At 45.7% G+C, this 54,470-nt stretch carries 73 protein-coding genes and 3 pseudogenes; 18 read left to right on the top strand and 58 right to left on the bottom strand.

Features of this window, described 5'->3' with window-relative positions; all coding sequences use genetic code 11:
- Window positions 1-107 precede the first annotated feature (107 nt).
- A complete protein-coding gene (locus tag CN378_RS17585; RefSeq protein WP_098353791.1) occupies window positions 108-569 on the bottom strand; it encodes a hypothetical protein in 462 nt (153 codons plus the stop codon).
- A gap of 138 nt (window positions 570-707) precedes the next feature.
- Between CN378_RS17585 and ahpC the strand changes: the two genes are divergently transcribed.
- On the top strand, window positions 708-1,271 hold the full coding sequence (ahpC, locus tag CN378_RS17580; protein WP_034761584.1) for an alkyl hydroperoxide reductase subunit C: 564 nt from the start codon (window positions 708-710) through the stop codon (window positions 1,269-1,271).
- Window positions 1,272-1,283: 12 nt separating this feature from the next.
- Entirely contained in the window at window positions 1,284-2,810 is a 1,527-nt protein-coding gene (ahpF, locus tag CN378_RS17575; RefSeq protein ID WP_098353790.1) for an alkyl hydroperoxide reductase subunit F, read from the top strand.
- Window positions 2,811-3,031: 221 nt separating this feature from the next.
- Here the strand turns inward: ahpF and CN378_RS17570 are convergent, their stop codons facing one another.
- From CN378_RS17570 to CN378_RS17560, 3 genes are all read right to left on the bottom strand, one after another.
- Window positions 3,032-3,901: a protein phosphatase 2C domain-containing protein gene (locus CN378_RS17570; protein ID WP_098353789.1), complete on the bottom strand. Its 870-nt coding sequence runs from the start codon at window positions 3,899-3,901 to the stop codon at window positions 3,032-3,034.
- Between the two features lie 104 nt (window positions 3,902-4,005).
- Entirely contained in the window at window positions 4,006-4,686 is a 681-nt protein-coding gene (locus CN378_RS17565) for an adenine nucleotide alpha hydrolase (protein ID WP_179884962.1), read from the bottom strand.
- Between the two features lie 225 nt (window positions 4,687-4,911).
- Window positions 4,912-5,349, bottom strand: coding sequence for a nuclear transport factor 2 family protein (locus tag CN378_RS17560; RefSeq protein ID WP_098353787.1), 438 nt, complete (start codon window positions 5,347-5,349; stop codon window positions 4,912-4,914).
- 334 nt (window positions 5,350-5,683) lie between these two features.
- Here CN378_RS17560 and CN378_RS17555 point away from each other — a divergent pair, with 334 nt between their 5' ends.
- A complete protein-coding gene (locus CN378_RS17555; protein WP_257141198.1) occupies window positions 5,684-5,953 on the top strand; it encodes a DUF3243 domain-containing protein in 270 nt (89 codons plus the stop codon).
- A gap of 46 nt (window positions 5,954-5,999) precedes the next feature.
- Here the strand turns inward: CN378_RS17555 and CN378_RS17550 are convergent, their stop codons facing one another.
- From CN378_RS17550 to CN378_RS17545, 3 genes are all read right to left on the bottom strand, one after another.
- Window positions 6,000-6,773: a PAS domain S-box protein gene (locus CN378_RS17550; RefSeq protein ID WP_098353786.1), complete on the bottom strand. Its 774-nt coding sequence runs from the start codon at window positions 6,771-6,773 to the stop codon at window positions 6,000-6,002.
- An 80-nt stretch (window positions 6,774-6,853) separates the two neighbouring features.
- Entirely contained in the window at window positions 6,854-6,979 is a 126-nt protein-coding gene (locus CN378_RS23010; RefSeq protein WP_257141197.1) for a hypothetical protein, read from the bottom strand.
- A gap of 22 nt (window positions 6,980-7,001) precedes the next feature.
- A complete protein-coding gene (locus CN378_RS17545; protein WP_098353785.1) occupies window positions 7,002-7,544 on the bottom strand; it encodes a CBO0543 family protein in 543 nt (180 codons plus the stop codon).
- Window positions 7,545-7,794: 250 nt separating this feature from the next.
- Here CN378_RS17545 and coxB point away from each other — a divergent pair, with 250 nt between their 5' ends.
- From coxB to CN378_RS17520, 5 genes are all read left to right on the top strand, one after another.
- The gene (coxB, locus tag CN378_RS17540; RefSeq protein ID WP_098353784.1) at window positions 7,795-8,787 is read left to right on the top strand and encodes a cytochrome c oxidase subunit II; all 993 of its coding nucleotides are present in this window, start codon (window positions 7,795-7,797) and stop codon (window positions 8,785-8,787) included.
- A 107-nt stretch (window positions 8,788-8,894) separates the two neighbouring features.
- Complete coding sequence (locus tag CN378_RS17535) at window positions 8,895-10,769, top strand: cytochrome c oxidase subunit I (protein WP_098354273.1); 1,875 nt, start codon at window positions 8,895-8,897, stop codon at window positions 10,767-10,769.
- Entirely contained in the window at window positions 10,766-11,350 is a 585-nt protein-coding gene (locus tag CN378_RS17530) for a cytochrome c oxidase subunit 3 (protein ID WP_098353783.1), read from the top strand. The genes CN378_RS17535 and CN378_RS17530 overlap by 4 nt, the downstream gene beginning before the upstream one ends.
- Window positions 11,351-11,352: 2 nt before the next feature.
- A complete protein-coding gene (locus CN378_RS17525; protein ID WP_098353782.1) occupies window positions 11,353-11,619 on the top strand; it encodes a hypothetical protein in 267 nt (88 codons plus the stop codon).
- Between the two features lie 178 nt (window positions 11,620-11,797).
- Entirely contained in the window at window positions 11,798-12,034 is a 237-nt protein-coding gene (locus CN378_RS17520; RefSeq protein ID WP_098353781.1) for a hypothetical protein, read from the top strand.
- A gap of 152 nt (window positions 12,035-12,186) precedes the next feature.
- On the opposite strand, the pseudogene CN378_RS17515 reads toward CN378_RS17520, so the two are convergent.
- Together CN378_RS17515 and CN378_RS17510 are read right to left on the bottom strand one after the other, a co-directional pair.
- Window positions 12,187-12,408 (bottom strand): annotated as a pseudogene (locus tag CN378_RS17515) (KGG domain-containing protein); the annotation flags it as partial.
- A gap of 114 nt (window positions 12,409-12,522) precedes the next feature.
- Window positions 12,523-12,747, bottom strand: a pseudogene (locus tag CN378_RS17510) (KGG domain-containing protein); the annotation flags it as partial.
- Window positions 12,748-12,963: 216 nt separating this feature from the next.
- On the opposite strand from CN378_RS17510, the gene CN378_RS17505 reads away from it, so the two are divergent.
- Entirely contained in the window at window positions 12,964-14,157 is a 1,194-nt protein-coding gene (locus CN378_RS17505; RefSeq protein WP_098353778.1) for an MFS transporter, read from the top strand.
- 168 nt (window positions 14,158-14,325) lie between these two features.
- Here the strand turns inward: CN378_RS17505 and CN378_RS22715 are convergent, their stop codons facing one another.
- The 10 genes from CN378_RS22715 to CN378_RS17460 all read right to left on the bottom strand — a co-directional run bounded on the left by CN378_RS22715 (window position 14,326) and on the right by CN378_RS17460 (window position 20,427).
- A complete protein-coding gene (locus CN378_RS22715) occupies window positions 14,326-14,502 on the bottom strand; it encodes a hypothetical protein (protein WP_179884961.1) in 177 nt (58 codons plus the stop codon).
- 92 nt (window positions 14,503-14,594) lie between these two features.
- Window positions 14,595-15,035, bottom strand: coding sequence for a GNAT family N-acetyltransferase (locus tag CN378_RS17500; RefSeq protein ID WP_098353777.1), 441 nt, complete (start codon window positions 15,033-15,035; stop codon window positions 14,595-14,597).
- A 306-nt stretch (window positions 15,036-15,341) separates the two neighbouring features.
- On the bottom strand, window positions 15,342-15,716 hold the full coding sequence (locus CN378_RS17495; RefSeq protein ID WP_098353776.1) for a hypothetical protein: 375 nt from the start codon (window positions 15,714-15,716) through the stop codon (window positions 15,342-15,344).
- The gene (locus tag CN378_RS17490; RefSeq protein WP_098353775.1) at window positions 15,713-16,249 is read right to left on the bottom strand and encodes an acyl-CoA thioesterase; all 537 of its coding nucleotides are present in this window, start codon (window positions 16,247-16,249) and stop codon (window positions 15,713-15,715) included. Before CN378_RS17490 ends, CN378_RS17495 begins: the two co-directional genes overlap by 4 nt.
- Before the next feature lie 190 nt (window positions 16,250-16,439).
- On the bottom strand, window positions 16,440-17,333 hold the full coding sequence (gene cidR / locus CN378_RS17485) for a cidABC operon transcriptional activator CidR (protein WP_098354272.1): 894 nt from the start codon (window positions 17,331-17,333) through the stop codon (window positions 16,440-16,442).
- A gap of 125 nt (window positions 17,334-17,458) precedes the next feature.
- Entirely contained in the window at window positions 17,459-18,622 is a 1,164-nt protein-coding gene (locus tag CN378_RS17480; RefSeq protein ID WP_098353774.1) for a hypothetical protein, read from the bottom strand.
- A 32-nt stretch (window positions 18,623-18,654) separates the two neighbouring features.
- Window positions 18,655-19,497 carry a hypothetical protein gene (locus CN378_RS17475; RefSeq protein WP_098353773.1) on the bottom strand — a complete coding sequence of 281 codons (843 nt, stop codon included), beginning with the start codon at window positions 19,495-19,497 and terminating at the stop codon, window positions 18,655-18,657.
- Window positions 19,498-19,634: 137 nt separating this feature from the next.
- Complete coding sequence (locus CN378_RS17470; RefSeq protein WP_098353772.1) at window positions 19,635-19,934, bottom strand: RNA polymerase alpha subunit C-terminal domain-containing protein; 300 nt, start codon at window positions 19,932-19,934, stop codon at window positions 19,635-19,637.
- Entirely contained in the window at window positions 19,931-20,233 is a 303-nt protein-coding gene (locus tag CN378_RS17465; protein ID WP_098353771.1) for a hypothetical protein, read from the bottom strand. Before CN378_RS17465 ends, CN378_RS17470 begins: the two co-directional genes overlap by 4 nt.
- Window positions 20,230-20,427, bottom strand: coding sequence for a hypothetical protein (locus tag CN378_RS17460; protein ID WP_098353770.1), 198 nt, complete (start codon window positions 20,425-20,427; stop codon window positions 20,230-20,232). Before CN378_RS17460 ends, CN378_RS17465 begins: the two co-directional genes overlap by 4 nt.
- 96 nt (window positions 20,428-20,523) lie before the next feature.
- Between CN378_RS17460 and CN378_RS17455 the strand changes: the two genes are divergently transcribed.
- Both CN378_RS17455 and CN378_RS17450 read left to right on the top strand, forming a co-directional pair.
- Window positions 20,524-21,435, top strand: coding sequence for a WD40/YVTN/BNR-like repeat-containing protein (locus CN378_RS17455; RefSeq protein WP_098353769.1), 912 nt, complete (start codon window positions 20,524-20,526; stop codon window positions 21,433-21,435).
- Window positions 21,422-22,267: a hypothetical protein gene (locus CN378_RS17450; RefSeq protein ID WP_098353768.1), complete on the top strand. Its 846-nt coding sequence runs from the start codon at window positions 21,422-21,424 to the stop codon at window positions 22,265-22,267. The genes CN378_RS17455 and CN378_RS17450 overlap by 14 nt, the downstream gene beginning before the upstream one ends.
- A gap of 162 nt (window positions 22,268-22,429) precedes the next feature.
- Here CN378_RS17450 and CN378_RS17445 read toward each other — a convergent pair whose 3' ends face one another.
- The 13 genes from CN378_RS17445 to CN378_RS17385 form a co-directional block, all read right to left on the bottom strand.
- On the bottom strand, window positions 22,430-22,975 hold the full coding sequence (locus CN378_RS17445; protein WP_098353767.1) for a hypothetical protein: 546 nt from the start codon (window positions 22,973-22,975) through the stop codon (window positions 22,430-22,432).
- A gap of 95 nt (window positions 22,976-23,070) precedes the next feature.
- Window positions 23,071-24,045: a class F sortase gene (locus tag CN378_RS17440; protein WP_098353766.1), complete on the bottom strand. Its 975-nt coding sequence runs from the start codon at window positions 24,043-24,045 to the stop codon at window positions 23,071-23,073.
- A 56-nt stretch (window positions 24,046-24,101) separates the two neighbouring features.
- Window positions 24,102-25,445 (bottom strand): copper amine oxidase, encoded by a 1,344-nt coding sequence (locus CN378_RS17435; protein ID WP_098353765.1) that lies wholly within the window; start codon window positions 25,443-25,445, stop codon window positions 24,102-24,104.
- A 615-nt stretch (window positions 25,446-26,060) separates the two neighbouring features.
- Window positions 26,061-26,216, bottom strand: coding sequence for a hypothetical protein (locus CN378_RS22710; RefSeq protein ID WP_179884960.1), 156 nt, complete (start codon window positions 26,214-26,216; stop codon window positions 26,061-26,063).
- 10 nt (window positions 26,217-26,226) lie between these two features.
- Window positions 26,227-26,808: a non-canonical purine NTP pyrophosphatase gene (locus CN378_RS17425; RefSeq protein ID WP_098354271.1), complete on the bottom strand. Its 582-nt coding sequence runs from the start codon at window positions 26,806-26,808 to the stop codon at window positions 26,227-26,229.
- A 47-nt stretch (window positions 26,809-26,855) separates the two neighbouring features.
- Entirely contained in the window at window positions 26,856-27,233 is a 378-nt protein-coding gene (locus CN378_RS17420) for a hypothetical protein (protein WP_098353763.1), read from the bottom strand.
- Window positions 27,234-27,351: 118 nt separating this feature from the next.
- The gene (locus CN378_RS17415; RefSeq protein WP_098353762.1) at window positions 27,352-27,624 is read right to left on the bottom strand and encodes a hypothetical protein; all 273 of its coding nucleotides are present in this window, start codon (window positions 27,622-27,624) and stop codon (window positions 27,352-27,354) included.
- A gap of 163 nt (window positions 27,625-27,787) precedes the next feature.
- Entirely contained in the window at window positions 27,788-28,357 is a 570-nt protein-coding gene (locus tag CN378_RS17410) for a GNAT family N-acetyltransferase (protein WP_098353761.1), read from the bottom strand.
- A gap of 31 nt (window positions 28,358-28,388) precedes the next feature.
- Window positions 28,389-28,703, bottom strand: coding sequence for a hypothetical protein (locus CN378_RS17405; RefSeq protein WP_257141196.1), 315 nt, complete (start codon window positions 28,701-28,703; stop codon window positions 28,389-28,391).
- 105 nt (window positions 28,704-28,808) lie between these two features.
- Window positions 28,809-29,240 carry an NUDIX hydrolase gene (locus CN378_RS17400; protein WP_098353759.1) on the bottom strand — a complete coding sequence of 144 codons (432 nt, stop codon included), beginning with the start codon at window positions 29,238-29,240 and terminating at the stop codon, window positions 28,809-28,811.
- A 58-nt stretch (window positions 29,241-29,298) separates the two neighbouring features.
- Window positions 29,299-29,535, bottom strand: coding sequence for a hypothetical protein (locus CN378_RS17395; protein ID WP_098353758.1), 237 nt, complete (start codon window positions 29,533-29,535; stop codon window positions 29,299-29,301).
- A 285-nt stretch (window positions 29,536-29,820) separates the two neighbouring features.
- Window positions 29,821-30,471 (bottom strand): uridine kinase family protein, encoded by a 651-nt coding sequence (locus CN378_RS17390; RefSeq protein WP_098353757.1) that lies wholly within the window; start codon window positions 30,469-30,471, stop codon window positions 29,821-29,823.
- Between the two features lie 43 nt (window positions 30,472-30,514).
- Window positions 30,515-32,272, bottom strand: coding sequence for a M3 family oligoendopeptidase (locus CN378_RS17385; RefSeq protein WP_179884959.1), 1,758 nt, complete (start codon window positions 32,270-32,272; stop codon window positions 30,515-30,517).
- A 141-nt stretch (window positions 32,273-32,413) separates the two neighbouring features.
- On the opposite strand from CN378_RS17385, the gene CN378_RS17380 reads away from it, so the two are divergent.
- On the top strand, window positions 32,414-32,890 hold the full coding sequence (locus CN378_RS17380; RefSeq protein ID WP_098353755.1) for a GNAT family N-acetyltransferase: 477 nt from the start codon (window positions 32,414-32,416) through the stop codon (window positions 32,888-32,890).
- Between the two features lie 34 nt (window positions 32,891-32,924).
- Here the strand turns inward: CN378_RS17380 and CN378_RS17375 are convergent, their stop codons facing one another.
- The 3 genes from CN378_RS17375 to CN378_RS17365 are packed head-to-tail and all read right to left on the bottom strand — an operon-like array spanning window position 32,925 to window position 35,146.
- Window positions 32,925-33,299 (bottom strand): VOC family protein, encoded by a 375-nt coding sequence (locus CN378_RS17375; RefSeq protein WP_098353754.1) that lies wholly within the window; start codon window positions 33,297-33,299, stop codon window positions 32,925-32,927.
- Window positions 33,300-33,321: 22 nt separating this feature from the next.
- Entirely contained in the window at window positions 33,322-34,242 is a 921-nt protein-coding gene (locus CN378_RS17370; protein WP_098353753.1) for an ABC transporter permease subunit, read from the bottom strand.
- Window positions 34,223-35,146: an ABC transporter permease subunit gene (locus CN378_RS17365; RefSeq protein ID WP_098353752.1), complete on the bottom strand. Its 924-nt coding sequence runs from the start codon at window positions 35,144-35,146 to the stop codon at window positions 34,223-34,225. The genes CN378_RS17370 and CN378_RS17365 overlap by 20 nt, the downstream gene beginning before the upstream one ends.
- 174 nt (window positions 35,147-35,320) lie before the next feature.
- Between CN378_RS17365 and CN378_RS17360 the strand changes: the two genes are divergently transcribed.
- Complete coding sequence (locus CN378_RS17360) at window positions 35,321-35,746, top strand: YybH family protein (protein ID WP_179884958.1); 426 nt, start codon at window positions 35,321-35,323, stop codon at window positions 35,744-35,746.
- A 22-nt stretch (window positions 35,747-35,768) separates the two neighbouring features.
- Here CN378_RS17360 and CN378_RS17355 read toward each other — a convergent pair whose 3' ends face one another.
- From CN378_RS17355 to CN378_RS17275, 20 genes and pseudogenes are all read right to left on the bottom strand, one after another.
- The gene (locus CN378_RS17355; protein WP_098353750.1) at window positions 35,769-36,749 is read right to left on the bottom strand and encodes a phosphotransferase; all 981 of its coding nucleotides are present in this window, start codon (window positions 36,747-36,749) and stop codon (window positions 35,769-35,771) included.
- 52 nt (window positions 36,750-36,801) lie between these two features.
- On the bottom strand, window positions 36,802-37,338 hold the full coding sequence (locus tag CN378_RS17350; protein WP_098353749.1) for a GNAT family N-acetyltransferase: 537 nt from the start codon (window positions 37,336-37,338) through the stop codon (window positions 36,802-36,804).
- Between the two features lie 27 nt (window positions 37,339-37,365).
- Window positions 37,366-37,971: a hypothetical protein gene (locus CN378_RS17345; RefSeq protein WP_098353748.1), complete on the bottom strand. Its 606-nt coding sequence runs from the start codon at window positions 37,969-37,971 to the stop codon at window positions 37,366-37,368.
- Between the two features lie 18 nt (window positions 37,972-37,989).
- Window positions 37,990-38,277, bottom strand: coding sequence for a TIGR04104 family putative zinc finger protein (locus CN378_RS22365; protein ID WP_179884957.1), 288 nt, complete (start codon window positions 38,275-38,277; stop codon window positions 37,990-37,992).
- Window positions 38,278-38,289: 12 nt separating this feature from the next.
- On the bottom strand, window positions 38,290-38,481 hold the full coding sequence (locus tag CN378_RS17340) for a DUF4083 domain-containing protein (protein WP_098353747.1): 192 nt from the start codon (window positions 38,479-38,481) through the stop codon (window positions 38,290-38,292).
- Between the two features lie 28 nt (window positions 38,482-38,509).
- Window positions 38,510-39,127, bottom strand: coding sequence for an NUDIX hydrolase (locus tag CN378_RS17335; protein ID WP_098353746.1), 618 nt, complete (start codon window positions 39,125-39,127; stop codon window positions 38,510-38,512).
- Complete coding sequence (locus CN378_RS23005) at window positions 39,124-39,663, bottom strand: GNAT family N-acetyltransferase (protein ID WP_257141217.1); 540 nt, start codon at window positions 39,661-39,663, stop codon at window positions 39,124-39,126. Before CN378_RS23005 ends, CN378_RS17335 begins: the two co-directional genes overlap by 4 nt.
- A 78-nt stretch (window positions 39,664-39,741) precedes the next feature.
- Window positions 39,742-40,134 (bottom strand): annotated as a pseudogene (locus CN378_RS23000) (GNAT family N-acetyltransferase); the annotation flags it as partial.
- 60 nt (window positions 40,135-40,194) lie between these two features.
- On the bottom strand, window positions 40,195-40,986 hold the full coding sequence (locus CN378_RS17325) for a class I SAM-dependent methyltransferase (protein WP_098353744.1): 792 nt from the start codon (window positions 40,984-40,986) through the stop codon (window positions 40,195-40,197).
- Between the two features lie 154 nt (window positions 40,987-41,140).
- Complete coding sequence (locus tag CN378_RS17320; protein ID WP_098353743.1) at window positions 41,141-42,913, bottom strand: M3 family oligoendopeptidase; 1,773 nt, start codon at window positions 42,911-42,913, stop codon at window positions 41,141-41,143.
- A gap of 147 nt (window positions 42,914-43,060) precedes the next feature.
- Window positions 43,061-43,504 carry a cell wall hydrolase gene (locus CN378_RS17315; protein ID WP_098353742.1) on the bottom strand — a complete coding sequence of 148 codons (444 nt, stop codon included), beginning with the start codon at window positions 43,502-43,504 and terminating at the stop codon, window positions 43,061-43,063.
- Between the two features lie 88 nt (window positions 43,505-43,592).
- Window positions 43,593-43,982, bottom strand: coding sequence for a hypothetical protein (locus CN378_RS17310; protein WP_098353741.1), 390 nt, complete (start codon window positions 43,980-43,982; stop codon window positions 43,593-43,595).
- Between the two features lie 4 nt (window positions 43,983-43,986).
- Window positions 43,987-44,367: a hypothetical protein gene (locus CN378_RS17305; RefSeq protein ID WP_098353740.1), complete on the bottom strand. Its 381-nt coding sequence runs from the start codon at window positions 44,365-44,367 to the stop codon at window positions 43,987-43,989.
- A 23-nt stretch (window positions 44,368-44,390) separates the two neighbouring features.
- The gene (locus CN378_RS17300) at window positions 44,391-45,476 is read right to left on the bottom strand and encodes an aminoglycoside phosphotransferase family protein (protein ID WP_098353739.1); all 1,086 of its coding nucleotides are present in this window, start codon (window positions 45,474-45,476) and stop codon (window positions 44,391-44,393) included.
- A 151-nt stretch (window positions 45,477-45,627) separates the two neighbouring features.
- Window positions 45,628-46,152 carry a hypothetical protein gene (locus tag CN378_RS17295; protein ID WP_142323625.1) on the bottom strand — a complete coding sequence of 175 codons (525 nt, stop codon included), beginning with the start codon at window positions 46,150-46,152 and terminating at the stop codon, window positions 45,628-45,630.
- Between the two features lie 27 nt (window positions 46,153-46,179).
- Window positions 46,180-46,323: a hypothetical protein gene (locus CN378_RS22705; protein ID WP_179884956.1), complete on the bottom strand. Its 144-nt coding sequence runs from the start codon at window positions 46,321-46,323 to the stop codon at window positions 46,180-46,182.
- An 84-nt stretch (window positions 46,324-46,407) separates the two neighbouring features.
- The gene (locus tag CN378_RS17290) at window positions 46,408-46,884 is read right to left on the bottom strand and encodes an NUDIX hydrolase (RefSeq protein WP_257141195.1); all 477 of its coding nucleotides are present in this window, start codon (window positions 46,882-46,884) and stop codon (window positions 46,408-46,410) included.
- A gap of 94 nt (window positions 46,885-46,978) precedes the next feature.
- Window positions 46,979-47,722 (bottom strand): hypothetical protein, encoded by a 744-nt coding sequence (locus CN378_RS17285; protein WP_098353737.1) that lies wholly within the window; start codon window positions 47,720-47,722, stop codon window positions 46,979-46,981.
- Window positions 47,719-48,468, bottom strand: a complete 750-nt coding sequence (locus CN378_RS17280) for a hypothetical protein (protein ID WP_142323624.1) — start codon at window positions 48,466-48,468, stop codon at window positions 47,719-47,721. The genes CN378_RS17285 and CN378_RS17280 overlap by 4 nt, the downstream gene beginning before the upstream one ends.
- A 98-nt stretch (window positions 48,469-48,566) precedes the next feature.
- Window positions 48,567-49,211 (bottom strand): SDR family oxidoreductase, encoded by a 645-nt coding sequence (locus CN378_RS17275; protein ID WP_098353735.1) that lies wholly within the window; start codon window positions 49,209-49,211, stop codon window positions 48,567-48,569.
- A gap of 199 nt (window positions 49,212-49,410) precedes the next feature.
- Between CN378_RS17275 and CN378_RS17270 the strand changes: the two genes are divergently transcribed.
- A complete protein-coding gene (locus CN378_RS17270; protein ID WP_098353734.1) occupies window positions 49,411-49,716 on the top strand; it encodes a hypothetical protein in 306 nt (101 codons plus the stop codon).
- Window positions 49,717-49,989: 273 nt separating this feature from the next.
- On the opposite strand, the gene CN378_RS17260 is transcribed toward CN378_RS17270, so the two are convergent.
- Window positions 49,990-50,604: an HAD-IA family hydrolase gene (locus CN378_RS17260; RefSeq protein ID WP_098353732.1), complete on the bottom strand. Its 615-nt coding sequence runs from the start codon at window positions 50,602-50,604 to the stop codon at window positions 49,990-49,992.
- A 137-nt stretch (window positions 50,605-50,741) separates the two neighbouring features.
- Here CN378_RS17260 and CN378_RS17255 point away from each other — a divergent pair, with 137 nt between their 5' ends.
- Genes CN378_RS17255 through CN378_RS17245 form a run of 3 tightly spaced genes read left to right on the top strand, consistent with a single transcriptional unit; the run spans window position 50,742 to window position 52,385 of the window.
- On the top strand, window positions 50,742-51,524 hold the full coding sequence (locus CN378_RS17255) for a CPBP family intramembrane glutamic endopeptidase (RefSeq protein WP_257141194.1): 783 nt from the start codon (window positions 50,742-50,744) through the stop codon (window positions 51,522-51,524).
- A gap of 24 nt (window positions 51,525-51,548) precedes the next feature.
- Entirely contained in the window at window positions 51,549-52,166 is a 618-nt protein-coding gene (locus tag CN378_RS17250) for a class I SAM-dependent methyltransferase (RefSeq protein ID WP_098353731.1), read from the top strand.
- Window positions 52,167-52,190: 24 nt separating this feature from the next.
- The gene (locus tag CN378_RS17245; RefSeq protein WP_098353730.1) at window positions 52,191-52,385 is read left to right on the top strand and encodes a hypothetical protein; all 195 of its coding nucleotides are present in this window, start codon (window positions 52,191-52,193) and stop codon (window positions 52,383-52,385) included.
- Between the two features lie 212 nt (window positions 52,386-52,597).
- Here CN378_RS17245 and CN378_RS17240 read toward each other — a convergent pair whose 3' ends face one another.
- Both CN378_RS17240 and CN378_RS17235 read right to left on the bottom strand, forming a co-directional pair.
- A complete protein-coding gene (locus tag CN378_RS17240; RefSeq protein WP_098353729.1) occupies window positions 52,598-53,476 on the bottom strand; it encodes a sulfite exporter TauE/SafE family protein in 879 nt (292 codons plus the stop codon).
- A 133-nt stretch (window positions 53,477-53,609) separates the two neighbouring features.
- Window positions 53,610-53,978, bottom strand: a complete 369-nt coding sequence (locus CN378_RS17235; protein WP_098353728.1) for a YkvA family protein — start codon at window positions 53,976-53,978, stop codon at window positions 53,610-53,612.
- 131 nt (window positions 53,979-54,109) lie between these two features.
- On the opposite strand from CN378_RS17235, the gene CN378_RS17230 reads away from it, so the two are divergent.
- Window positions 54,110-54,436 carry a YnfA family protein gene (locus tag CN378_RS17230; RefSeq protein WP_098353727.1) on the top strand — a complete coding sequence of 109 codons (327 nt, stop codon included), beginning with the start codon at window positions 54,110-54,112 and terminating at the stop codon, window positions 54,434-54,436.
- The last annotated feature ends 34 nt before the right edge of the window (window positions 54,437-54,470 follow it).

Below are 54,470 nucleotides of genomic sequence, written 5' to 3'. Positions count from 1 at the left end.
GCGTTGAGTATGAGTGAGGGTGGAAAAAGATTTCACTCTCTCCCCATGAATGTATGAAGCTGGTTTGGATATTCACTTTTACATACAGCTCATCCCCCTTTCTCCACCTATTCACCCACCAACCTCAAATAATAATACCCCACATCCCTGATCGCATCCTGCATCTCTAAAAACGACGTAACCGAAAAGTACAATGCACCAAAAGCCAGGCAAACAATGATCATGCCGACTGATAAGGGGATATGCTTCCGTTTTATATAAAAAATCAAGGTAGTGATGCAGACAATGAAAAAGTAACCGGTCGAGGCAATGAGCGTGAATCGGTGAGTTGCCGCCTCACTCATTGACGAATAAAATTGATCGAGATCTTCTTTATTTTCTTTATTTTGATAGATCGTTGAGGTCCGTCCCTCATGAGCGATTTTCCAGATCAATGAGTGTTCCCCTCCTATCATGGTGAACCGATACCCACCCACTTCCCTTTCCTGGATCACAGATGATGCTGCTGCAAGGATATGTAGTGGAGTCAATGTGACCAATACCACGAATAAGACTAGTTTTTTCAGCATAAAATCCTCCCTTTCCTAAACCCCGATCTTTTCCCTTGACAAAAAAACGCAAATATATAATAATGAATATCGAATTAGAATTATTACAATCTGTTAATGATTCTCAATCACATACCACTACTAGGAGGAATTTACACTATGTCATTAATCGGTTCACAAGTCGTACCATTTAAAGCAGAAGCATTCAAAGACGGTGAGTTCATCACTGTGACAGACGAAAGCCTGAAAGGTCAATGGAGCATTTTCTGCTTCTACCCTGCAGACTTCACATTTGTATGCCCGACAGAACTTGAAGACCTTCAAAATAACTATGAAACTCTTAAAGAGCTTGGCGTAGAAGTATATTCTGTTTCTACGGACACTCACTTTACACATAAAGGCTGGCACGACAGCTCTGAAAAAATCGGTAAAATCAAATACGCAATGATCGGTGACCCGTCACAACGCATCACTCGCGGTTTCGATGTATTAAATGAAGAAGATGGTCTTGCTGACCGCGGAACATTCATCATCGACCCGGATGGCGTCATCCAGGCAGTTGAAATCAACGCTGGCGGAATCGGCCGTGACGCAGATATCTTAGTTAGCAAAATCAAGGCTGCACAATATGTGCGCAACAACCCAGGCGAAGTTTGCCCGGCTAAATGGCAGGAAGGTTCTGAAACACTTAAGCCAAGCCTTGACTTAGTTGGTAAATTATAAGGAGTGCTAAACATGCTCGAAGCAGATATTAAAGCACAATTAGATCAATACCTGCAGATGATGGAAGGCGACATCGTCCTGAAAGTCAGTGCAGGTGACGATGACACGTCGAAGGAAATGCTCGCTCTTGTAGAGGAGCTCTCTTCCATGTCATCCCGCATCTCAGTGGAAAAAGCAGAACTGACAAGAACACCCAGCTTCAGCGTGAATCGTCCTGGTGAGGAGACCGGTATTACGTTTGCCGGGATCCCTCTTGGACATGAATTCACTTCCCTGGTCCTTGCCCTCCTTCAAGTGAGCGGCAGAGCTCCGAAAGTGGATCAAAGCGTCATTGACCAGATCAAGAGCGTAAAAGGTGAACACCACTTCGAGACGTATGTCAGCCTAAGCTGTCACAACTGTCCTGACGTCGTGCAGGCACTGAACATCATGAGTGTGCTGAACCCGAACATCACGCATACGATGATCGACGGAGCGGCCTTCAAGGACGAAGTGGAACAGAAGAACGTCATGGCTGTTCCTGCTGTCTACCTAAATGCGGAATTCTTCAACGGCGGTCGTACGACGTTAGAAGAAATTCTATCTAAAATCGTGGAAGGTCCCGGCGCGGATGAGCTTTCGGACAAAGATCCGTATGACGTCCTTGTCGTCGGTGGCGGACCTGCGGGATCCAGTGCGGCGATTTATGCGGCACGTAAAGGAATCCGTACAGGAATCGTTGCTGAACGCTTCGGCGGTCAGGTCCTTGACACGATGAGCATCGAGAACTTCATCAGCGTGAAGCAGACGGAAGGTCCGAAACTTGTGGCGAGCCTTGAAGAGCACGTGAAGGATTACGGCATCGATGTCATGAACCTTCAGCGCGCAAAACGCCTCGAGAAGAAAGATCTTGTCGAGCTTGAGCTTGAAAACGGCGCAGTCCTGAAGAGTAAGAGCCTGATCATCTCGACAGGTGCACGCTGGCGCAACATCAATGTCCCGGGTGAAGAGAAGTTCAAGAACAAAGGAGTGGCATACTGCCCTCACTGTGACGGACCACTCTTTGAAGGGAAAGATGTCGCTGTCATCGGCGGAGGAAACTCCGGTATCGAAGCAGCCATCGACCTTGCAGGAATCGTCAAGCACGTCACGGTCCTTGAGTTCAACTCTGAACTGAAAGCCGACGATGTGTTACAGAAACGTCTTTACAGCCTGCCGAACGTGACCGTGATCACGAACGCTCAAACACAGGAAATCACAGGTACAGATAAAGTGAACGGTATCACTTACAAAGACCGTGAAACTCTTGAAGAGAAGCACATCGAACTACAGGGTGTATTCGTCCAAATCGGTCTTGTGCCAAACACAGACTGGCTCGGCGACCTTGTAGAACGTACGAAATTCGGTGAAATCATCGTGGACAAACACGGTGCTACCAACGTCCCTGGCGTATTTGCTGCAGGAGATTGTACAGACAGTGCCTACAACCAGATCATCATCTCAATGGGATCAGGAGCCACCGCCGCACTTGGCGCGTTTGACTATATGATCCGGAACTAAGATGATTGATTTTACTGGAGGTCCGTCCCTCAACATGAGGGACGGACCTCTTTTCGTTTTTCGGCTTCATTATCGTGCAATCACCTTTACCCGCGTTACCAATCTACTAAATTTTAACATATACTCTATGGAATTACCTACTGACGAGGGAGGGACGGACCTCTGTTTTTCTGAAACAGAAGGTCCGTCCCTCCCTGTTGTTCCTATTCCTTGTTTTCACGCTAGAAATCGAGGTCCGTCCCTCTCCCAAAGTCCATCACGATGCCGGCTTTGTCGTCACTTTTTTTGAATCTTGGGTAGGTGATGCATTGGGGATCTGGTTCCTCGAGTGCGATCAGGTCCTCTGCATATGTCTGGATTCCTTTTTGGAGGATACTCCCCGCTATGAATTCCCAATAAGATTCTCCCTCGGGAATTGATTCTGCCGGAAGGAATAACCCATCCGTCAAGAGGATCAGATGGGTCAGCCCCACTTTGTTGATCTTCCCGTATTCGAAATAGTCAACGGCTTCGGGCTCCCCGTTCAGGACGCCGTATCCATTTGCTGCATTGCTCAGCTGCCTGTTCGCAATCAGCTGCTCCTTCACACGGGGCATGATCTCATCCCTCGTCCGGAACCCTCTTCTGATGCACTCCCTCCACATTTCAATCGCTGTCTCCTCCAGGTGCTCCACCTGAAGCCTCGTCAGGGGACGGACCTCCCCGCTTTCATATACGGCAAGGATCATGCAATCCCCCGACTGGATGAACTCGATTCCGTTATCCAGCACCCGAACCACGGCCAGCGCCGTCCCCCACAGCTGCTCCTTCCGGTGACGATCGATTCCGTAACCACTCATTTTCCTATGTAAGTCTTCATTGATTTTCTTTACTGCTTCGACTAATGGCTGGTCTTCCGCTTCACCGGATTCCAATGCATCCTTTACCGTGTGGGAAGCGATGTAACCGCCCGTCAGGTTCTCTCTTGACGTGAAAGGGACGAGTGATGACACTCCGTCGGCGACACCGAATAGGGACTGTTTCTCATTGAAAATCAGTGTGTCTTCATTAAGAGGTCCGTCCCCTTTTATGGTGATGTAATGTAAATTCATGTGAACACTTCCTTAACTAAATATCTGTACTGATGACAGTGAAGAGGTCCTTAGGGGGACTTATCAGGGAATCTACGAATATATCAGTGATCCCCACATCCATCTCACTTCGGCACAACGTCCCGAAATAAAAACCGGTCCCTGCCAGTCCGCACATCCGGCGCCACTCTCTCCTCGCCCAGCTCATACCCGATTGGAAACCCAAAGTTCGGCCCGTCAAATACAAACGTATGAAATTCCCCATTTTCTCCACACACATCGCATTTTTCTGGATAATCCTGAAGAAAATCTTTATCGTACACTCTTCCTGCAAACGATCGATCCAGCTGTTCCAAATCGATACAGGTGAGCACGGTTTTAAATCCTAGATTGATAAATTCACGGCCCAGTTCCCCTACTTCCCGGCCCCACAATGGGAAAACCGGCGTAATGCCTGTCCCTTCAAGCATCTCCTCCCGATACGCCCGCACATCTGCAAGGTGGATATCCCCGAAGACCATGTGGGTGATTCCGTCATCCAGCATACCGGAAACGGCATTTCCCATCCGCTCCTGATACACCTCATTCGGGCAGTCCTGCGGGATCCAAACCTCACGGAGCGGAATACCGAGTGACTCCGACTGCTGCTTCAACATCTTGTATCGCACACCATGGATTGACACCCGGTCGAATCCTTCCGTCAGCGTCACGAGCAGTGAATCAACCTCGAATGCTGGATCTTGCTGGATTTTATGTAATGCCAGGGTGGAATCCTTTCCACCGCTGAATGCTATAACTGTTTTCATGTTGGCCTCCCCGTTTCCACAATGAATTTTCTCACTATTCATTATTCCAAACCTGGACGGGGAACTCAAACTTCTTGGCATGAAAAAAAAGAGGCTGTTTAGCCCCTTTTAGTTAGATTAGCAAACCTCCCCCTCTATGAGGGACGGACCTCAAATCTCCAAGAAGACAAACTCTTACCTCCCCGTTTTGAGGTCCGTCCCTCATTCAAGCAATCTACCAACTCCTCAAGACCGATTTTGAGGTCCGTCCCTCTCAATCGTCTCTCTCACTTTCCCTCTTCCAATTCCTGTCTCGATGTAACTCCTAACGAGTTTCCAGTTACCCTGTACTTTTTTAAAGGTGTCGGAGAACAGGTTTCCGGTCTCCATTGGTTTACCGTCCAGTACGATAGTGGCGTAAAGGATGGCGAGGGTTTCATCTTCTTTTAAGGGAATGATTGCTACTTCATGGATTTCCCATTCTGCATCGTGCTCGTTTATGAAGGCAAATCCCTGCTTCCACCCTTCCATCGATTCCTCATATTTGAACGCCTCGATTTCTCCGTCCCTCACTTCTCTTGCCTGATAGTCGGTGGAAATAAATCTCTCCAATTCTTTTAGTGATGAATCCTTCCAACCTTGTAGAAACCCATCAAGGGCCATTCTGAATGTCTGATTATTCATGGTAACCTCCTACGTTTTGTATCTACCAATTATTTCGAATCCCCTGCATAAATTCAATCCCAGCAAAAAGAAGCCCGATTCCTTAATTCGGGCTTCCCCTGAAAACTCGCACAAACGGAAAGGTTCAGACCCCGCCCCCCTATTCTATGCATTCGCGGGAAGGAATCATCCTCCTGAAAAAGGCGTTTACGATTGCATCAAGTCGACCTCCAATAAGATTCATCCTCTGATGTGTTCGCAGGCGTTTATTCTAATTTTAAAAGGGAAACACACTACTAAACTACTAAAGGAGGAATTCATTATCGCACACGATCCTAAACAAGCAGCGGCAAATATGAATGAAGACAAAAAGGAAGACATTCTGCAGCACTTCGATTCGTTCAAGGATTATTTGGGGAATCAGGTTCATAAAGGAGAAAAGCTCGGACTGAGCGAAGAAGCTCTTTCAAAAGGTGCCAAGCGCGTGGCCGATTATTTAGCAGAGCATGAGGAACCACGTAACCGTGAGCAGAAGGTGCTGAATGAAATGTGGCATGTAGCCAATAAGGAAGAGCGTGAGCATATGGCACATGTGTTAGTGAAACTTGCAGATCAAACCAATTAAAAGAACACATCCGGGCCCCCATTAGAGAGATCTTTGGGGGCTTTTCTTATGATTGATTCTGTTCTTGCAGGATCATGCCGATTTGGGCCAGGGCCTCTTTCACGGTAGCCACTGTTGGAATTGAGGATAAGTCGATCCCCAACCCGATCGCTTCAACGGCTAATTCCGGCCTTACTCCTGATATGATGGAATGTACACCGAGGAGAGACAAAACGTTGGTAATCTTGAAGAGATAATCGATAACCATGCGATCAAGGGTATAAACACCGGAGAAATCAATGATTAAGCGATTGACGTTTTGTTCCTTTACTTTTTCAGGGATCAATTCCAGGAGGGTCATGGCTTTCTCTTGACCTATTTTCCCTCTCAGGGGAAGCACGGCCACATCATCCAATAACGGGACAATGGTGGCGGATAATTCATTGATTTCCTCATTCATGTCATGCTGATTCTTCTCTGTTTCTCTACGTTTAGAGATATCCCAGACATATGTCTGAATGGCCAAGGTATCCCCCACTTTCACAGGATGACAATACAATTCGACTTCCACTCTCGTCCCGTCCATGCGATAAACGGTTTCTTCGATGACGTCTGCCGGTTTTCCATATGCAGATTGTATTCTCTGACGGATGGCAGCCTTGGAGCTTTCCTGAAAAATATCGAGGGGACTCTCACCGATCATGCTTTCTTTGTTGCTCCTGAAGAATTCTTCCGCTGCATGATTTATGTACAGGACCGTATAGTCCGTGTGAATAATGAGAGGATCCCGTGAATATTCCATCACTTCTATATAATCTATTTCTGTAACTGAAACACTCACACTACCACTCCTTTTCCTACTACGATACAGATTGTTATACTAGATAGCAAGGAGATGGCATTCGTTCCCAATCGGTCAGCTTAGTTACCGGCCAAATTTTTTTTGATCGAATATAATCCGTTTAACATGATGATGCTGAAGATGGATGATAACATCGTACTGCCGATCAGCATCCACAGGATCACGTTTTCTGGTTTCCTGCGCAATGGTTTCCCTCCTTCTCATCCATTATTCCTTCTTTCTAAAAACATACTCCACTATCCCTCTTATCACATAAGATAAAGGAAAGTAAATGATGAAAGACCACCACACCTCCCAGTGATAGATTCTGTAAATGTCAAGCCACCTGAAGATCGGCTCTGCTATGAACGATGCTCCCCCCGCAAGAATGATGGACGAATAAAAGAAGGCCTTCCCTTTCGGAAAATACTTATATTGAAGCATGTAGGTGACCGGTATCAAGGCATAATCAAATAAGTACGCTTTCGGAAGAACCGGGACTAATTGTCCAGGGTATCCCCATAATCCGAGATCAAACCCGATCCCGTCCAGATTTGCCGACACGATGATCCACACCAGTCCGAGAAATAGAATTTTAGGCTTATTCATTTCGTTTCTCGTTAAACGGATAAACACCACCCATGTCAACAAAAACAGAATGATGATAAACCACCAGCGTGGAGACAGAAAACAATGATCCAGCCAATAGTTGATATTTTCCCTTGTGACTTCCAGAGACTTTTCCCTTATTAGATCATATCGTCCTTGCATAGACTATCTCCTTTTAAAAAAACGCCCTCATAGTTCATCTAAGAGGGCTCTGAATAAAGGTCATTTCCTTCGATAATAGTGTTTTCCAACCAAGAGAATTTATTCTCCGGCATGATACAAAATCCCTATTCTCCACTATTTTCTAAATCTTTCGTTTAGTTAACGGAGATTAGAGGTAGGGTATGTATGGAAAGGCTTACCGTCCTATGCCAAAGGACGAACCTTGCGAAATGATGAAAGGGGGATCCCATTGAAGCGTCTTGGTTTCGGCATCCTGATGACCGTTCTTTTCCTCACCGGTTGCAGCTCTTTAAAGGTTCTGGATCCCAAAGGGACCGTCGCAGAACTTCAATTGAACTTATTCCAAATTTCCATTGCGATCATGCTGCTGGTCTTTTTTGTCGTGTTTTCCATGTTCGTATACTTCACATGGAAGTATAGAGAAACACCTGAGCGCCGCCATGTCATCCCTTCCTATGTCAAAGGGAATAAACGATTGGAGGTGACATGGACCGTCATCCCCATCCTCTTATTGGTGATCCTCGCCATTCCAACGGTCAAAGGGACCTTTTCCCTTGCCCAATCGGATGAAAAAAGCGAAAATCCCTTGGAAATTGAAGTGACGGGACACCAATATTGGTGGGAGGTCCACTATCCGGATCAGGGCATCACCCTGACCAACGAAGCCTACATACCCGTGGATCGCCCTGTCGTATTCCATTTGAAATCCGCTGATGTCATTCATTCCTTCTGGATGCCGAGGCTTGGTGGAAAAAAGGATCTCATACCAGGCAAACAGAATACCTTGACCCTGAATGCCTCAGAGGAAGGCGACTACAAAGGACAATGTGCAGAGCTCTGCGGGGCTTCCCATTCCTATATGAGATTCCAGGTTCACGCAGTCGGTGATCAGGAGTTCAGTCAATGGATCGAGAAAGAGTCAACGAAAACGGCACCTGACGATCTATCCCCGACAGCTGAAAAAGGAAAAAAATTATTTATCTCCAAATGTTTAACCTGCCATGCCGTATCGCCTTCCGATAGAAGCAAGGGACCTAACCTGGCTGGATTTTCCGATAAGGAGCGGATCGGCAATGTCCTTTTGAACTCAGATGAAAATGTACAAAAATGGATCAGGGACCCGTCCTCGTTCAAACCGGATGTCAACATGCCATCGTTTCCTGATTTGACAGAAGAAGATCTTAACGCGTTGAGCTCGTATCTTTCCCAATTAGAAAAATAAATCTTGTCCCCGAGGAGGTGGAGAATATGGATATCAAGTACACCCTTTTCGGACGGGAATTCGTATTCCCCTCTGATATCGTTGCGGCAGACATCTCGATCATCCTCATGGCCGTGGCTGCCCTGTTCTTGTTGACTCGTTATAAAAAATGGAAGTGGGCCTGGGACTGGGCAACCTCCACCCACCATCATAAAGTCGGCATCTTATATCTTGCGGCAGGAGGAGCCTTCTTCCTGCGTGGTGGCCTTGACGCCCTGATCATCCGGCTTCAGCTCGCCCTGCCGGAGAATCAGTTCTGGGTCTTCCAGGGAGAAAAGTATAACCAGATGATGACGACCCACGGCACGACGATGATTTTCTTCGTGGCCATGCCATTATTGATCGGACTCATGAATGTCGCCGTCCCCCTTCAAATCGGAGCCAGGGACCTGGCGTTTCCCCATCTCAACTTGTTGAGCTTTTGGCTCTTTCTCGTCGGCGGGACATTGGTCAATATCAGCTTTGTGCTGGGTGGGTCTCCTTCAGCAGGCTGGACGGGCTTTGCCCCCTTAAGCCTCGATGTGTATACCCCCGGTCCGGGTCTTGATTATTATGCCATCGGGATTCAGATCGCCGGTGCCGGGACGATCATGTCCGCCATTAACTTCCTGGTGACGATCATTCGGAAACGGGCTCCAGGACTTACTTTTATGAGAATGCCTTTATTCACGTGGTCCGCCTTTGTTACTTCCATCCTGATCTTATTCGCTTTTCCCGCCCTGACCGTCGCCCTGTTACTCATGACGATGGACCGGGTGTATGGAACGGCTTTTCTGACGGGAGCAGAGGGGAATCCCCTCATCTGGCAGCATTTATTCTGGATCTTCGGTCACCCGGAAGTATACATTTTGATCCTGCCTGCGTTTGGCATCTTTTCCGATGTGATCACCACTTTTTCAAGGCGAAACCTTTTTGCCTATCCGGCCATGGTGTTCGCCCTCGTCCTGATTGGATTTCTCGGGTTCATGGTGTGGATCCATCACATGTTCACTGTGGGACTCGGACCGATCTCCAATGCCATCTTTGCCCTGTCCACCATGTCCATTGCGGTGCCGACGGGCATCAAGGTATTCAACTGGCTCTTCACGCTCCGGGGAGGGGTCATCCGGTTTAAGACCGCCATGTTATTTTCCCTGGCGTTCATCCCGACCTTCCTCATCGGCGGGGCCACAGGTGTCATGCTTTCATCGGCCCCTGCTGATTATCAGTACCACGACAGTTACTTTGTCGTCGGGCATTTTCACTATGTGATCGTCGGCGGGACGGTTCTCGGCATCTTTGCAGGAGTGTATTATTGGTGGCCGAAAATGTTCGGTTTTCTACTCAACGAAACATTGGGGAAATGGCACTTCTGGTTATTCACCATCGGCTTTCACATTACCTTCTTCCCGATGCACCTCATGGGATTGAACGGGATGCCCCGCCGTGTGTTTACGTATTTAAAGAGCGACGGATTAGGCACCTTGAACCTGATCAGCACGATCGGAGCCTTCCTCATGGCTCTCGCGGTGATGGTCTTTCTTTGGAACATCTTCTGGAGTTACCGGAACGGAAAGCGTGATCTGACCGGCGACCCTTGGGAGGGACGGACCCTTGAGTGGTCGATCGCGTCACCGCCGCCACTGGGCAATTTCATCAAGCGTCCCCTCGTCACCACGATCGATCAGCTTTGGTACGAGAAGCAGGAAGGGGATGGAACCATTCAGACGGCAGAGGAAGAAGACGTCATTTACGTATCGAACCCTACGGCACAGCCGCTGATGCTTGCAGGAGCCCTTTTCGTCTCTTCCTTTGGCTTTATCTTTGGTTTTCCTCCCTTACAATGGTTCGGTCTTGCCAGTGTAATCGGGATGCTGACGCTGCGCTCCTTCACTTCGGGTCGCACTTGGACACCTTATACACCAGATGAACTGCGGGAAGAAAGGAGGAAAGGGTCTCAATGAATCAACACACTTTCGAATTCGAACAAGAACAGGACAAGAAGCTCGCCATGTGGTTCTTTATCGCCGCGGAGGTTGTCATCTTCGCTTCCCTTTTCGGGGTATTTCTTACACTTAGATCCCATGTATCCGATGGTCCTTCCAGCGAACAGATGCTTGAGGTGAAAAGTGTGGTGCTCTCGACGGTCCTCCTCCTTTCCAGCAGCTTCACCATTTATGCATGCGTCCACACGTTGGAAAGGGGAAAAACGAGGCTGACACTCCTCCTATTACTCATGACATTTCTACTTGGCGGCGCCTTTTTAATGATGGAATCAAGGGAGTTCCTACACTACTATGAAAAAGGGTACACACTAGATATCAGTCCTTTCGTGTCCTCCTTTTATCTGTTGGTGGGGACCCATGGACTTCACGTCCTGGCAGGAGTCATCTGGATGGGCATCCTCATGATACACGTCGCGTTGAAAGGGGTCAGCCGGGAAAACGCATCGAGACTTTCGGTGTTCTCCCTTTATTGGCACTTCGTGGACCTCGTGTGGGTATTGATCTTCACTCTCGTCTATCTGTATGGAAAGGTGGGATAGGGATGAAAAAAGCTGCATTCTTCTTCCTTTATATTGTCGTGATCGGGTCTGCCATCGGGGGCTATTTACTCGTTGAATACAGCAAGAAACAGCTTGACCGTTCAACACTCATCCTCATACTCTTGTCCCTTGCCTTCTTATCCATCAGTCTGCAGATGATGCTATTGATGAAAACGGGAGCACCCCTGAGAAAATGGAAATGGCTCTCTTTATCGAGCGGGCTCCTTGTCGGAGGGCTGACTTTTCTATATTTATTTCTTCTAAAATAGAGCGGAACACCAACCAGGGAGCGGACACGCTCCCTTTTTCAATTCATCCCGCACTCGATTTCACGATCAACTTCTATGAAAAAACACGACTTTTCTCCCTTACACCTCTCTTTCGTTCATGTTAAAATAATCCAAAATCAGACAAAAAACCTTCCTTTTTTGAAAGGAGATGTAGATGATGTCAGAAAATAATGAGCTGTACACCATTCTTGAAACACTTGAAACCTATTCCGAATGTGACATTACCCATTCATTTTCTGAACATGATACTGACCTCTTGAAGGTTTCTTATTCCCATGAAGCCAAAGTATTTGTCATCACACAACATAACTCCGTGGAAACCTATAAGGATTTACCGTCCGCTTTAGCCAGGTTGGAATCGTTAATAGACGACTTGAAAAGCCTTGCCAGGTAAAAAAAGCATATAATTCCACAAAAAAAGACCCGTCGCCGATTGATCGACAGGTCTTATTTCGTTTCCGGAAGCATCCGGTTCTAGTTATTGTTGTTCGAGCTGTTTGAGCGGTTGGAATTGTTTGAACTGTTTGAGCTGTTTGAGCCGCCCGAATTGCTGGACTGACCGCCCTTCGCTCCGATTTCCTGATAAAATTTCTTATCGTGATTCTCTGAAGTGGCTTCTCCGCCTTTTTCACCGATCTCCTGATAGAATTCCTTGTCGTGGTTCTTCGCTGTTTGTTCCCCGCCTTTACGGCCGGCTTCTTCGTAGCTCATTTTGTTGTTATTGCTGTTATTATTACCACTATTGTTATTATTGTTGTTGTTTGCCATAAATAAAATCCTCCTTAAGATTACTATTCAATGTATACAAAATCGTCAGGGGCTTTGATTTTAGTTATTGTTTGAGTTGTTCGAGTTGTTTGAGTTGCCCGAGTTGCTGTTGCTTGAGTTGCTTGATTGACTTCCGCCTTTTGCTCCGATTTCCTGATAAAATTTCTTATCATGATTATCTGAAGTGGCTTCCCCACCTTTTTCACCAATCTCTTGGTAGAATTCCTTGTCATGGTTCTTCGCTGTTTGTTCGCCGCCTTTGCGACCAGCTTCCTCGTAACTCATTTTGTTTCCGTTGTTGCTGTTGTTGTTATTGCTGTTGTTGTTACTGTTTGCCATAATTAAAATCCTCCTTAAGTTTAGTAAAAATGATGTTGTACGCTTGTACATTGGTTATATACCTCGTGAGAAAATGAATAAACAGTTTTGGGGGTTTTTAACATTTCTGTAATTTAATTTATACCAAAGAGGAGTAACACGTCTTGATAGAAGTCCCTACTGAAGAGGTGTATGATGAAGGAAATACCCTAAGAAAAGGAAAAGGAGTCTTGCTACATGGAATACATCAAGCGGGGAACATCAGCCTTCAAACATGCTAATCTGGCTCTTTTTGCAGGGGGCTTCAGCACATTTGCGATCCTGTGGGGTACGCAGCCGTTACTCCCGGAGATCGCAAATGAATTCGACCTGTCACCTGCTGCGTCAAGCTTAAGCCAGTCCTCCACCACCATTGCCCTCGCGATCAGTCTGCTTATCGCCGGTTCCCTATCCGATGTATATGGAAGGAAGTCTGTGATGACCTTTTCATTACTTGCCTCTTCCATCCTGGCCATTTGTACGGGCTTTGCCTCGGGTTTTCATATGCTTGTCGCCGGCCGGATCCTGCAGGGGATTACCCTTGCCGGACTCCCCGCCGTCGCCATGGCGTATCTGGGTGAGGAAATTGAAGCGAAGAGTCTAGGCATGGCCATGGGGTTGTATATCAGCGGAAACTCCATCGGTGGAATGTCAGGACGGATCATCAGCGGCGTCCTCACCGACTATTTCAGCTGGCATATCGCCTTGATGGGGATAGGGGTAATCAGTTTGCTTTCAACCATCATCTTCCTGATGCTCCTCCCTCCGTCTGCTCATTTCAAACCCCAGACATTCAAGCTGAAATCATTGGCCGGATCCCTGTTCAGCCAATTCAACGTGCCGGGACTGACGTCTCTCTTCACCATCGGATTCCTATTGATGGGCGGCTTCGTCTCACTCTACAATTACATCGGATTCGAGCTGATCGCACCGCCTTACTCCCTCAGCCAGACCGTCGTCGGCTTTATCTTCATCGTCTATATCGTCGGCACTTTCAGCTCGACGTGGATGGGCATGCTCGCCGATCAATATGGAAAAAAGAAAATCCTGCCCCTGTCGCTTGTCATCATGTTGGCAGGCGTCATAACGACCCTACACCCGAATCTTTGGGTGAAAATCATCGGGATTGCCGTCTTCACATACGGATTCTTCGCCGGCCACTCGATTGCGAGCAGCTGGGTCGGACGCATCGCCGTTCACGACAAGGCTCAGGCTTCTGCCCTCTACTTATCCGCCTACTACGCCGGATCAAGCGTCGGCGGGACGGTCAGCGGGAGCTTCTATCATCAGTGGAACTGGCCGGGTGTGGTGTGGATGATCGTTATTCTATCTGTTGTGTCGATTGGGATATCGATACTGTTGGGAAAAAGGGAAGTAGTGCGGTCCACATAAAAGAGGACTTTCCACAAAGTCCTCTTTACACAACCATCGTCTTGAAAAATGAAAGATTCCTATTCGATTTCAACCGTTTCGTGATCAGTCATGCCAAAATGCCGATACTCAATCATCACAAGGCGGACGTTCGGGATTGGCAGGTCCCGATTTAATTGCTTACACCTCCTACCTTCCAAAGAACTCCGGCAACTGAAACCCCAAATCGAATAAAGCGCTCGTGACAAGTAGAATCAGCACCGGAATCACACAGAGCATCAAGACTAACGTCCAGGCTATATGAGAAGAAGCTTCCTGTTTTTTCTTCCGATAAAGCTCTTGAATCCGCTTCTGCTTTTCATTCATTTGTGGTGTCCCCCTTTATGAAAGATCATCCTAAAACCCCGATCCCATCAACCCGCTAATAATAAATATCGATAGGAGACCCAAGTATTTTCTCATGTCATTCTCCATTCATATTGAATATCCGGCAGGTTCTCCTCATTCTCGTGACCCCTGCCGATCACCACAAATCCGTTCTTTTCATAAAATCTCTGAGCATTCCGATTCACTTCAAAGGTGTAAAGGGTCAAGCGCCCACTGGAGTTCGCCTTCGCTTTATCCAGAAGCATTTGACCGATCCCGAGTCCCTGATAATCAACGTGAATGTATAGCTGACTGATTTCCGTTTCATTATATGCCGCCATTCCGGCCACTTTTCCGTCCACCAGTGCTAAATCGATTTGACATTGTTTAGGAAGGATATGGTTTAAGAAATAAAGATGGCTTTCCACGCTGTGTATTTCCCTTTGACCAATGGCCTGTTCTTTGCTTTTCCGCCACATGGTCACGGTTTCTTCGGCATACTGCGAGTCGAAGGGAATGATGTCTGCTTTCATCCATGCACCTCCTCAAGAGTCCTTCGCTTTTTTCTAATTATTTCAAACAATGGAATCTTTCTCAATCTTTTTTGGTACAAAAAAGCTTACCCGCAATAGGTAAGCCCGTATATCTATTCTTTTAGAGTGATGTTCAGCTTTTAGAACATCTCCACCGTCCCGCTCTTGGCTATCGACTAGTGATCTATTTAATCTCGGCAGCCCCCAACTTGGGCCACTTTCACGAAAACTCGTGCCACTTCCTCAAAATACGTTTCTACTAAATATAAAAGCCGGAAGACTCCCCTCTTCCGGCTCCACTCTCCATTACTTTATAATCGTGGATCCCTGCAGCAGTTCCGGCTTCGCGCCAAGGATCAATAAGAATAATTTCGAGTCGCTGATTTGTCTGTGCTTTTTCATGATGTCTTTCAGCTGTACGATATTGGGATGATCTTTCAGCTTCCTGACCTCTTCCTGATAGAGTGAGAGGATCGAATCCCGGACAAACTGCGGTTCGTAATCCGGTAGCTCCTTGTCCCGCAACAGTGACCCCATGTATCCGTACTTCAACTGCAGTTGGCGTGTCAGGCTGGTGACGTGGATGAGCTGCTCATTCAGTTCAGGGTAGTCCTGTTTCAGTGCTTCTACGTCTTTTTTTGCTTCGTGCAGTTCGTTCATTCCTGCTACCATTGTGGTCATGATGCTTCCCCTCCCATGTTCCAAGGTTTTTCGAGTCCGATGATGTCATTCAGGATCTTGCTCTGCTTGCGGCGGACCCTTCTTCTTTCCGCACGTTCTTTTCCTGATTCGAACAGGAATCTCTCTTCTTCCGTTTCCGGTACGATTTCCGCCACCTTGACGGGATTTTTATTTTCATCGAGTGCGACGAAGGTTAGGAAAGCGGTCGCTGCCATTCGTCTTTCCCCCGTGATCATATCTTCGGCAATCACTTTACAGAAGATCTCCATCGATTTATTTCCGACATATGACACGAAGGATTCGACGCAAACGGAGTCACTTTGATGGATCGGATACAGGAAGTCGATGGAATCGGTTGATGCCGTCACGCATTCCTTCACCCGTGCATGACGTCTCGCAGACAAGGTCGCATTGTTATCAAGCTTCTTCATCAACACCCCGCCGAACAGGGTATTGTAGTTATTTAAATCATTGATCATGACCTGGTCGGTGCTGACGACCAGACTTTCTTTCGGATGCTTCTTGTTTGGCATGCAGAACAAGTCCCTTCTGTTTTGTAAATGGTATTTCAAACGTTTGATACCCAAAGTGTACGCCCGTCGTGACGATAAGTGAAATGAATGTTCCTCATCATCACCATAGACACTGTCTATGCAACGGCTTACAATGTGATGGTATCAATCCCCATTTTTCCTAAATCAGGGCAAAAAAAAAGAGCATTCCTCAGTCGGAAATGCTCCCCATTAATCGTTCTTGGGTAAAGGTCAGCCATTCTTTCGTGGCATACGATAAGTATTGATTTTTACGCCAAATGATGGCAAGGTCCCATTCAATGACCGGCTTTACGACCCGGATCGCGACCAGATCCTCCTTTAATTGCTCATACACGCTGAAGGGGAGGATTGAAATTCCAAGTTCCGCTTCGATCATCTTCCCAATGAAGTCCCACTGTGAGCTTTCAGAAACCACTTTCGGAAGAAATCCCGCTTCCTTACAAGCCTCACGAATCCGATCATTCAAGGCAAAGTCTTTATTGAAGAGAATGAGCTGTTCCTCCTCAAGTTCTGCCAGTTTGATCTGCTTTCTTCCAGAGAATCGATGCGTCCTTGGTACGACAATCCGCAGTTCTTCTTTCATAAACGAAAAATGATGGAAGTCCTCTTCGGCAGCAGGCAGGACCCCCACCCCGACATCCAGCTGATCAGCAAGGATATCCTCTTCGATCCGCTTCGTCCCGTTCTCGATCAGCTGGAATGTGATACCCGGATACAGGGCATGGAATTCCCCCAGCACCTTAATGAACTGACCCGCATCCATGATCGGCGGCAAACCGATGCGGATATGCCCACGCTGCAACCCTATCAGATCATCCAGCTCATGCTGGACGTTCTCGAACGCCTTATCGATCGTCTGGGCCTGCTTTAAGATGGCCCTCCCCGCATCCGTCAGCACAAGCTGCTTCCGGGAGCGGTCGAACAGCTCCACCCCAAGCTCATCCTCCAGGTTCCTGATCATTTTACTGATCGTCGGCTGGGTGACAAATAAGTGATCCGCCGCACGGGTGAAACTCTTGAAATTCGTTACTTCTATAAAATATTTCAAGTGCCTGATGTCCACTTGCTCACCTTCTTCTGTAGAATCATATAACACCATCGTACCATACCTGCAGCCCTATCAAATAAAAAAAGGAATGACCATCCTCATGATGATCATTCCTCCATTTGTAACGTGTTCCTTATCGATTAAGGAAGCATCCAAGCGACATTATAGTCGTCTTGTCCCCCGTAGTACTGCCAGATTTCCGCCTGTTCGTCCGTCCCTGGGAATTCAAGCCATTCCGAGTTGTCCGTTGTCAGGTCTGTTGGCATGTCCATTGGGTAGTAGGCGACCCAGTATGCACCAGGCGTGTTGGGAGAGTATTCCCCCATGGACACTTCCCAGCTCCATGGAGATGAGTAAGTACCAGGTTTGATCCCTTCCCCATACTTCGTAAGATAATCAATAAATGCACTGTAAATCAATTGATTGTTGGCATAGTCATAGCTGTCCATCCCGGTGTACGCCGGCTCCACATCAATGAAAATGACCGGTCTGACTTTGCTGCCATAGACACTTTTCATAGCTTCATAGGTTTCGAGTGCAAGTGCCGCCTGCTTTTCTCCCCATTCAATCGGAGAGATTCCGTCAGGTGCGATTTGCATGCCCGATAAGAACCAGTACCCATAAAGATACGTGGCTTCCTCCGCCCTATCACTGCTGAAGTAAATGCCACCGCCAGTGGTTGTGTCGAATTGCACCTTGCTGCCATACCCTAACTTTCCAATATAAAAGTCCTGTCCTTCAGGGTTCGCGGTTGAAGCAGAGTCCGATCCGTATACATAGTCCGCTTCTGCTTCTGCTTCATTGGATTCTGTCACCACTTCGGATTCTTCACCCGGCTCTTCCGTCTGTTCAGGTGTTCCTTCTGCAGGAGCAGGGGATAAAACAGCTGAGTTCCCGTTTGCATGCTGGACAGCTGTTTCACTTGCATGCTCACTTGCCTGTGATTTCACTCTTCTGTTTTCAGGCTTTTGTTTTGTTTCGGCCTTTTTTTCTTCACTAGGCTTCGCGTCAGGCTTTACCGATTCGGCTTTTTCACCGGCATGCTCATTTCTTTTAGGCTCTTCCTTTTGCTTCTCGGCCTTTTGTTGATTCTCTGCCGCTTTCGACTGTACAGGAGTTTCGGATTTCACACGGGTTTCTTTTTCACGGTCCTCTTGGGAGTGGCCGGCTTGTTCCGCCTTCACTTCTTCCCCTTTTGCTTGGTCCATTCCAGAAGCTTGAGCGAACGTACCTCCAGACATAAGTCCAAATGACAGTGCCGTCGTGACAACCATTGATTTCATCCATTTGTTTGATTTTTTCATGTTCGTTATTCTCCTCTTCATTATCGTTATTTTTATGATGAAACGGTAAGAAAAGGAGCTTTTTCCGGTGGTGGGGAAGGCGGGGCATTCATCCATTGATACCAGTGCCTATCCTCACGTGCATGATAAATGTTGCCAAGGTACAACCCTGTTTCCCAATCAACCCCATTGGCAACGAAGCTTGTCGCACCTGACCCCGTGCCTGGAGACTCTTGGTTCTCTCCTCCAGACGGATGATGTCGATGGGGAGAGGTGTGGATGACCTCGATATCGAGACGTTGCTTCTTGGGAGTTGGCTGGTCAACTGGCTTTTCAACTGGTTTCTGATCAAGAGTGGGTACCGGATTCTTCTTGACAGGTTGAGATTCCACCTCTTCTTCCACTGCTTTTGAGACGGCATATGAAAGCTTTGGACTGGAGTGTTTCGCCTTTGGTATATCGACGGTAAGCGGTTTAGCAGATTCTTTGGGCACGGTTTGTCCATTGGAATCAGCTTCTTTCACATCCCGTGTCTCTGCGGTGCCTTTATCCGTAGCTGCCGATTTAACAGATTGATCTTTCTGAGCTTCGGCCCTTCGATGGACACCCGGGGGCTCCGCCTTTTCCGGACGCCGGACTTTAATTACTGCCTTGGCTTTTTCCGGCATGTCCTTAGGTGGACCCGGATTCTTCACTTGACTCACTTGATCTTCGTGCTTAATCGAGTCAGGAACCGGGTGTTCCGTCCTCTTCCCCTTATCCACTTCTTCTGTATGTATAGCCGATTTCTCGGAAGCGTGATCGTGGGCTTTGTTATCCTGTGCATATGTATGAATCGGCAGGATCGCCGCTGCTCCTATGAAAATACTGATTAAAAGGAATGGCCTGATGTGCATGCATTCACCTCCTTTCAACTATTCCATAGACACTATTCGACATTTTCTGTTTATTTTTGTCGGTAGTCCAGCCTTTACGTGAAAAAACCGATTTTCATATTAGAAAATCGGTTTTGAAAAGGAGAACGCTTATTCATTTATGTTGAAATCTCTTTAAACGACAACCCCTTCTCTACAAGCGCCTTCCTAAGCTTCGGTATAGAAGACGGTCCCATCCCATGAAATGCAAGAATCTCTTTCTCATTGAAAGCAGCCAATTCTTCCAATGTCGTGATCCCGTTATTCTCCAACGCTCTTCTCGCAGGGCTTGCCAGGACGGATAAGAATCCGGTGTCGGGTTTCCGTTCTTTTTCACAAACGGGACATGTCGGGCAATCACTCCTCTTCACATAGGTATGCCCGTTGTCGCATTTCTTCACATTTCCCTTTGAAGTCATGCCGCAACTCCTTTCTTATGACGAATCAGTGTCACTGCATTTAATAGAATCGTTACGCTGATAAGCACGGCAGACGCGAACGCCACTGCGCCTGTTATATCCATAATCCCCGGCCAGTCCCCTACTTTGACCAGATGGTAGTGATAGAAAATCTGGAAGGATAAAGACAAGGCACATGCGCCCATGCTCATGACGGCAAGGGCAAGATGATTATTTCTATGCGTCACAAGGTTCACCACCGGAAGTGTCCAGGCGAGCAATCCAAGCAGCAGGCTGCCGACATTGAGCCAAACCATCATACCATTTCCCCCTGACACGATTTATTCCCGATCCTCCACATCCATGAAGCTAAAAGAAGAACCATTCCAACACACGTCGTAATCAAATGGTACACAAGGAAATCTCCCGTTTTTATATAGTAGATTGCAAGCGTCCCACCAAAGATCAACATGATGGAGAACGATAAACGAATGAGATACGCATTAATCTTCATACTATCACTCCTCCCTTTCATTATTCCAAAATCTTCTATCTTCTACAATCCTTTCCCATGATAAAATAGAAAATATAACCAAAGGAGTTTGATAACGTGAAATACATCATGATTGGGTCGGCTTGTCTGATGGTCATCGGCATCATCGCAGGCACGTACTTTTTTGAAAAAGTGCCCAACGTAACCCAACCGGCGACACCAGAAGTAAACAATCCAGGTCCTCCTCCGCTTCAAGTGGTGAACGAAACGGACCCTGTCGGATATTCCCTTCAACAGGAGCAGCTGCAGATCACCTACAACAAAGGGGAAAAGTGGATTCAGGTTCCTGTAGAAAAAGAAAATCTATTCGAAGGGGAGTACTCCGGGATGGAGGACGAGCTGATTGAAGGCAGTTATATCCTGACAGAAGATCTTGTTGCCTTCTTATATGCCCATGATTATGACGCCGTCGATAAAAGCGTCCGCTTGCTTTACTCAAAAAACAAAGGAGAGACATGGGAAGATGCCAAGGTGACAGCCTCTTCTCCGCCCATTCGTTTCAGGAAGATCGACTTTATCAATGAATCCTTCGGCTATGTGATCCTTTCAGCCGACCGGACGATGTCACAGGAATTGATCACCGTTTATCTGACGAAAGATGGCGGGAAATCGTGGAAGGAGATGCCACGGCCGGATATCACGCGCCTCATCTATGACGGAGGGTTTGTCGACGAGAATACCGGTTTCCTCTCATTCGGCATCCTCACCCCGGAAGAACCGGACCTCCATGTCACAAACGACGGCGGAAATTCGTGGAGCAAAGCAACGATGGACATTCCGGATGAGTATAAAAGAATCTTTGTCATAGCGGAAGTCCCATTTAAAGAAGACGATCACCTCGCCGTCTACGTCAATCAAGGTCCGAACGGGGATTACGAAGGCGGGAACGTAAAAGGAAAATTCATCTCAGAAGACGAGGGACGGACCTGGTCATTCCAAGAGGAGGTGCAGCCTGATGACATCGACTAAGAAAATAACAGGGCGTGTACTCTTCATCCTATCCATTGCCTTGTTCATCTTCCAGATGGGATACTTGTTCCTGCATGCCGTGTATGAACTGGAATACATAGACAATCGTTTATTCTATGTCTTTAATATCCTGATTGTGGTGGGGATGGCTGCCTCTTTCTTCATCCTTTTTACCCTGCCGAAAAAGTGGAAGATCACCTCATTCGTAGTAACGGGTATTCTCATCCTCCTTCAAGGGGGATTGATCCTGAACCATCGTCAACAAACCAAGCAGATTGTATGCTTTTCACCAAACATGGAAAATCAGTTCGTCCTAAAAGAAGACAGAAAGACGGGGGAAGCCGTCTATTACAGACCCTATTTGGGTATCTTCGGCCGTCCCAAAGAAGTCCTGCCCTATCAGACAAAAGGGGAATTCAAGCTAAAATGGCTGGAGAACGACATTGCGGCGCTGACTTATCAGGCAGCTGACAACACCGTCCACCAGTACATCGGGACATACGGTGCGAGGGATCGGGGCCTATCCTATTCCTATGTCGGACCGACGATTCAGGGGCAGTGGGAAGGTGAGGATGCCAGGATCGACAGCACCCCTAAAGGAATTTCCATCGACTACAAGGGAGAATCAGAGCAGTATACTTGGGACAATGTCGTCCAATTCGGCACCATTGCCATCGTCCTCGTTCATGATGGTGAAGCCGAATGGACCATTGGATTGAATGAAAATTTCCAAAGTCACTCCAATGATCCGAAGCCTCCTTCTGGGGAGGTTACGTTATATCCTGCTAGCATGGGAAAAGTTGAACCCGTTAGCCTTACATTTGTGGAATAGAAAGAATCCGGGATCGGAACTAATCCCGGATTTTTTTGAAACTAGAATGCTGGTTCTTGGTTTTTTAAGATTATTTTTCGGGAATCCGGATCATATTCCCTCATCTTCTTGTTCCATTCTTAAAAATCATTCAACCGATTTACCTTCTTAATAGCGCATTTCTCATGGCTTTCTCACAACCGCCGCCCAATCAATCAACAAATCCGCGATAACCTTCACAAGCATCCCCACCACGAATAGAGTCAGATAGGATTTTAAATAATTCCAGTCATATAGAACATAGAAATGAAAATGAACAAAAAGCGGTACTCCTACAAAGGCAATAATGGCCATAATAATGGCATTTGCAATCAAATAAGGTTTCCATCCACTATATTTCTGGTATAGCAGCGTATGAATCACTGGGATGGTCAGGAAGTCCACTGCATTCATCACCCTGAACGCCGTGATGAATTGGTGTGGATAGCTCCACCAATGATAGTAATAGCCAAGTTCATTGATGAATCCCACAAGGCTGAAACTTATAAGGAAAGCGACAATGATGTCTAAGGGACGCTTACGATCCATCAGCTTGATCAGTACGATAAGAAAGAGAATGTTTAGGATGACAATGACCCACCAGTGGATACTGAACAGGTCCTCACTAAGCCAATACTTGGTTTCCAACTTACTCGCTTCGTGATTGAGCCGTTGAATTTCTTCAAACATTAAAAAACACCTCCTTAAAGGAAGTATTTCCATGTTTAAGTCATTCATTCGAAAGAAAGAGACCCTCCGTCATCGGAAGGGTCTCTTACTAAAGCTTATTCTACTCCCACTTTTTCAGAAGGAGCCGATTCCTTATCCTCTATATTCACAGTTGTGATGTAATAGGAGTCTCCTTTTTCAGACTCTTGATCAAAGAAGCTCTTCCGTTCGTGGGCAGAAATGCTTGCGATATGCTTAAATTCTTTCGCATCCGCCGCCTTTTTATACACTCTATATCCCATAACGGTATCACTCTGTACCGAATGCCATGAAACCGACCCTGTATCCACCTGAACGGCTGCTGGAGGTTCAGGAGCCTTCACTACGTTGACGTTCGTTTCAGAGATGAGTTCTGTATACACGACCAGCCGATCCGGGTAGAGATGCTTGTCATGATTGAAGGTTCCTGTACATGTAATCACATTCAGGTTCCGTTGATCCGACGGTCCGAAGATTTTCTCAATCGGCGCTTCATCACTCGGATAGCTTTCCTTTGACTTCACTTCATAGGTTCGTTTCATTCCCTGTTCATCTGTGACGATGACCTTTTCCCCTATTTCGATGTTCTTAAGATAAAAGAAGATGGCCGGTCCTTTTTTACTGTCGACATGACCTGCAAGGACGGCATTTCCCTTGGCTCCGACCTTTACACCGCGATCGTACCAGCCGACGACATCCGTTTCTTCGGGCACTTCCATTTCCCCGTTCTCAAGAAGTCCGACGGGAATGACATTCGTATCGATGTCCATGCTCGGGATCTGGACACGGGAAGGCGTAATTCCTTCTTCTTGAACCTTTACCTGCTCTTCAAGCTCTGTTTTCTTCTTCTTTAAAGAGTCAAGAAGAACAAATTCTTCTTCCTTATGGGCGGTACCCACCCCGCTTTTGGCTTTTTCTTTTTTCACTGTCGGTTTCTCGACGGATTGAGTGGTCCCGGTTTCTTTCTCAGGTCCATTTTTGGCGATGGCCTGAAAGCTGACTGCCCCGACCATTAGGACTGCGACCAGGATGATAAGCATTCGTTTCTTCATCGTGTTCCCTCCATTTAAGAGAAGAGCAGAATCCCGCTCTTCTCATGGCTCTATGATTATTGTTGATCCGCAAACTTCTTCTTGATGATGATTCCGCCTGCCATCATCGCTACCGCTACAAATGTGATCCAGGCAGCCATTGGCATTCCTTCTTCAGCTGCTCCGCCCATTCCTGTGTTTGGCATTTGTTCCGGCATGTCACTTGATGCAAACTTCTCAGGATTCTGCTTCACAATCGCGTCTCCAAGTGCTTTCCCTACACCGAACATGAACGCATATCCTTCACGGAATGTATCTGTGCTTGCTTTATAGTCTTCTGCTACATATGAGTCGAACGCTTTCACGACTTGATCTTCATGTGTTTTCAGAGAAGAGATGGCCGCGTCTTTCGGAAGGTTTCCTTCTGTTGCCGTTGCAAGGAATGTACCGAATTCTTCTGTGAACTTACCGAGGCTGTCTTTCGCTGCCTTCACGCCTTCTTCGTCACCAGCTAATGTCGCGCTCACAAGGTCTGCCTGCGCATTGATGTGATCACTTGTCCATAATTTCTTGAATTGTGCCGCACCTTCTTCACCATAGATGGATCCGATCGCTTTCGTCCATGCTTCTGTGTTCATGTCTTCTGCCCAAGTCGCTGTATCATAATCAGGCGCTTCGTTGACACCCTTTTGCATGCTCATTGCTGCCAGTGCAAAGTGTTCTGCAGCCAGATTATTAAGTGTAGAGCGTAATTCCGCTGCCGGTGCATCGACTTTCGTGTTGTTGAATTTATCCGGCATCTGAGTCACGATCGCTCCAGATAATGCTTTTGAAATATCGAACATCCTGTCGTACCCTTCTTTGAAGTTCGTCTGATATCCTTCGTAATCTTCTTCTACATAGCTGTCAAATGCTTCGATGACATCCATTTCATGTGCTGTTAATACTTCTTTCGCTGCTGCTTCCGGGAGATTCCCTTCTGTTGCTGTTGCCAGGAAGGCCGAGAACTCATTAACGAAATCCTTCACTTCGGCTTCAGCTGCTTTTCTCATTTCCGCATCGTCTGATTTAGCTGCTTCCACGAAATCCGGTGAGTAGTCATTATGTCCGGCAAAGATTTCTTCGAATTTCTGTGCGCCTTCTTTCCCGTAAATCGATTCGATGGCCGGGGTCATGTCCAGTGCATTTTGATCCAATGCTTCATAAGCCTCTTTCTCATCCGGTGCATCCTTGTAATCCTTCACCATGGCGTTCACCGCTAATACGTAGTGTTCAGATAGTAATTGGTCCAGTGTGGAACGAAGATCGGAAGCCGGGGTCACCGCTGTCGGAGTTTCTGCCGCAAAGCTTGCCGTTGGAGCTAGTAGAGATAATCCTAACATCGGTGCTGCGATTTTCTTAAGTAATTTTGTTTTTTTCATTATTTGTAATCTCCTTTTTCGCTTTGTTTTTGTGTTCTGGTAAGATAACGCAGCAAGTGTTGATGTGGATCACTTTTTTCAAAAAAATTTTTCACCGGGATGTATTGTGGAATATCATTCACACGCAACACCGGTCAAATCACCAAAGAAGGAACCGGAAAAATCAAGAAAATCCCAAGATCAAATGAAAAAGATCAGATCCAACGATGAAATCAATCCTACTAAAGCAATCAAAATCAGGAAATGAAAGAAATGGCAGACTCCTTAAAGAAACTTGTCCAGAACCACAAGCTGTCATAGTGAAAATAGAAAGCTCCCGGCAGATTTGTTGCTGCCGGGAGCTTTTGCGTTACTGCGCTTGCTCGATTACATCTGTGATGATTTCTTTTGCTGAATTAATCGACGACTTCTCTCTTCCTGTCCTCACATACTTAATCAGACTAACTGTGTATATTGCTATCCTCTTCCCTTCCATCACCTTTCAATCCTCCTGACCTTCACTATTTGGAGGACCACGAATGAACAAGACAAAATGGCGATGAGTGAGAATAATAACGGATTATACATAACGATTGCCTGAATTCTATTCACCATCTCAGATTAAAGCACGAGTTCTCAGCTCTTCCTACGAGCATCCTTTTTCTTAAGAGAGAGCACCAATGCCACGCCAGAAAGAAGCGAAGCTACCAATAAAGTTGTCCCTGAAGCGATCGGGGTCAAAAAACCAACAATTAATAGAATAATAGCCATTACTAACAAAGCACTAATCATGCAATCCCCCTTATCGCGAAACCAAGCCCTCACGAATATACCATTCCCCAAATTTCTTCATCCCCGAATCCTCTTTTACCCGGTTGTATTCCATAAAGTCTCCTTCATCAAATTCAGCCATGGTCTTATGGAAGTGCCTCGGGATAAACAGATACCAAAGATCGGACCAGCTATTCTCATTCTCTGACCCTCTTATCTTCTCTGCAATGACTCCTGGAGATGTACTCTCAAAAAACTTTATTTTCTCCCCATCATAAAAAGCCAGGCAGGATCTGAACTCACACGCTCTGTTCTCCTCACCCTGCATCAGCTTCAATATCCCCTCAATGCCGATTGTATCCAACATATGATTCACATATGCTCTAGGGAATCCATTCAATGCGGAAATAAAAAATCCGGAATCCAGCGCGATACAGGGCCTTTTCACGATCGAGTATGCCTGCAACACCTTTTGCTTTGCAATCTCCTTAATATCATCACTTCTAGGCTCACTCAATTCTGCTTCGATGGGTAACACCTTTATATTCGTTAACTCCTTTTGAGCAGAAGCAATTTTCCCTTTGTTGGTGGTGACGAAAATGATTTCTTTCATGATGCCGATCCCTCCTCTTTCAAAAAAATGTCCTAAACAATATTCCTTCATACCAGCCTTTTGTTTATCCTAACTACCAGCATCAGCACGCCCCCGTGAATAAGGGAAAGAACGGTTAATGTCACATACGGAGAGATGACATCCATCGCATCCATCACATAAGATTTTTCTGACGTAACGATCAAGATGATGCCAGGAATAAGGACAAAAAGAACATTATATAGACACATTGGATAAAGTACACCCTTATAAAACGTCCCACTTTGTATCACTACTCTCACAATGAGACTATTCAACACCACCGATACGGCAGCAGTTAATAAAATTTGTCCCCAAGGTAAATAATGACTTAACAAGTTCCCCACACCATACATCATCATGAAAATGAGAATAGAACCTGAGAAGGATAATAGAATCCTTTGCAAAGGGAACTCCCCCTGACGTTTTTGATATAGTGTAATTTTACACTATATCAACCCGGTATACAACACAAATTCCAAATCCATCCATATATAAAAAAAGGACAAATGCAGGCATTCATCCCTAATCTGAACTGCTATTCACTTGAAGCAGATGATACCCCCAAACGACAGCCACCATTCCCAGCAAGGCCATCAGGGCGCCCCCCACTAAAAAAGTATTCATATACCCTTTTACAACAATGTGGTAGAATCCTGTATCCGCCCCACCACGACTCGCTAGCCAGGCATCAGCACGGGACGTTCCAAAATACACATTAAAGAAAAGCATGATAAAACCAACTATCCCTGACAAAGCACCCAAGATGACGACAAGAATCGAATGATCTTTTGACAATGGTCCCCCTCCTACATGAAGTCATATCCCATACCCAAAGACGAAGAGCAGGATAATCCTTGCTTGAATATGACGTTGCTTTTCCTTTTATAAAAAAGTCTGGACTTATGATAAAAAGAACCTTCTCACTTCTTCCCAATTATCTATACGAACATAACTCGTCTCACACCCTCTGTATGAGATATTCTTCACGAAGAAGTCCATAGACCGCACAGTCCTTATACTGATTCTTCGCATTACGGATCATATGCCGGATGACCCCTTCCTGCTTCATCCCCGCTTTCTCCATGATCCTGCCTGATGCTGGATTATCCGTATTATGGGCTGCGGATATTTTGTGTACTTTCATGTGGATAAAAGCAAATTCCACAACAGCTTTCAGCGCCTCGGTTCCATACCCCATATTCCACCAATCGTATCCAATGGTATAACTGACCTCACAATTACCTGTGGAAGGGTGAAAATCATATAAATCAATCTCTCCGATGAGCTTACCACCATCTTTGAGCTCTATTCCCCAATAACAAAACTCTTTCGAATCGTAACCCCTTACAATCTTCTCCATCCTCATCGTTGTTTCGGCAACGGACTTGTTCGCCGCACTGACACGATGATCGGAAATTCGTTCGTCAGAAAGCCAGTGATCAAAGGCCCTTTGCGTATCGTCCATGCACAACCTCCGAATAGTCAGTCGATCAGTTTCTAAAAAGGGGGTACCGCTAAAGTGAAACATGCCCTCGCTCCTATCTGAAAACAGCTTTTTGTTAAAAATAAGTCACCATCATCACCACAAAACTGATACCCGTAAATAAAAGCACTCCGTAAAACACTGAGCCTACATTAGACTTCAGTTCATTATCCTTCTGAATCTTCCACCCGGCTTCACTTGCATTAAGAGTTGCATTTTTGGATAACGCACCGCCGCTACTGTTGAAAAAGAAAAGTCCTACCGTTAAACCGAGACCGATGAAAAAGCTCCATTCCCCGAAAGAAAAAGAGAACAGAAGACTCCCGATCCAAATCGCAACGGCAAGTACCGCGGCTGTCACTAATGATGTTCGTGTCATGAATTTCTTCATATACATTCCCCCCTCGTATTACACATACATACGATTCGGACCAAGTGAAAGTTTCAATTTTCAGTCATCCCCTAAACGATTACCTTCTTTTTTCATTCTTCACCTTTAAAATTCCACATAAAACGGCTGCTGCCCCTCATTCAAACAATGCTCAATCCGTTCTCTGAAATTCGAATGGGTCACCAATTCAAGTGCCTCTTCAATCGGGAAGAAGGCTACCTCCAGACTCTCAAGAGAAGTCGTCGGTTCACCTCCAACAGGCTTCGCAAGAAACAAGGTATTACAGATGGAGCGTTTCACATTCTGAAATACACCACAAAATGATACGATCTCAACCTCAATCCCCGATTCCTCCTTCGTTTCCCTGATTGCCGCGTCTTTCAACGACTCTCCTTCTTCCACCTGACCGCCTGGCATTTCCCATCCACGTCTCGGTCCTTTAATTAACAGGATTTCCTGTTGATCATTGATGACGATCGTCGCTGCCGACACGATATGCTTCGGCGGTGTGTATGTATCTTTTGTTTGCTGTGTCATAAGATTTCCCCCTTTATCTTAAAAAGGGCTCACCTTTCACGATAAACCCCAGTTTGTATTATCCGTGATTCATGGACCAGATGACTAATGGCCCTAATGCATAACCGAATACGACACTCATAACCCCTAACACCATAAAAACGATTCCGTACCTTTTCTCCTCGTAATTCCTTTTCAGGACGATCCCAACGCAAAAGGCGATAACTCCAGCAAGGAAGGATGGAGAAATGACAGCCAGTAAGATGGATAACCAGCCTACGAAGATCAGAATGTTGGCGCTCTTCTTTTCTTTCATGGAATTCCCCCTGTCCTAAATAGGCTGATTTTTCCCGGCAGTCGTAAAAAATCCCCTTCTCACATAAATCGTATATAGTAAGACAACCACTGAAAGCACAGGATTTCCTATAAATGGTTGTTGAGGCTGGGTCTTTGCTAATACCCCACTAATGAATCCAAACAGCACAGAGTACCCTACCCATCCCATCGGTTTATTTTACATCCCCATACTACCAATTATGTCAAAATAAACCATTATACACAATCACTATTTCATTTTAAAAAAGCTCATCCCTTTTTAGGATTAGCCCCATTCCTTCAAACCTTTTTCCACCCGATACCCATCATCCGAATTCCTCACCACCACATCAAAAAGTCCGCTTTTCGGGTGCATGAAGACCTCATATTGAATTCTCCGCTCGTCATGGGTTTTTCGTAAATATTCCACTTCCATCCCTCTTTCGTTCACGTCGCGGATGCCCCTTCTCATCAGCTCCGTTTCGCCATCTGTGTAGAGGTAGATTTTCAGGTCATATAAATCCGGTTTGCTGAAAGCGACGGACATTCCTTCCACAATCGTCAGGTTGTTTCGGGAAGAGACGAGCCGCCTCGGTTCATAAGGAACGTCCAACGTATAAAAATCCATCCCCTCCCTCGCCATCCTCACGTCCCGGTCCAGGGCGAATAGATGGTGGGCGGCGGGATGGCATGCGGTCATTTTGGATTGATGCTTTTCATTCTTATATTCATATTCGATGAAGGAATGCTTTCTGACAGCCGAACTCACGATATATGGGTCGGTGTTGATATAATTGATCTTCTGTCCTTCGAGCAGCATCAACAGGTTCTTTGCAAACGTCGTTTTCCCGGACGCTCCGTGACCAGAAATGCCGATGACCGCTCTTCCTTTTTGCTTGTTTAATCGGTCGGCTATGTTATGTACGATTTTGTCCATGTGGTTTCTCCTACTCTCAAATATTCTTCATCCCGCTGATTCTTCATTGTGACCCTGCCAATCTCACAAATTCCTCACTATCCCTTACACACAGCTCCATTCCCCTTTCCCAAAAGGCTTCCTCTGTGATGTCCTCTCCCAAATGCTTCATGACGAGGTCTTCTGCCGTCATGCTTCCTGAATCCCTAAGGAGCTCCATGTACTGTTCCTCGAACTCTTGACCCGTTTCCTTCGCTCTGGCGAAGAGATTGAGTGCCAGCAAATATCCAAAGGTGTACGGAAAGTTATAGAAAGGAGACTCTGTTTTATAAAAATGGGGCGTCCAAATCCACGAGTGAACCGGGACCTCATCAAGGGCACCGCGATACCCCTCTTCCATGGCAGACTCCATGAGTTCATTCAAGCGTCCTGCCGAAATGAATCCTTTTCTCCGTTCTTCGTGAACATTCTTCTCGAAAATAAATCTCGCGTGCAGATTCATGAAGTTCATGACGCTCCTCTTCAATTTCTCGTCAAGAAGGAACAACTTCTCTTCGTCCGTCTCAGCTTTGTCCATCGCTGCTTCCAGGATGATCATTTCTGCGAAAGTCGACGCCGTTTCCGCCAGGCTCATGGGATAGGACTTGTTCATTCCGTTCACTGGTTTCATGGCATGGTTATGAAACGCATGACCCAATTCATGCACAAGGGTGAGCACCCCTTTGAAGGTTCCGGGAAACGTCATGAATACCCTCGACTCCCCCGTCAACGGAAATCCTGCACAAATGGGAACCGCCGACTTACCGGGACGGTTTTCCGCTTCGACCCATCCTTCATGGAATGCCGTCTCGGCAAAATCACCCATTTCTGTTCCAAATGCACGAAACCGCTCCTCAATTAACGCGGCGGCTTCCCCGTACCCCATTCCTTGATGATCGTGATTCATCGGGGACCAGAAATGGTAGGACTTCATTTTGGCATCTCCATTCATCGTTGCTTTCACATTCAAATAGTGGGCAAACGGCTCTTTATGCTTCTCTATCACTGAAAGCATCGCGTTCAGCGTTTCCGGCTTCATCCGGTTTTGGGCGAGAGGGATACGAAGGACGTCCTCAACATCCATGTTCTTATACATATTCACCCTGAAGCCTGTCAGATGATTCAGGATCTGGGCGAACTGTCCCTCGTGTTCGGTCCACTTTGCCACCAGCGCCTCATGGGATTCTTTTCTGACCGCTTCATCTTCATGCGTTCGGAGATTGATGGCCTGTCCAACTGAAAGTTCTTCTCCCCTCACCTGTACCTTGATGCTGCTCATGAATGATTGATAAAATTGGCCCCAGGCACGGTATCCGTCTGTCATAAGCTCAGATACTTCCCTGGAAGGCTCCCGTTCCGCTTCTTCCCGCCATTCTCCCAGGATGAAACGGTACTCCTTAAGACTCTCTGAAGCAAGGAGACTTCCCCATACCCCTTCCTCTATGGAAGCTAACACTCTCTTCAGGTCGCTGCTGATAGAATCATATCTTGATTGTAGCCTCGTTGCTTCCCCTCTATAAAATTGTGCTCCCTGATCGTTCGGATCCACTGAAAGAAGACATATTGCAAAGGACCTTATCTGTGATATCGACACCTTTATTTCCCGCAGCCTTTCCAGAACAACTGCTAGATGATCCGGCTCCGGTGTCACCTTCTGAATGATTTCTTCCAGCTCCGAAACGCTCGCTTCCGTCTGTTTCATATGGTCGTGTAATTCAGATGATGAGCTTCCCCCATTGAAGATGCTATCGAGATTCCATGTCGGTTTATATGTGGTTTTCATTATGATCTCCCCCTATCCCGTTCAAGATGAAACATATGTTCTTATTTTACCTTAATAAGCACTTTTTTCCAACTTTTATTTGTCCTAAAATTCCAAATACACTATAATTTGTTCATACTACAGAATCGGAGGATCAAACACATGTCAACCATCACTCTAGCCCTGTACAATGAATCGTTTGAACGCAAGCTTAGCGACTTTCACCTGCCGGAAGATCAGCTCCAATTCACGAGCCTGCCTCTCGATAAAATTCATAATCCCACCATCTCACCAGACACCCGTCACATAGTGATCCTAAGTGATGACACACCCGTAGGCTACTTCGCTTTGGAAAAAGGAGAAAAGCTTCGCAAATATTCTACTAATCCACAAGCAAGACTGTTAACCTCGTTTTCTATCGATGCAAGACACCAGGGACGGGGCATCGCCAAAAACGGGCTCAACCAATTACCAGGCTTCATCAGGGAAAATCTCCCTGAAACGAACGAAGTCGTCCTCGGTGTGAACAAACGGAACCAGCCTGCCATCAATCTCTACCTGAAGACAGGCTTCATCGACGAAGACGAGGTTTATGTTGGACCTAAAGGACCTCAGCACATCCTTCATTTGAAGATATAAAAACAGGAGTGCCCGCTATCTTGGGCACTCCTCACTATCCCGTACAGATCATCACCCGATTGCCGTCGGGATCCTGGATGACGAAGAAGGAGAAATCATCAAATCTCGTCATCTCAGAAACGATTTCATAGTTCAACTCTTTTACATACGAATAGGCCTCCTCAATATTCTCGGTGTGAAAATTGAAGAGGGGATGCTCATTCTTCACGGAATCCTTCTTTTCCCCTTCAGGCCCTGCATCCAATGTCAGTCCCGTAAAGTGATTGATGGACAGGTTATAGACGGGATCTTCTACCTGATCCAGCTCATAGGGCTGACCCAATAACTCGGAATACCACCGTACCGATTCCTTCAGGTTGCTGACATGCACAAAGACCGTATTGATTTGATTTAAGATTGGACTTTTCATTGATTACTCTCTCCTTTTCTAATCAAAATGACATGCTTTTAGACGATTGGCTCCGGACGCCCCGATCACCCGAAAGAATGGAAGACCTTCTCCTTAAGTAATCCCCATCCAAAAAGGTTCGGACTCCGTTTGTCATGAGGGTCAGTGAAACAATCAGAAGGGTTAATAACAGGACCGGGAAGAAAATGATCCACGGGGAAATCATCAATTCATAGTATCTGCTTCCGATGAATGCCGTCCACCCGGGGACGTAATACCCAAGAATCGATACGTGCATCATCAGGGTCAACACAGCGATCATTTGACCGCTGGAAATCAACAGGAATTTTCCTCTTACGCTGGGGAGGACATGCTTTGCCAAAATGTGCAGATTTCTTCCTCCCAGCACCCTGGCACCCTGGATGAATTCCTGCTGCAACGCCAGAAAGGTTTCTTTTCCGACTAGTTGAGCTAATGAGGGGATGCCCACTCCGATTAATATGTAGGTAGTCAGACTCCACCTGAAGTCGGGATCCTCCATAAAAATAGTAAAATCCATCAATCTCATACTATATAGCAATAAGAATGCCAGAAGCGTAGTGGGGACAAAATGAAATCCTTCTATGAAAACATCCAACCACTTTAACCTTCGATAGAACATTCCGTATACGAATCCCAGTATTAAGGAAATGAGCATCCGTCCAATCGTGACAACAATGGCAAACTTCAGTGTAGGCATCGTCTGCTCCAACGTTGCGTCAAACATATCGATCCCGCCTGCTGAAGTACCAAAGGGGTGTTCCCATGAAGGAGGGAGCGGCTTATTGTTATAGTATTCCTCTTGAGAAATCTCCCCTACATCCTCTTTAAAGAAGTGACTATTCACGTAGCTTGTCCCCAATAGAAGAACGAACAGAAAGAGACCCGCTAGAAAGCTTCCTTGTTTAAACAGCCTTCTGATCATAGATTGTCACTCCTTTCGGCAGAAATGTTTGAATGAAGAAAAAGACGATGGATAATGGGAACGTTAACAAAATCAAGGCCACCGATATGATTTCATAACTGGGATGATTGGTGATGAATTGTAAAATGCCGTAAATGTTATACATGTATTCGAGGATGATCATGTTGGATAGAAGCAGTAGATACATATATTTCAAGTTATAAAAAAAGGAGTAGAGAACGTTTGGAAAGACATGTCGGATCAGGATGTACAGCTTCCCCATCCCCTTTGCCACCCCAAGCTCGACATAAGGCTTCCCCAGTTCATTCTCATACATCAGGAACGTATTTTTATAAAGATAGATCATCGGAATCAAGGACAGAGTGAGGATGGGCAGGAAATAAATCTTCTGTCCAGATAATGAATAAGGCTCTGTCACCAGCAGATTCGTATGTTTGAACACCCATATGGCCCCCAGCTGTAAGGAGAAAATCACGAATACATCCGGCAGCGCCTCTAAAACCGTCAGGATGTTTTTCACTGCTTCTTGCATTTTTCTCGGTAAATAAAACGTTCCGGTCGTAAAAAGGACGGCAAAAAACAGTGCGATGAAGAGTGAAACAAATAGGAGAAGCAGCGAATACGTATAGGATTCCAGTATGTATGGAAAAATCGCCCGCTCAACGTTGGTACCCTGGGCGACATAGCTAATATCCGAAAAATGATACAGCTCACCAATCGTTTTTTTCAATTCAATGACGTAGTTGCCTGGAAAAAATCCCAACTCTTTCGTTTCCTCTGCAAAAGGTTGGTCAGCCGGTGGCGGAATGTCTTTAAAGATAAGTGCAGGAATATGGCAGATACTGATCACACTTAATGTAATAACGGTTAATACAACTATAAATCGAGCGAATTTACGAACCATCCTATCCCTCCCTAAGTGAATGGAAAACAAATCCAATTGCTATTTTCATAGTAATATAAGGTACACATCATGACAACCTGCTTTTTCCAATTAATACAGAGGTGAAATTTCTTTGACAAGAAGGAAATCTTTCCACCTTCCTTGAAATGGTTAGAGATGAAAGGAGATGAGATGATGAGCGTCAAGGACGTCCTCGAACAATACAAAGATGCGATTCATGAAAGAGACATCGAAAGATTCCTCTCCATCTATGATCCCGTTGTCCATATCTATGACTGCTGGGGGAAGTGGGAGTGTATTGGAATTGCTTCATGGCAAGAGAGTGTGACCGAGTGGTTCATCGGTTTAAAGGCTGACGGAGAAATCCTGAAAGTCGATTTTCAAGATGTGGTGATCGAAGAAACAAAGGATCTTGCCTTTGCCCACTGCGCTGTGACATTCGCTGCCCACAAAGAATCCTCCGGGGAAAAACTGCGTCAGATGACGAACCGCTTTACGTTCTGCCTGGAAAAAGTAAAGGATACGTGGCTGATCGTACACGAACATTCATCCTTGCCGATCAATATGGAGGATGGGAAAGGGATGTTTGGGTTGAGGTAACAACGGGGGGGATGCTGTCCCCCTAATCAACTTGTAACCATTTTAATAGCTCTGGAATGCGTTCGGCGTACTCCCTGATCTCCCTTAACGTATCAAGTACTTGTACGGTCCCTAATTGTTGCTCTTGTTTATCCGTACATTCCATCCAAAGTGATCGTTTTAGATTATATTCGAGCCATCCGAGCTTTCCCGAGAAACCCAGTGCCAATACCGCTTGCCAGTCTGCCTTCAGGTTCCTGTTTTCACCCTTGTACCCACTGATAAACGCAGAAAACCGGTCTTGATCGAACCTTCCCGACCAGTATAAAGCGGTCTCAACCAAATCATGCATGGGCTGAATCAAACCGGCCGACTCCCAATCAATCAGAATCGGTTCCCCCTGAACCCACAATACATTCTTTGGATCCAAATCCCGATGGCTCACCACCATATCGGTTCCAAGCCTCTCCTCAGCTTCACGTGACCCTGCATCCCACTCATACAAATGTACGATCGTATCCTCGAACAGCTCCATCCACACCGCTTCCACGGCTTGACCTTTCATTAGATAGGAACTCCAATCAATTGAGGGACGGACCTCTGTTTCTTCTGTTACTAAGCCTATCCCTTGAACATTTATACGATGAATATCTGCCAGAATAGACCCCATTATCCTGCAATGCCCCATGGTGATCTCATCTGTTTTTACACTTTTCCCTTCTACCCAATCAAACACCAGATACCACTGATCCTTTATTTTCTGCATCGCATGTCCGTTAAACGTCTTAGCCGGAAGGGCCGGCACATTCTCTGATGCCAATCGGGCGACCTCTTCCGAACGAATATAGTTTCCAAGTGCATCCGGTCTCTTCATGATAGAGGGATTCAGTGCTTTTATTGCGAATTTCCCTTTCATTGTTTCAACTGCATACATCGTATGTAAGAGGCCGCCCGACATTTTTTTCGGTTCAGAGATCCATTCGCCGAGTTGGATTTTGTGGCATAATACTTTTAATTGATCCATAAGTGTCCTCTCCTTACAGTGCATTCATACCGAATAGTCACAATTTAACTCGTTACAGTCTCTTCATCAACTCAACATCGGCAAATGAATCTTCCCCGTGTACAGGGTCCCCATAGATGCCATTAATCGTATTAAGCCCAAGCTTCGACCAAAACCGTAAAGCTCCCCAGTTCTTCATTGCGACATTTGCCCGTACTTCTTGATAGTGGTGCGGTTTCACGATATCCAGTAATGCCTCTACTACTTCCTGTCCCAGTCCTTTTTTATGATGGTCAGGGTCGATGGAAAGATAGTTGATGTAAAAGGAGTCCGGAACAGGGTAACCATGGTAACTGACAAGCAGACCGACTAAACAATCGGGTTCCTTCATCCGGATCACCTGAATCCTAAAGTTTTCCTTCGTTCCACCCGGAGGCAGATCCCCCTCCATGAAACAGCGCTTAACGAACCCTTCATCCAATGTTCCACCGTCCCATTGGTGGATGTAGCTCCCCTTTTCATAGAGAGCCTGAACGTGGTAAATTTCCTCTTCTTCAAGGTCCACTACTATTAATCTCTTTGTTTCCCATTTACTAGGAATGAGTTTCATAATTCCTTCAACTCTTTCTTATCATTTTCAACTTAACGTAAATACAACCTCCACGCCCGTCGGCTTCTTTTGAAAAGGAGTCCCATACTCTTTGAAGGTCAACGTAAGCCCGGACAGGTCTTCAGGTAACGGAGGTGTCACAATAAAGTCAAAGCTCGTATGCTCTTGAGATCCTCCTCCACCCGTCACGCGGCAATCATAACCTTCCCCGATTTCCAAGTGCCAAAAGCTGTTTCTGTGAAACCTTTGTTTCTCAAGGCTCTCATCGTATTCCCTGTCGATGTTCAGGTGAACCACACTGGCATTGCTATACTGCTTTATAAACGGCACCGTATAGATACATTCTTCCGTTTCAACCGCTTGTAAGATACGTCTGTAATATTGAAATTCCTCAGGTTCTATTTGTGGCTTGAAAGCCTCTTCATTTTCCAGCACACCAAAGACCGATCTTAAGAGATCCTCATACACATCATATTTTTCTGCCCATTTTACAATATCTTCGAGTTTGGGGTATCCCGGATTGTTATGGGATATTTCCTTTCTTTTTTGAAGCAGTGCGCACAGCTCCTCATCGATTGGTAATAGTTTGTCATTATAATAGTCTGTTGGCCTTTCAAACGGCATGCGTCTCATTTCAACCATCTCCTTCTTTTAAAATAATGCCTCATCCTTTTCGGTTACATTCACAAACCATGGCATCCCAAGTATCCATCCAAGGGTAATCACCACGAACAAAGTCATATAGCCTAGCATGAATGCCAGAACAAAAAACACGGGGATCAGCATCGTCGTCCCCAACAAAACTCCTTTGGAACGTGATGTGAAGTACAGTGTCTGATGACAGGAAGGGCACTGAATATTGGAACTTTTTACAATCAGTAATCTCTTAAAAATAAAAAACCAAGACAAATTCCCCTCACAGTGAACACAACGCGTCACGATTGCTCCCCCTCACTCCCCTTGTTGGTTCTGCTTCTCCAAGAGCTCTATGATTCGATCCAACTTCCTGTTCATTTCATCAGAGGCATGGTGACGGCTTCTACTGTTTACCAGAATCCTTCTGATGAAGAGAGTGAAGGATAGGGCCCCCACAAACAATAGTAGTAAAACCAACATCTGAAAGAATAGATCACCTATATACATTGACGTTTCACCCACCTATCTGTACGTTTCAATCAAACACGGTTTCCTTCCGGGGATCCCGCAAAAATTCAAACAGCATCTTAATCTGCGATTCTGTATTTCTCCCAACGGACAGTTCCGGCAAATGGTCTTCTTCAAAAAATCCGATCCCCTTCGTTTCGACGCCGCTTTTCCCTTCCCCTCCGGTCACTCTGCATTGAATTAAGATCTTGTAGTAGTGGTAAGGCTGTGGGGGATGGGCATGTTTGTTCAGGTCCAATAAAGCGAGTAATTTTACAGGTGTTGCGTCATATCCTGCTTCTTCCTTGATCTCTTTGACGATGTTTTCACCCGGAGACAGGCCGATGTCACAAAACCCGCCCGGCAAGGACCATTTATCATCGATTTTTTCTTTAACCATCAGAATTCTATTGTCTTTGAATACAACACCCCTTACATCGACTTTAGGGGTTTGATAGCCTTCTTCGTTCGCGAATAGATCCTTGATCTTTTTCATTTCAAGGCCGGTATATTCCTGCATGATCTCTGTACTGATCGACCTTAGTTCTTCGTATCTCTCCCTATCGTAAACGTCCTTTGAGAAGGAAAGGCCCGATTGAGACAGAGCCTGTATCCGTTTGGCCCATTCCAGCCATTTATCACTCATTGCGTTAAACCCCCTTCAGATTTATTCAATCGAAAATGATGGAACTTCTCTTGATCAATCGTCACTTGTCCATGATAGGAAAACCCACATTTCTCAATGACTTTCACCGATGGCCCATTGTCCAAGAGAGCTACGGCATTGAGGATTTCAACATTTGTTTGTGTGAACAGATAACGGATCAATTCCAACGAAGCTTTCGTTGCATAGCCCTTTCCTTGATGTTCACTTGAAATGGCATACATAATTTCCCGATTCGGTTCAGGGAGTTCCTCTTTAATTCCTGTACAGCACCAGCCGATCAACTCATTTGTATCCTTGAGAAAGACTCCCATCTTCAAAATATGATCCTCTACATCCCCGGTTTTGGCCGCAGACTGAAGGAACGCTTCATTCGCCGGGATTTCATAATTGGCCACCCAGTCGAGCCTTTGTTCGAATGATGATTTCCAGTCTGGAAGGTAATGGGCTATTTCTGGCTGATTGGAGATTCTATGTATAGAACTGGCATCGGCTATAGAGAATTCCTTTAAATACATATCACCACAATCGATTTTGAAAAAGCCACCTATTTCTAAATAATGAGTAGCATTAGGGAAGAGATTGCTTTTTACAAACCCGAACGAGGTATAGAAACGATCTGCCTGCACCGTATCGGTATTGAGTACCAGTAAGTGAAAAAAACGCCTTGCATCATGGATGATCCGGTTTAACAGAAGCGTCCCTAACCCTTCGTTTCTGCATTCTTTTTTCACATAAAACCGTCTCACCCTGCCTGCTCCAGGCGTGTCGGGATCCATAGTAAGTCCACCCACCGTTACCAATTCATTCTTTTCATTATAAATACCGTACAACGCTTCCCCTGATTTGTTAAAACGATTCGTTCCATCCTGATATTCGTTCACAAGCCTTTTTACAAATCGGAAACCCTCCTCCTTACTTTCTTTTAGTAATGTATGTAGGTCGTGCTCAAGTAGATTATTTATGGCAGCCACTCTGTATTTTTTCATATACTCTCCATTAGATTTTATTTGCTTTCTTTAAAAAGGGATTAGCCGCTTTTTGCATCATCAATTCACTTTTCTCCCAATCTTCACCGACAACGTCGTCTCTTCTTTAAATTCTCCCGACTCACTCAGTTCGAGCATCGCCTCTTTCACTTCATCTTCAAATATGGCCACATTCGAGCCAAGGTAACGCTTCGTACCGTATGAGGTCGAGTAAAGGTTCCCGAGCAGCGACTCGATCGTCCAGATGATTTCGTATGTAGGTAAAGTGTGTGATTCAAGATTGAATTTAGACTGTGAAAGGATGTCTTCGTGGCTGGTAACGGGATGGGTATAGGTGGAATTCCCGGCTTTTCTCTCGTTTCCGTACCATTTTTCAATCACTTCATTGAATCTTACCTGCCATGGTTCCAATACTTTATTAGGTTCGTAAGTATCAATGATCGCTACCCCGCCCCCAGGAGAAACGATTTCATATAATTCATCCAACACCTCCCGCCTGTCCATCCAATGAAAGGCTTTGGCAATCGTTACGAGATGAAATGGTTCCGTAGATTGGTATTCTTCTAACGTTCCATTGAACCATTGAATCTGACCGATCCTCATTTCTTCATGCAGACGTCTCGCTTCTTCTATCATCTCCGGTTCAAAATCAATTCCGACGATCTTGTCGCACCAATCTGAAAACCGTATCGTCAGTTGTCCCGTCCCGCATCCGAGATCCAGGAGGTTCTGCTCTCCATTTAATGAGAACTCTTTCACTAGGAATCTGATTAAAGTAGATGGATAGGTGGGTCTGTATTTTGAATAATAGGTTGCTGCACCTTTAAATAAATCTTGGCCGTATGTACTCACTCTTGATAGCCTCCCGTATGATTATTTCTAATTCCAATTATTTCAAAAGCATCGAATGAACTCAATCACTTTTCTATAAAATGCACGCATCTTTTTGTCTATTCTTTGTAACAAGAGCAAAGACAGTCGCCTATTGAAGCGACTGTCTCCATCCTTACATATATCTTTCCGTCTCTTCCAAAAACGTCTCTATCGCTTCCTCGAGGGGACGGATAGCGCTCTCCCAAAAGTCCGGTCCTAACTCTTCCTTCAGGTATCCACCACTCAACTCCTCCATCGATTGGTTTCCTGAGGAGGTAAGCAGCTGATCATACCGTTCCGGAAATGTCTCCTTCTCCTCCTGATAGAGCGAATAGACGCCGTTACTGAACAAGTAACCAATCGAGTACGGAAGGTTATAGAAGGCTTTCTCCGTATTAAAGAAGTGAGGAATCGTCATCCAGTTGTGGACATTCACTTCTTCCAGGGAATCGTTGAACCAGTCTCTTTCTGTTTCTTCCATTAACTTCACGATTTCACCTGCAGAAAGCTTTCCGTTCAGGCGTTTTTTGTAAAAAGCGGCTTCGAACTCGAACTTGGCCGGGATGAATGTCGTATATTTCAATCCATTCGTGATTTTCATCTCTAAAAGAGAGAGTCGGTCTTCATCTGTTTTTGCCAGATCAATGGCCGCATCTAGGACGAGATTTTCAGCGAATGTCGACGCCGTTTCGGCAAGACCTGTGCCTACCTTGTGGGAGAAACCGGGCTGTTCATGAAGGAGGGAATTGTGATACGCATGCCCCAGTTCATGTGCGATGGTGACGACATCGTTATAGTTGCCGGTAAAGGAGAGCATCACGCGGCTTTCCTTCACATTCGGGAATGACGCACAAAATGCGCCGTGACGCTTATGATCAGCGGGATCTGCATCGATCCATCCCTCTTCGAACGCATTTCTTGCAAATTGCCCGAGCTTCTCACTAAAGAGGGTGAACTGCCCGATGACGATCTCAGCCGCTTCTTCATACGTCAGCGTCGACTTGGAAGTGAACGTCGGGGCATAGATGTCAAACCAACTCAGCTTATCCACGCCAGTCAATTTAGCTTTCCGTTTCAAAAACCGATGCAGCAAGGACGTGTGAGAGTGGAGTGTGTCCATCATGCTTGTGACAGAAGCTTCAGAAATCCGGTTTTGCTCGAACATTTCCTTCAGTGGATTCGTCCATCCTCTCAACTGGTACAGCTCATTCCGGAAACCGGCAAAATGGTTGAAAATCGATGCGAACCGGTCTTCGTTCTCACGGCAAACGTTTGCAAGAGACGCAGAGATTTCCTTTCTTGTACTCCTGTCATTAGACAACATGCCGAGAATATACGCCTTATCAAAGGAGATATCTTCCGTTCCCTCATCCTTCTTTACTGGCACAGTGAGTCGTGCATATTCCTGCTCGTACTGGTCTTCCCAACCGTTAAATCCGTGAACCGAAAGGGCATGAATCAGATTCTCCATCTCAGGGGGGAGCTGATCCTTCACCTTGCGTCTTTGTTCCGTCAGAAACCGTTCAATTCCCATCACTTCTTTTCTCCCAATGAATGATTGCCAGTTCTCCTCTGACATATGGGCAAGACACTGACTGTAAGAGAGAAGCAGCGTATCCATCTTTGCCTTAAGCCCACTGCCTCTGGCCATAAGATCCTGCCCTTCCCCGTCCAGAACATCTTCCGCTGCCAGGCAGAAGATATATTCATCCATATGAAACACCTTCGTATATAGATCCTGCACTCGTTTTGTCATGTCCACCGCATCATCCGGATTTGTCATATGGTCCAATGCTCTTTGTGTTTCTTCGATATGTAGAAGAATTTCATGGATTTGATCTTTCACGGGCTGGTCTCCAGGACTGACGTCTTTTAGATTCCATTGCTTCGTACGTATTTGGTTCACGTGTATCTCCTCCTGTTCATCTACTCTTACAGTAAAGCAAACTGGAAAATTTTACATCAGACTACAGACGGATAGTGGTCTGGATTCTCCATAAAAAAAGAACCACCCGTTAAATCAGGAAGTTCCCGTCTTGTGATGTAAGTATCCTTATCCACCCGTATACACACTTGCACATGTTCCCGCCGCCGGTTCGTAATAACAATGTTGTTTATATTGCCCCGCGAAGGGCTGGTCGTACCAAGTTGGAGGACATGGGGCATAGGGGTTGAAATACCAGAGGGCGTACTTTGCAGGATGCATGGCCCAATAGTCCAGATTCTTTTTGGCTAACCTCTTTTCAACGGATCTTGCCCGGTTATAGAAGAGATTTCCTTTTTGGACCGCTTCAAAGGAATAGTTCCCGCCCTGGACCTGGAAAATGACTTGTCGGATGCTTCTCACCTCTTTGAAGTCCAGGCATTCCGCTTTCGCACGGTTCACGATGACATTGCCCACGTACAGCATCCCTTGCTTCCCTTCGCCTTCCGCTTCCGCTCTCATCATCCTGGCCATTAAGGCCACATCTGCATCAGTGTATTTGACTCTTGGCATTTTATTCACCTCAGAATATTTTATGAGAAATGCCGAGTTTCATGTCAGGAATTATTCATTAAAGAGCAGTGGGATGTGCTTCCGATGCTTATTTTGACATGATTTGCTCTTCAAACATCATGTCTTCCTCTGACGTATGTTTCATCCTTATCATCTGATCATAACTGATAAGACCATCGCTCACTGCATGATCCACTCGTGCCATTGCCACCATGCTCCCAGCTTTCCACCTCATTTCGAGGTTAGTGGTTATATAATCGTTTGTCGTGTCTTTGCTTTTGTAATAAACATAGGTATGTCGACCTTCTTGAAAAATACGAAAACCTGTCAGGTCCGTTTCTTCGTAAATCGCTTTCCGGATTTTATCCGGTGCTTGTTGCAGTGGAATTTTTTCATAATCCACTTTAATCCCTATGGTCATATAATAGAAGACTCCTAATCCTATGAAGCAGATTAAGAGAATAGCCCCTTTTTTCATCCTTTTACCTCTCCATCTTCCCGCCCGTCATTAGTTCTAAAAACGGACCTGCATCTCCAGCAAGTAAGACTGTCCTTTCAATCTCTCCATCTCTGATTCGAAAGATTTCCACCGACTTGTCCTTATGAAGATGAACATCATACTGTTCCCCGCCCCACGTAAAGGTGTAGTCGGTTCCAGTGTAAATTCCGGTTGAATACCATTTGAACGACTCGACCAGCCCCGTAAACTCCCTTAACTTTTTCTGGTTGTTCATTTCATAGACGACTTGGGGTGCACCCTCCCCCTTCTTTTCAACGGTGATTTCATCGATGGGTCTGGAGTGGGTGTATGCGAAAAAGATCAAGCTGATGGTGACGATCATCACCCCCATTTTTTTGATCATGTCCATTCCTCCCATGTACCGAATTAAAATTCTTCAAGTTCCTTTAAGAAGATATTCATCCGCTCTTGTATCTTCTCCTTCGCCCCGTACCGGATCATCTGCTCCCGGCTTAAAAATTCCTGCTTCAGCAGCTGATCATGTTCATATGTCATGGTAACGAGTTTCAGGTACACTTCCACATTCAGGTCGTTCCATTTCTGCTTCGAACCATGAGTATATCCTTCCACGAAGCCTTCTGCACTGGCCTTCAATTGTGGGATCAGGAGGTGGTATTGATTCTTGCCGTGCCGCTTTGTATCGTGCAAGGCGTGGAACAGCGTCTGATAATTAAAGACGTAGTTGGCAGCAAGGGACGTCCCCGAATAGATAATCGGAAACGGGTCGATCATTCTGACGCCGTTACTGGTGAAAATCATATTCTCCGGAGATGTATCCTGATTCGTCAGGACACGTTTCTCACAGTCGACGGATCGGGTGGAAATCAAGTCTTCGCCGGTCCTTCTCACCTTTTCCTTATCAAAAGAATAAGAGCTTTCAAGAAGCGCCTCCCATTCTTCCCGATATTCTTCGGTTTCTTCCCGGATGAACGCACTCAGTTCCCCTTCATATTGCCCTTTGATTTCTCCATGTTCCCCTGTGCTTATGTATCCTATGCCCGGGATGGGAGAATCCAGCTTTTCAAGGGCAAGGAAAAACTCCCCTACTTCCCTTCCATACCGTTTCGATTGCTCCGGAGTCTGACCGGCAAGTCCGATCGATTTTCCCACATATGATTCGATGGTATAGGTAAACTCCTCGGAAATATGGTAGTTATAATGCTTGGGACACATCCCTTTTCCGGTCCTGTTGGCATGCTGATAAAATGCTTTCGTCCCGGCATAATCCGCCGTCAGCTCTTCACGGTTGAAGACAACTTCTTTCTCATAAGCGACCTTTTTCGGGATGCGTAAGACGAGCTCTTCACCTTCGATTAAATATGCGTAGTGCCAGGCACCTTCTCCTAATCTGGTGATCCCGGAATCACTTAAAACTTGTTTTAATCCTTCTTTTTTTAGAGCTTTGTTGATGAGTTCTCGCTCTGTTAGTGTTGAGGTTGTGAGGAATGGCATTTCGTGTGGTCTCCTTTTTTTACTCTTCTGTTGGTAATGATCATTGTCTCGTTCGTGAAATAAGCCTTAGGGGGGTAGTCAAAAATACTAAAAACCTCAATTTTTTTAAAATGAGCCTATCTGATTCCGGGTTACTCCCGTTCATGATAGACTACTCGAATTCGCTGATTGTATTTCCTTCTTGATCATAATACCTATAGTTCCGAAACGTATATTCCTGTTCATCGTTGAGTGGCAGCTCCGCCCAGGTAACCGTCTCTTTATTCGGTGTGAATTGCCTTTGGACTTTTTCTCCATTAATTTCCACTTCCATGCGAGCTATTTCATTTTCATCATTGGTGACATACACAAGTTTCTGGTCAAAGAGATCGAAGGATGCAAATGTTTCACCTTCCGCAACCTCCAGATGCTTCCATCGATAATTCCCGTTCTTATTTTTTTGAAATTCTACATATCCCGGACTATGATCGGCCAAAAACGCAGTATATCTCCATTCATCAAAATCTTTTATCTCAAGGATCTTGATGGATCGATTTTCATATCCTTCGATGGAATGGATCACCTTGACGATCGAGTCTTTATCGTTTCCATACACCGGCTTTTCCCACAGGGTATAAAACATCAGTCCCCCTAGTAATAAGAAGCCCGTTAGAAAGAATAATGTTCTTCTTTTCAAATGTTATTCCCCCAGTAGAAAATCAGCTTATAGTCCTACGCCAAATCCATTACTATTCGACTTCACCCGCTCCAGTTCCTGCAGCTGCTCCTCCTTGCTTCCCCTCAAGGTCCTTCTGCCGAGTGCACCGGCAAGACCAAGAAATACAAGAAGCCCAATGAATAGTCCCATGTTTCAACACCTCCTCAATTTATATATACTTCTTATATTTTATGTTTTCCGCTATTTTGAGATACACTTGAAGATAGTGCCGATTTACCTTAGCATTGATCTTCTTCTCAGCACCCAAGCTTCTTCCATTGCCCAATGATGATGGTCATGTACAAGGAGCCGTTTTGCGTCGGTTCGATCCAACCACACTGGAATGTGGTCATCTTCCATTGGTTCCTGTATCTTTTCCTTCAGTTCCACCAAATAAAAGGTTCCCTCACCCAGAAGGGGGTCTCCCTTCCTTGAAAGAAAGTAGCACCTAGCAGTACCAAGGTAAGAACCAATCGATACATAGAAACCTGTTTCCTCCATCAGTTCTCTTTCCAAGCATTCCTCATGGCTTTCATTTCCTTCGATGCCGCCACCTGGCAGAAAGTATTGCCCCGACTGGTTTCGGACCGTCAAAACTTTATCTTTTTCAGGATGAAAGACAATGGCATAGACACCTTTCCTACCTTGATAGGTGTGACCTTGAATTTTTTCTCCGAATACATGTTTCACTTCTGCTCCCTCATTCTTCAAGACAATTGTAATCCTACACCAATTATTCCAAATTAGCACAATTTTCTCAACCTAAAAAAGGAATGACACGCAAAGCATCATCCCTTTTTGATTTTTAGAACAACCCTCGCTCAAGCTGTTCCTCACTAAATCTTTGCATATACTCCTCCCGGATATCCCCGTTATAGTAACTGGAGCTGTCCATGCTTTCCTTCCATTCGACTTCTTTTCCGCCTGCGTCAAGTGGGATCCAGCCATACGCAGAGTGCAGTCCCGGACTGAACTCCTCCCAAAAGTATGCGCCCTGACGTTCACTTCCATCGGATAAGGTCATTGCGTAAACCCATTCCCGGGGAAGCTTCTTGACTCCAAACGTTTTCTCCTCCATGGAGACCTCCATCTTCATCAGGATGCCGGGAACATAATGCTGCTCCTCACCGCTGATCGAGTAGCCCCTCTCCCTCATAAAGTAGTACTGAAGGGTTTTAACGCGATTTTCCGGGGGGATGTTCCAGACGATATGAAAGCTTGACGGATCATCTTCATCCACCATCCACATCCCGGGCTCCCCGTCAGTACGGACGGCTTTCACCTTCCAGCCGGTCAGGTTCCGCTCCCAATAGCTTAAAGAATAACCCCCGTTATCAGAGCGGAAAGGTGCTATTCCGTGATTCTTGCCAACCTTTAAAAAGTCCTGTACCTCAGTGGCTTCTGCATTCGAAAGAGTAGCGTTGATGCCCGCCATGATTTCCTCTTCTTCCGGAAGGGAATCTTCATTCCCCACGAACAGCCAATACGCCGCAAGTAGCCCAATCACGAGCAATCCACCCGCCAAGAAAAGGATTTTTCTCTTATTCATCGTCTCCCCTCCTTAAGCACCGAATGGGGAATTCGGAAATAATACTGCGTCTTAGGAGTGGATACGAGTATACCTTCCCCGCCCTTTTCCAGATAGATGTCTGGATCTTTACCGCTTCCCCATTTGGATGTGGTGCCGACCAGCTGATAGGGAAAGCGCTCGTTCCTGTTTTTAAATCCGTCCGATTCAAAGGACATCTCTTCATACCACACCGCACTATCAAATTCAGCCAGATTACTGTCAGCAAGCTGTTTCATCAGCTTCTCCTGATCCAAGGTCCGTCCCTCACCAGATGGGTGGATGATATTGATGGAGGCTTCTTTGGCTCCTGATATGTAGGTGGATAGGTCGTTTTCCGGATAGATTAGTGCTTGGATCGGGATGGTGATCAAGGTTCCTGCCAGGAAGATGAAGTTGGCCAGGAAACCGATCCAGGCAAACCGGCGATAGGTGTCCCATCTGCCCTCTTTGCTTCTAAGAACCCCATAAAGGATCCACACGCCTAGTGGTAAGATCGGGATTTTCACCAGTGCGTGAAACCATTCCATGTTGATGGTGAAGGAAAACAACCCAACAAACATGGCGAAAATGACTTTCCACACCTTTGGCTTTGCCGAAAGCCTTTTATATACTCTATAGGCAAGAAAGCCGATGACCGCCCATTCCATGATGGACATCACGGTAGATACAATACTAAATGAATAATCGATATGGACGATGATTTCCCCCTCCTCTATTTGAATCATACACCCTACCATTTTACCATCTATACCCATATTTCGGTCTATCCAATTTTCCATAAAAAAAGAATGACCATCCAACGATGATCATTCCCTTACATCATTTATACGTTTTTAACAGCTTCTTCTATTCCGGTACTTCCAGAAATCAGATCGAAGCCCTTATTGAAGGTGCTCTCTTCCGTCAAGGACGCCACGATCGTTCTCGCCACATCTTCACGTGGGATCGAGCCCCTATCCAGATTCTCAGCAGCGGATACTTCTCCTGTGCCTGCTTCGTTCAGTAGTCCACCTGGACGGATGATTGTATACGTAAGCCCGCTATCTTCCAGTGCACGATCCGCGAAATGCTTCGCCACATAATAAGGCTTCAAGGAATCGTTCCAATTCTCACGGTGATGAGCCTGCAGGGCACTCACGATGACAAAGCGTTCGATGCCTACCTGCTTGGCGGCCTCCATCGTTTTCACTGCTCCGTCTAAATCGATGAGAAGCGTCTTGTCTGAACCTGTACTGCCGCCGGACCCGGCAGAGAATACAACCGCATCGGCACCTTTCAATCCATTGGCAATCTGCTCGACCGTTCCTTCCAAGTCAACGAGTGAAGCTTCTACGCCGTCCTGTTCGAACGACTGCACCTGCTCTTCCTTCCTCACAATCGCCCTTGGCGTATGCTCGCCGCCCTCCTTCAAGAGTCCGACCACTTGCTTCCCGATCTGTCCATTTGCTCCTACAATTGCTACATTCATACTCTCATCTCCTTATTCCGATAATTTTAGTATGGATTCATCATCACATGTCTAAACGGGTGATGACAAATCATCTGTTTGGTGTATGCTCATATAATGTATCCGAAATGGAGCGTTTCAAAACACGAAGAAGCACCTTTAAGACTGGGGCTTAAAAGATTCATTCATGGGTATGTATATATCAAAAGGGAGTGATGATATGGTCACAGCTTATTTAATAATTTTCATCCTTGCCTTCTCATTGTTAGTGATGCCTTCTTTGCCGTTTTCAGAATGGATGATCTTCACCAGTCTTTTCACCGTTTACGTATTCACAATGAGGTACCTCTACACATTAAGGAATATCCGTGTCTCAACCTCGGTCGGCTTCCTCCTTGCATTGGCCACCGCCTATCTTGTAAACAGATTTACTTCTCTTGAGGTCCCTTATTTCTTCATCCTATTCGTGGGTGCTACCAACCTGGTTTATCTGGGTATCTTTAGACATGTTAAGAAAGAGCGTTGAAAAACTCCGGCGGTTTACCCTTAGGTTCGTTCTTATTTGCTCGTAATGGACCGATAGAAAAAGAGAGAATTTTGGGTAGGGTTGAAGAAATCAAGGGATAAAATAGACTTTCCATGAGGATATAGTGATCTTGGATAGAGCAAACCCATGGGGATTGCGTCTTTTCCCAATTACTACCACCCAGAGTGATTTCACTCACAATCTGAATGGGCAATCTACTCCACTTCCCCATATAAAAAACCATCAAGGTCCGCCCCTCAATGGTTTCCATCCTTAAATGATTTTATATAAATCCTCCACACTCGTTACCACATAATCAGCATGAGGATTCTCGACAAGCACATCTGTAAAGTAACAGGAACTGATCCCGGCATTCTTTCCAGATTCCAGATCCAAATTCCGGTCCCCGATCATGATCGCTTCGGAATGATCGATATGATGAGTGCGGATTAAATGCTGAATGGCATCCGGACTTGGCTTTCTCTCAAACCCATGCTCTGAGGTGATGAAGTCGGAGAAATAGCCGGTCATCCCGAAATCCTCCAACATTTTCATGGAAGACTCTCCCCTGTGGGTGTATAGATAATTCCTTCTCCCCGTTTCGTGAATATACTTACAAAGCTCCACCATTCCTTCAAAGGGCTTGGACAAATCAAATTCCACTTCTTTTCTGCGGGAATCATAGGCTGCGATAAACTCCTGCCCGATTCCATACTTCTCACCATAATAGTTAAAAGTATGTGTCATCGATACCTTCATCTGCTTCATGATTTTCTCTAAAGGCTCCTCAATCCCATTCTTTTCAAGGGTTTCCTTGAAGGTTTCAGCCATGACGGGATATGTATCAAAAAGAGTCCCATCAAAATCCCAAATAATATGTTTGTACATTGTCCATTCCCCCTTTTTATGTAAACTATCCTAATTTTACCACAATGACCGTCATCTTCGTCCATCATACAAAAGAACTCCTACACAATAGGAAAATTATGCTAAACTGTTATCAAGAACATCCAAGGAGGCCACTAATGATCCGTTCACAGCAGACGATGATGCTTATCAGCTCCGCAGCCCTGTTTTTCACAGGAATCATCCTTCTTTCATACAGAACGTACGACTGGGGATTGCTGCCGCTGCTTGGGCTTCTCATCTTCTCTTTATCTACCAAAACCAACCGGTCCGTCGTTTCATTATATCTATTCTTCCTTCTCGGTTTCCTACTGTTTCAAATCACAACTGGTTGGGTGAACGGCTTGGACGTTTCAAAAGAGACCTATATCCTATTGAACAGGGCTTTCCTTCTTTTCATCCTGATGGCTTTGTGGGTCTCACACTTAGTATCTAAAGAAAAGATCTGTTTTCACACGAGGCTTCCAGATTGGAGAAAGCGTCTATCCATGCCTTCCCATACCATATCACAGCCCTTATTTTTATTCATCGGCCTGGTAGGATCATGCACCATCTTCATTCCCTTGATCTGGTCACAGGGAATGGGAGAGGTGAAGTCATTATTCCTATTCGCAATAGGATTCACCATCCTCAACGCAACACTTGAAGAGTTCATATGGAGAGGAGCGATGCTGTCCTCGTTAACGCGAAACTCCTCAGTCGTTTATGCCGTCTCCGTGACGAGCATCGGATTCGGCCTCCTGCACCTCTCCATCGGGATCCCGTTGTTTCTAAGTCTCCTGTTTTCTTTCGGAGGACTGTTTTACGCCATCGTGGTGTTGAAAACAGAAAGCATCTATCCTTCGATTGCTTTTCATATGGTGATGAATATGGGGATGGTGTTGAATGGGTGGATTGTGTAAAAAGAATCAGTATGGAGGGAAAAAATGAACAATCGCTGGAATAAAATCATTTATAAACTCTGGTCCCCTTTATACGACAAGATTTTCAACACAGGAAAATTCCTTGAAGCTCGTCAAAAGCTCTTTCATCACCCGCCATTTCATCCCCGTCAGCGAATCCTGTTCGTCGGCGTTGGCACCGGGGCTGACCTTGAGCTCCTGGATCACACTCAATTCCGGATTACTGCTATCGACTATTCCAGCGACATGCTAAAAAAAGCAAAAGACAAATTCAAGAATACCTCTATTGAATTCATTAAAATGGACGCACAGCATATGAGCTTTGCAGATGACAGCTTCGATGCAGTAGTCGGCAGCTTAATTTTATCCGTCGTTCCAGAGCCGGATCTATGTATGAAAGAAATGATCAGGGTGTTAAAACCTCATGGATGCATGATGATTTTTGACAAGTTCTCACCTAAAGATCAAAAGATGTCCTTCATCCAAAAAATGATCAGACCCTTTATAAAGGCAGCGGGAACTGACATCGGAGTGAACTTCGAGAAATTATATGAGCGGAACGATGAAGCGATCGCTCTTAAAAAAGATGAGCCACTCCTTTTTAATGGAATGTATAGAAAGATCATACTGACTAAACTATAGTGCCTTAAACGGAGGTGAATAAGCATGGAACTCTTTATTATTTTCATAAGCGTGATCATTCTCATCGTCTTTCTATTTATCTTTTACATTATAGTAGAACGTGCAGTCCGTGAAGGAATTAATAACTCCGTAATCGGACGATACCTTGAAGAAAAACATGGAATCAAAGAACGGCAGGGGGATGAAGATTTATTCGACGAAACGTTCAAGGGGGAATGATGGTTGTTCAGACTCTATTCGTATGGATTGATATGATCCGTGAATCTAATCAGCCGCAGACTGCATCGTCAAAAGCAGGAATTATTTCCAGTCCAAATTAAAATAAGATGATAAAGTAAAAGATATGTAAGGGGGATAGGGAGGTAGCTAGACTATAGAATGGAGACACTACTGCCACCTCAACCTTCCCCGACATATTTCACGTTTCCTTTTCAGGAAATGCCTTTCCTATTTCTTCTCAGACTATAGATGATCCCAGCAATCCATACGACAGCAACAAGAAGATAGGCTCCCATGGAAATATCCCCGCTGACGCCCCCCGCTTTCAATAACGTATTGAGATTCGTCAGGACAATGAACCCGCCCACCAGGACCCCAAGAAGATAGGCAGGCATGATTCTGACCAGCCATGCTGCAAGTGGCGCAGCAAGAACACCTCCAATGACAAACGCCAATACCCAGAACCAGTTGAATTGTTCCCAACCTAAGAACAGGACAAACCCCGCGGTTGCTGCAATCGTAACGATGAATTCACTAGTATCAACCGTCCCTACTACTTCACGTGGGGAAGTATGTTTGTTTGCCATCAGGATGGGGGTGTTGATCGGCCCCCAACCTCCTCCACCAATCGCATCAAAGAATCCAGCTATTGCTCCAAGAGGGAAAAGAAATCGTTTCTTTAACAGTTTAGCGTTACCACTGGATGCGATATCCTTCTCTCTTCTGGTCGTGAGTAGAAAACGAATGAAAATGTAGGCCCCCAACAGTAATAGGAAGCTGGAAATATAAGGTTTGATCAAGCCGCCGGGAATATTGCTTAAGAATGCTGCCCCTACAAAGGCACTGATGGCACCTGGTATCGCCAGCAAGATAGCCATCCGTTTGTTGACATTCCCAAATTTATAATGGGAGAAACCGGATGCCGCAGTCGTTGCAATTTCTGACATGTGAATAGAGGCAGAGGCAACAGCTGGAGCCACTCCATACGCTAACAACAAGGAAGAAGACGTCAATCCAAAAGCCATCCCAAGTGACCCATCCACCAACTGTGCGAAAAAACCGACTAAGGCAAAAATCAATAATTTTCTCAATTCAATCCCTCATTTCTTAAACTGTAATCTAATATTTATTATTTATATAAGATTACTCGGGATTATGTGCAAAAAATATAGTTTATCAAAAAAGGCTCTGAACCTATTTAGATTCAGAACCTTTGGATCTCCATCACAATTTCCCATCCACCTCAGACGTATCGACATCCTCTCCGAACCAGTCGGCGAGCTTCGCCTTGGCCTTCCCTTTCACTTCATCATCGATATACATTGCCACCTGCAATAACGCGAGACCCAGTGCGCCAAGGTCGTCCGTAAACCCTACCCCCACTGCCATGTCCGGAATGAAATCTGTCGGAAGGATGAAATACCCTAGTGCCCCGATGATGATCATCTTCGACTTCTTAGGGACATCCGGTTTTTGCAGGACAAAATAAAGAAGCAGCGCTGTATACACAACGGAATGTCCAGCCTTTAATCCGTACCTTTTCAACTTCTCCCAAAACTTTTCTTCTGAAAAATGCTTTTCGGTGTTGTCCATTTCTTTTCCACCTCCATCGTCTTTGAAGTTCTCTGATTCCTTTTATTGTAGAAGGTTTGGAGGAAATAGACAAATGTTTGCCGACCTCAGATTGCGTTATAATTCAATTATATATAGAAGGAGTGTTGCAGATGGTAAATGCTATTATTCTATTCATCCTTGCTGGAATCGCCGAAATCGGAGGGGGCTACCTCATCTGGTTATGGCTCAGGGAGGGAAAGCCCGGCTATTGGGGAGTGGCCGGCGGGATCGCGCTGGCCCTTTACGGCGTCATCGCCACCTTCCAGTCCTTCCCTTCTTTCGGCCGTGTCTATGCGGCTTATGGCGGGGTGTTCATCGTCCTGTCCGTTCTATGGGGATGGGGTATTGATAAAAAGACACCCGATATGTATGACTGGGTCGGTGCCGGTATATGTCTTGTCGGTGTTGGTGTGATGCTGCTTGGGCCGAGGCAGTAAAAAAGCCCCCGGACCTAGACTGACCTAGTCGTAT

Source organism: Bacillus sp. AFS015802, assembly GCF_002561455.1.
Classification (GTDB): domain Bacteria; phylum Bacillota; class Bacilli; order Bacillales; family Bacillaceae_B; genus Rossellomorea.
The sequence above is the reverse complement of the archived record's forward strand: the minus strand, read 5'-3'. Positions and strand labels throughout refer to the sequence as shown.

Coding starts and splice junctions, on each gene's coding strand:
- CN378_RS17480 (WP_098353774.1), bottom strand. CDS start 18,622: ATGAAAAAATCAAACAAATGGATGAAATCAATGGTTGTCACGACGGCA.
- CN378_RS17505 (WP_098353778.1), top strand. CDS start 12,964: ATGGAATACATCAAGCGGGGAACATCAGCCTTCAAACATGCTAATCTG.
- CN378_RS17335 (WP_098353746.1), bottom strand. CDS start 39,127: ATGAGTGATAAATGGCTGGAATGGGCCAAACGGATACAGGCTCTGTCT.
- CN378_RS22715 (WP_179884961.1), bottom strand. CDS start 14,502: ATGAATGAAAAGCAGAAGCGGATTCAAGAGCTTTATCGGAAGAAAAAA.
- CN378_RS17345 (WP_098353748.1), bottom strand. CDS start 37,971: ATGAGACGCATGCCGTTTGAAAGGCCAACAGACTATTATAATGACAAA.
- CN378_RS17235 (WP_098353728.1), bottom strand. CDS start 53,978: ATGGACAACACCGAAAAGCATTTTTCAGAAGAAAAGTTTTGGGAGAAG.
- CN378_RS17230 (WP_098353727.1), top strand. CDS start 54,110: ATGGTAAATGCTATTATTCTATTCATCCTTGCTGGAATCGCCGAAATC.
- CN378_RS17530 (WP_098353783.1), top strand. CDS start 10,766: ATGAATCAACACACTTTCGAATTCGAACAAGAACAGGACAAGAAGCTC.
- CN378_RS17405 (WP_257141196.1), bottom strand. CDS start 28,703: ATGAAGAAATTCATGACACGAACATCATTAGTGACAGCCGCGGTACTT.
- CN378_RS17490 (WP_098353775.1), bottom strand. CDS start 16,249: ATGCCAAACAAGAAGCATCCGAAAGAAAGTCTGGTCGTCAGCACCGAC.
- CN378_RS17350 (WP_098353749.1), bottom strand. CDS start 37,338: ATGAAACTCATTCCTAGTAAATGGGAAACAAAGAGATTAATAGTAGTG.
- CN378_RS23005 (WP_257141217.1), bottom strand. CDS start 39,663: ATGTATTTAAAGGAATTCTCTATAGCCGATGCCAGTTCTATACATAGA.
- CN378_RS17365 (WP_098353752.1), bottom strand. CDS start 35,146: ATGGTTCGTAAATTCGCTCGATTTATAGTTGTATTAACCGTTATTACA.
- CN378_RS17375 (WP_098353754.1), bottom strand. CDS start 33,299: ATGAAAAGTCCAATCTTAAATCAAATCAATACGGTCTTTGTGCATGTC.
- CN378_RS17315 (WP_098353742.1), bottom strand. CDS start 43,504: ATGCCAAGAGTCAAATACACTGATGCAGATGTGGCCTTAATGGCCAGG.
- CN378_RS17495 (WP_098353776.1), bottom strand. CDS start 15,716: ATGACCACAATGGTAGCAGGAATGAACGAACTGCACGAAGCAAAAAAA.
- ahpF (WP_098353790.1), top strand. CDS start 1,284: ATGCTCGAAGCAGATATTAAAGCACAATTAGATCAATACCTGCAGATG.
- CN378_RS17305 (WP_098353740.1), bottom strand. CDS start 44,367: ATGATCAAAAAAATGGGGGTGATGATCGTCACCATCAGCTTGATCTTT.
- CN378_RS17280 (WP_142323624.1), bottom strand. CDS start 48,468: ATGATTCAAATAGAGGAGGGGGAAATCATCGTCCATATCGATTATTCA.
- CN378_RS17395 (WP_098353758.1), bottom strand. CDS start 29,535: ATGAAAGAAAAGAAGAGCGCCAACATTCTGATCTTCGTAGGCTGGTTA.
- CN378_RS17370 (WP_098353753.1), bottom strand. CDS start 34,242: ATGATCAGAAGGCTGTTTAAACAAGGAAGCTTTCTAGCGGGTCTCTTT.
- CN378_RS17260 (WP_098353732.1), bottom strand. CDS start 50,604: ATGTACAAACATATTATTTGGGATTTTGATGGGACTCTTTTTGATACA.
- CN378_RS17410 (WP_098353761.1), bottom strand. CDS start 28,357: ATGTTTCACTTTAGCGGTACCCCCTTTTTAGAAACTGATCGACTGACT.
- CN378_RS17390 (WP_098353757.1), bottom strand. CDS start 30,471: ATGGACAAAATCGTACATAACATAGCCGACCGATTAAACAAGCAAAAA.
- CN378_RS17555 (WP_257141198.1), top strand. CDS start 5,684: ATGAATGAAGACAAAAAGGAAGACATTCTGCAGCACTTCGATTCGTTC.
- CN378_RS17255 (WP_257141194.1), top strand. CDS start 50,742: ATGATCCGTTCACAGCAGACGATGATGCTTATCAGCTCCGCAGCCCTG.
- CN378_RS17355 (WP_098353750.1), bottom strand. CDS start 36,749: ATGGATCAATTAAAAGTATTATGCCACAAAATCCAACTCGGCGAATGG.
- CN378_RS17435 (WP_098353765.1), bottom strand. CDS start 25,445: ATGAAAAAAACAAAATTACTTAAGAAAATCGCAGCACCGATGTTAGGA.
- CN378_RS17425 (WP_098354271.1), bottom strand. CDS start 26,808: ATGAAAGAAATCATTTTCGTCACCACCAACAAAGGGAAAATTGCTTCT.
- CN378_RS17380 (WP_098353755.1), top strand. CDS start 32,414: ATGTCAACCATCACTCTAGCCCTGTACAATGAATCGTTTGAACGCAAG.
- CN378_RS17360 (WP_179884958.1), top strand. CDS start 35,321: ATGAGCGTCAAGGACGTCCTCGAACAATACAAAGATGCGATTCATGAA.
- CN378_RS17245 (WP_098353730.1), top strand. CDS start 52,191: ATGGAACTCTTTATTATTTTCATAAGCGTGATCATTCTCATCGTCTTT.
- CN378_RS22705 (WP_179884956.1), bottom strand. CDS start 46,323: ATGGGACTATTCATTGGGCTTCTTGTATTTCTTGGTCTTGCCGGTGCA.
- CN378_RS17470 (WP_098353772.1), bottom strand. CDS start 19,934: ATGACTTCAAAGGGAAATGTGAAGAAATGCGACAACGGGCATACCTAT.
- CN378_RS17525 (WP_098353782.1), top strand. CDS start 11,353: ATGAAAAAAGCTGCATTCTTCTTCCTTTATATTGTCGTGATCGGGTCT.
- CN378_RS17570 (WP_098353789.1), bottom strand. CDS start 3,901: ATGAATTTACATTACATCACCATAAAAGGGGACGGACCTCTTAATGAA.
- CN378_RS17565 (WP_179884962.1), bottom strand. CDS start 4,686: ATGAAAACAGTTATAGCATTCAGCGGTGGAAAGGATTCCACCCTGGCA.
- CN378_RS22710 (WP_179884960.1), bottom strand. CDS start 26,216: ATGATTAGTGCTTTGTTAGTAATGGCTATTATTCTATTAATTGTTGGT.
- CN378_RS17385 (WP_179884959.1), bottom strand. CDS start 32,272: ATGAAAACCACATATAAACCGACATGGAATCTCGATAGCATCTTCAAT.
- CN378_RS17270 (WP_098353734.1), top strand. CDS start 49,411: ATGGTCACAGCTTATTTAATAATTTTCATCCTTGCCTTCTCATTGTTA.
- CN378_RS17275 (WP_098353735.1), bottom strand. CDS start 49,211: ATGAATGTAGCAATTGTAGGAGCAAATGGACAGATCGGGAAGCAAGTG.
- CN378_RS17450 (WP_098353768.1), top strand. CDS start 21,422: ATGACATCGACTAAGAAAATAACAGGGCGTGTACTCTTCATCCTATCC.
- CN378_RS17440 (WP_098353766.1), bottom strand. CDS start 24,045: ATGAAGAAACGAATGCTTATCATCCTGGTCGCAGTCCTAATGGTCGGG.
- CN378_RS17445 (WP_098353767.1), bottom strand. CDS start 22,975: ATGTTTGAAGAAATTCAACGGCTCAATCACGAAGCGAGTAAGTTGGAA.
- CN378_RS17585 (WP_098353791.1), bottom strand. CDS start 569: ATGCTGAAAAAACTAGTCTTATTCGTGGTATTGGTCACATTGACTCCA.
- CN378_RS17400 (WP_098353759.1), bottom strand. CDS start 29,240: ATGACACAGCAAACAAAAGATACATACACACCGCCGAAGCATATCGTG.
- CN378_RS17560 (WP_098353787.1), bottom strand. CDS start 5,349: ATGAATAATCAGACATTCAGAATGGCCCTTGATGGGTTTCTACAAGGT.
- ahpC (WP_034761584.1), top strand. CDS start 708: ATGTCATTAATCGGTTCACAAGTCGTACCATTTAAAGCAGAAGCATTC.
- CN378_RS17285 (WP_098353737.1), bottom strand. CDS start 47,722: ATGAATAAGAGAAAAATCCTTTTCTTGGCGGGTGGATTGCTCGTGATT.
- CN378_RS17465 (WP_098353771.1), bottom strand. CDS start 20,233: ATGATGGTTTGGCTCAATGTCGGCAGCCTGCTGCTTGGATTGCTCGCC.
- CN378_RS17545 (WP_098353785.1), bottom strand. CDS start 7,544: ATGCAAGGACGATATGATCTAATAAGGGAAAAGTCTCTGGAAGTCACA.
- CN378_RS17340 (WP_098353747.1), bottom strand. CDS start 38,481: ATGTATATAGGTGATCTATTCTTTCAGATGTTGGTTTTACTACTATTG.
- CN378_RS17310 (WP_098353741.1), bottom strand. CDS start 43,982: ATGAAAAAAGGGGCTATTCTCTTAATCTGCTTCATAGGATTAGGAGTC.
- CN378_RS17460 (WP_098353770.1), bottom strand. CDS start 20,427: ATGAAGATTAATGCGTATCTCATTCGTTTATCGTTCTCCATCATGTTG.
- CN378_RS17535 (WP_098354273.1), top strand. CDS start 8,895: ATGGCCGTGGCTGCCCTGTTCTTGTTGACTCGTTATAAAAAATGGAAG.
- CN378_RS17250 (WP_098353731.1), top strand. CDS start 51,549: ATGAACAATCGCTGGAATAAAATCATTTATAAACTCTGGTCCCCTTTA.
- CN378_RS17300 (WP_098353739.1), bottom strand. CDS start 45,476: ATGCCATTCCTCACAACCTCAACACTAACAGAGCGAGAACTCATCAAC.
- CN378_RS17500 (WP_098353777.1), bottom strand. CDS start 15,035: ATGAAAGCAGACATCATTCCCTTCGACTCGCAGTATGCCGAAGAAACC.
- CN378_RS17475 (WP_098353773.1), bottom strand. CDS start 19,497: ATGCACATCAGGCCATTCCTTTTAATCAGTATTTTCATAGGAGCAGCG.
- CN378_RS17520 (WP_098353781.1), top strand. CDS start 11,798: ATGTCAGAAAATAATGAGCTGTACACCATTCTTGAAACACTTGAAACC.